Annotated in this window: 51 protein-coding genes (2 of these 51 cut by a window edge); 38 read left to right on the forward strand and 13 right to left on the reverse strand. The window is 50.6% G+C overall.

The window, feature by feature from the left end; genetic code table 11:
- Nucleotides 1-520: the final stretch of a 3-phosphoshikimate 1-carboxyvinyltransferase gene (gene aroA, locus QWI17_RS01955; RefSeq protein WP_302720805.1), read on the forward strand. 764 nt of this gene lie to the left of the window's left edge; the window shows 520 of its 1284 coding nt (coding positions 765-1284); the start codon falls outside the window, past its left edge; the stop codon is at nt 518-520.
- A 127-nt stretch (nt 521-647) separates the two neighbouring features.
- On the opposite strand, the gene QWI17_RS01960 is transcribed toward aroA, so the two are convergent.
- From QWI17_RS01960 to QWI17_RS01975, 4 genes are read right to left on the reverse strand one after another with little or no spacing between them, the layout of a single operon-like run.
- Nucleotides 648-4754 (reverse strand): PVC-type heme-binding CxxCH protein, encoded by a 4107-nt coding sequence (locus QWI17_RS01960; RefSeq protein ID WP_302720806.1) that lies wholly within the window; start codon nt 4752-4754, stop codon nt 648-650.
- A 29-nt stretch (nt 4755-4783) separates the two neighbouring features.
- Nucleotides 4784-5686 (reverse strand): nucleoside hydrolase, encoded by a 903-nt coding sequence (locus QWI17_RS01965; RefSeq protein ID WP_302720807.1) that lies wholly within the window; start codon nt 5684-5686, stop codon nt 4784-4786.
- A 21-nt stretch (nt 5687-5707) separates the two neighbouring features.
- Nucleotides 5708-6973 carry a cellulase family glycosylhydrolase gene (locus QWI17_RS01970; protein ID WP_302720808.1) on the reverse strand — a complete coding sequence of 422 codons (1266 nt, stop codon included), beginning with the start codon at nt 6971-6973 and terminating at the stop codon, nt 5708-5710.
- Complete coding sequence (locus QWI17_RS01975; RefSeq protein WP_302720809.1) at nt 6970-9363, reverse strand: glycoside hydrolase family 3 N-terminal domain-containing protein; 2394 nt, start codon at nt 9361-9363, stop codon at nt 6970-6972. Before QWI17_RS01975 ends, QWI17_RS01970 begins: the two co-directional genes overlap by 4 nt.
- Before the next feature lie 191 nt (nt 9364-9554).
- Here QWI17_RS01975 and QWI17_RS01980 point away from each other — a divergent pair, with 191 nt between their 5' ends.
- A complete protein-coding gene (locus tag QWI17_RS01980; RefSeq protein ID WP_302720810.1) occupies nt 9555-10235 on the forward strand; it encodes an NUDIX hydrolase in 681 nt (226 codons plus the stop codon).
- Between the two features lie 177 nt (nt 10236-10412).
- Here QWI17_RS01980 and QWI17_RS01985 read toward each other — a convergent pair whose 3' ends face one another.
- Together QWI17_RS01985 and dcd are read right to left on the reverse strand one after the other, a co-directional pair.
- Entirely contained in the window at nt 10413-11246 is an 834-nt protein-coding gene (locus tag QWI17_RS01985) for a putative porin (RefSeq protein WP_302720811.1), read from the reverse strand.
- A gap of 152 nt (nt 11247-11398) precedes the next feature.
- On the reverse strand, nt 11399-11968 hold the full coding sequence (gene dcd / locus QWI17_RS01990) for a dCTP deaminase (protein WP_302720812.1): 570 nt from the start codon (nt 11966-11968) through the stop codon (nt 11399-11401).
- Nucleotides 11969-12353: 385 nt separating this feature from the next.
- On the opposite strand from dcd, the gene QWI17_RS01995 reads away from it, so the two are divergent.
- Entirely contained in the window at nt 12354-13238 is an 885-nt protein-coding gene (locus tag QWI17_RS01995) for a ChbG/HpnK family deacetylase (RefSeq protein ID WP_302720813.1), read from the forward strand.
- Here QWI17_RS01995 and apbC read toward each other — a convergent pair.
- Nucleotides 13235-14326, reverse strand: coding sequence for an iron-sulfur cluster carrier protein ApbC (apbC, locus tag QWI17_RS02000; protein WP_302720814.1), 1092 nt, complete (start codon nt 14324-14326; stop codon nt 13235-13237). The two genes, QWI17_RS01995 and apbC, sit on opposite strands and share 4 nt — an antisense overlap.
- 237 nt (nt 14327-14563) lie before the next feature.
- Between apbC and metG the strand changes: the two genes are divergently transcribed.
- The 9 genes from metG (at nt 14564) to QWI17_RS02045 (ending at nt 26582) form a co-directional block, all read left to right on the forward strand.
- Nucleotides 14564-16570, forward strand: coding sequence for a methionine--tRNA ligase (gene metG, locus QWI17_RS02005; RefSeq protein WP_302720815.1), 2007 nt, complete (start codon nt 14564-14566; stop codon nt 16568-16570).
- A gap of 237 nt (nt 16571-16807) precedes the next feature.
- Entirely contained in the window at nt 16808-17383 is a 576-nt protein-coding gene (gene rsxA / locus QWI17_RS02010) for an electron transport complex subunit RsxA (RefSeq protein WP_215977209.1), read from the forward strand.
- A gap of 10 nt (nt 17384-17393) precedes the next feature.
- On the forward strand, nt 17394-18029 hold the full coding sequence (rsxB, locus tag QWI17_RS02015) for an electron transport complex subunit RsxB (protein ID WP_302720816.1): 636 nt from the start codon (nt 17394-17396) through the stop codon (nt 18027-18029).
- Nucleotides 18029-20326, forward strand: coding sequence for an electron transport complex subunit RsxC (rsxC, locus tag QWI17_RS02020; protein ID WP_302720817.1), 2298 nt, complete (start codon nt 18029-18031; stop codon nt 20324-20326). Before rsxB ends, rsxC begins: the two co-directional genes overlap by 1 nt.
- Nucleotides 20327-20346: 20 nt before the next feature.
- Nucleotides 20347-21399: an electron transport complex subunit RsxD gene (gene rsxD, locus QWI17_RS02025; protein ID WP_302720818.1), complete on the forward strand. Its 1053-nt coding sequence runs from the start codon at nt 20347-20349 to the stop codon at nt 21397-21399.
- Complete coding sequence (gene rsxG / locus QWI17_RS02030) at nt 21399-22055, forward strand: electron transport complex subunit RsxG (protein ID WP_302720819.1); 657 nt, start codon at nt 21399-21401, stop codon at nt 22053-22055. The genes rsxD and rsxG overlap by 1 nt, the downstream gene beginning before the upstream one ends.
- Nucleotides 22048-22764: an electron transport complex subunit E gene (locus QWI17_RS02035; RefSeq protein ID WP_302720820.1), complete on the forward strand. Its 717-nt coding sequence runs from the start codon at nt 22048-22050 to the stop codon at nt 22762-22764. Before rsxG ends, QWI17_RS02035 begins: the two co-directional genes overlap by 8 nt.
- 176 nt (nt 22765-22940) lie before the next feature.
- Nucleotides 22941-23768 carry a mechanosensitive ion channel family protein gene (locus QWI17_RS02040; RefSeq protein ID WP_302720821.1) on the forward strand — a complete coding sequence of 276 codons (828 nt, stop codon included), beginning with the start codon at nt 22941-22943 and terminating at the stop codon, nt 23766-23768.
- Nucleotides 23769-24212: 444 nt separating this feature from the next.
- Nucleotides 24213-26582 carry a putative bifunctional diguanylate cyclase/phosphodiesterase gene (locus tag QWI17_RS02045; protein WP_302720822.1) on the forward strand — a complete coding sequence of 790 codons (2370 nt, stop codon included), beginning with the start codon at nt 24213-24215 and terminating at the stop codon, nt 26580-26582.
- Nucleotides 26583-26585: 3 nt separating this feature from the next.
- Here the strand turns inward: QWI17_RS02045 and QWI17_RS02050 are convergent, their stop codons facing one another.
- On the reverse strand, nt 26586-28085 hold the full coding sequence (locus QWI17_RS02050) for an EAL domain-containing protein (protein ID WP_302720823.1): 1500 nt from the start codon (nt 28083-28085) through the stop codon (nt 26586-26588).
- A gap of 153 nt (nt 28086-28238) precedes the next feature.
- Entirely contained in the window at nt 28239-30353 is a 2115-nt protein-coding gene (locus QWI17_RS02055) for a winged helix-turn-helix domain-containing protein (RefSeq protein WP_302720824.1), read from the reverse strand.
- 285 nt (nt 30354-30638) lie between these two features.
- Between QWI17_RS02055 and QWI17_RS02060 the strand changes: the two genes are divergently transcribed.
- Nucleotides 30639-31205, forward strand: coding sequence for a hypothetical protein (locus tag QWI17_RS02060; protein WP_302720825.1), 567 nt, complete (start codon nt 30639-30641; stop codon nt 31203-31205).
- A 16-nt stretch (nt 31206-31221) separates the two neighbouring features.
- Here QWI17_RS02060 and QWI17_RS02065 read toward each other — a convergent pair whose 3' ends face one another.
- Nucleotides 31222-31701: a hypothetical protein gene (locus QWI17_RS02065; RefSeq protein ID WP_302720826.1), complete on the reverse strand. Its 480-nt coding sequence runs from the start codon at nt 31699-31701 to the stop codon at nt 31222-31224.
- 101 nt (nt 31702-31802) lie between these two features.
- On the opposite strand from QWI17_RS02065, the gene QWI17_RS02070 reads away from it, so the two are divergent.
- The 20 genes from QWI17_RS02070 (at nt 31803) to QWI17_RS02165 (ending at nt 51762) form a co-directional block, all read left to right on the forward strand.
- Complete coding sequence (locus QWI17_RS02070) at nt 31803-32483, forward strand: hypothetical protein (RefSeq protein WP_302720827.1); 681 nt, start codon at nt 31803-31805, stop codon at nt 32481-32483.
- Between the two features lie 43 nt (nt 32484-32526).
- Nucleotides 32527-33510: an FAD:protein FMN transferase gene (locus QWI17_RS02075; protein ID WP_302720828.1), complete on the forward strand. Its 984-nt coding sequence runs from the start codon at nt 32527-32529 to the stop codon at nt 33508-33510.
- Nucleotides 33511-33685: 175 nt separating this feature from the next.
- Nucleotides 33686-34258, forward strand: a complete 573-nt coding sequence (locus QWI17_RS02080) for an AraC family transcriptional regulator (protein ID WP_302720829.1) — start codon at nt 33686-33688, stop codon at nt 34256-34258.
- The gene (locus tag QWI17_RS02085) at nt 34246-36186 is read left to right on the forward strand and encodes a hypothetical protein (RefSeq protein WP_302720830.1); all 1941 of its coding nucleotides are present in this window, start codon (nt 34246-34248) and stop codon (nt 36184-36186) included. The genes QWI17_RS02080 and QWI17_RS02085 overlap by 13 nt, the downstream gene beginning before the upstream one ends.
- Nucleotides 36183-39152 carry a tetratricopeptide repeat protein gene (locus QWI17_RS02090; protein WP_302720831.1) on the forward strand — a complete coding sequence of 990 codons (2970 nt, stop codon included), beginning with the start codon at nt 36183-36185 and terminating at the stop codon, nt 39150-39152. Before QWI17_RS02085 ends, QWI17_RS02090 begins: the two co-directional genes overlap by 4 nt.
- Nucleotides 39139-39834 (forward strand): tetratricopeptide repeat protein, encoded by a 696-nt coding sequence (locus tag QWI17_RS02095; RefSeq protein ID WP_302720832.1) that lies wholly within the window; start codon nt 39139-39141, stop codon nt 39832-39834. The genes QWI17_RS02090 and QWI17_RS02095 overlap by 14 nt, the downstream gene beginning before the upstream one ends.
- Entirely contained in the window at nt 39831-40154 is a 324-nt protein-coding gene (locus QWI17_RS02100) for a hypothetical protein (protein ID WP_302720833.1), read from the forward strand. The genes QWI17_RS02095 and QWI17_RS02100 overlap by 4 nt, the downstream gene beginning before the upstream one ends.
- A 97-nt stretch (nt 40155-40251) precedes the next feature.
- Nucleotides 40252-40911, forward strand: coding sequence for a MotA/TolQ/ExbB proton channel family protein (locus QWI17_RS02105; protein WP_302720834.1), 660 nt, complete (start codon nt 40252-40254; stop codon nt 40909-40911).
- Between the two features lie 14 nt (nt 40912-40925).
- Nucleotides 40926-41531 carry an ExbD/TolR family protein gene (locus tag QWI17_RS02110; RefSeq protein WP_302720835.1) on the forward strand — a complete coding sequence of 202 codons (606 nt, stop codon included), beginning with the start codon at nt 40926-40928 and terminating at the stop codon, nt 41529-41531.
- A complete protein-coding gene (locus QWI17_RS02115) occupies nt 41528-42055 on the forward strand; it encodes an ExbD/TolR family protein (protein WP_302720836.1) in 528 nt (175 codons plus the stop codon). The genes QWI17_RS02110 and QWI17_RS02115 overlap by 4 nt, the downstream gene beginning before the upstream one ends.
- A gap of 1 nt (nt 42056) precedes the next feature.
- Nucleotides 42057-43025 carry an AgmX/PglI C-terminal domain-containing protein gene (locus QWI17_RS02120; RefSeq protein ID WP_302720837.1) on the forward strand — a complete coding sequence of 323 codons (969 nt, stop codon included), beginning with the start codon at nt 42057-42059 and terminating at the stop codon, nt 43023-43025.
- 609 nt (nt 43026-43634) lie between these two features.
- On the forward strand, nt 43635-44234 hold the full coding sequence (locus QWI17_RS02125; protein ID WP_302720838.1) for a hypothetical protein: 600 nt from the start codon (nt 43635-43637) through the stop codon (nt 44232-44234).
- Between the two features lie 226 nt (nt 44235-44460).
- Nucleotides 44461-45162 (forward strand): DUF4336 domain-containing protein, encoded by a 702-nt coding sequence (locus tag QWI17_RS02130; protein ID WP_302720839.1) that lies wholly within the window; start codon nt 44461-44463, stop codon nt 45160-45162.
- A gap of 192 nt (nt 45163-45354) precedes the next feature.
- Entirely contained in the window at nt 45355-45807 is a 453-nt protein-coding gene (locus QWI17_RS02135; protein WP_302720840.1) for a hypothetical protein, read from the forward strand.
- An 89-nt stretch (nt 45808-45896) separates the two neighbouring features.
- Nucleotides 45897-46448, forward strand: a complete 552-nt coding sequence (locus QWI17_RS02140; protein WP_302720841.1) for an SEL1-like repeat protein — start codon at nt 45897-45899, stop codon at nt 46446-46448.
- Nucleotides 46449-47065: 617 nt separating this feature from the next.
- Nucleotides 47066-48292 (forward strand): M48 family metallopeptidase, encoded by a 1227-nt coding sequence (locus tag QWI17_RS02145; protein ID WP_302720842.1) that lies wholly within the window; start codon nt 47066-47068, stop codon nt 48290-48292.
- 118 nt (nt 48293-48410) lie between these two features.
- The gene (locus tag QWI17_RS02150; protein ID WP_302720843.1) at nt 48411-49028 is read left to right on the forward strand and encodes a hypothetical protein; all 618 of its coding nucleotides are present in this window, start codon (nt 48411-48413) and stop codon (nt 49026-49028) included.
- 419 nt (nt 49029-49447) lie between these two features.
- Nucleotides 49448-50290, forward strand: a complete 843-nt coding sequence (locus QWI17_RS02155) for a nuclease-related domain-containing protein (protein ID WP_302720844.1) — start codon at nt 49448-49450, stop codon at nt 50288-50290.
- 30 nt (nt 50291-50320) lie between these two features.
- A complete protein-coding gene (locus QWI17_RS02160) occupies nt 50321-51037 on the forward strand; it encodes a spermidine synthase family protein (protein ID WP_302720845.1) in 717 nt (238 codons plus the stop codon).
- Between the two features lie 140 nt (nt 51038-51177).
- Nucleotides 51178-51762 carry a class I SAM-dependent methyltransferase gene (locus tag QWI17_RS02165; protein ID WP_302720846.1) on the forward strand — a complete coding sequence of 195 codons (585 nt, stop codon included), beginning with the start codon at nt 51178-51180 and terminating at the stop codon, nt 51760-51762.
- A 65-nt stretch (nt 51763-51827) separates the two neighbouring features.
- Here the strand turns inward: QWI17_RS02165 and QWI17_RS02170 are convergent, their stop codons facing one another.
- Nucleotides 51828-52607, reverse strand: coding sequence for a hypothetical protein (locus QWI17_RS02170; protein ID WP_302720848.1), 780 nt, complete (start codon nt 52605-52607; stop codon nt 51828-51830).
- Nucleotides 52608-52772: 165 nt separating this feature from the next.
- On the opposite strand from QWI17_RS02170, the gene QWI17_RS02175 reads away from it, so the two are divergent.
- The 3 genes from QWI17_RS02175 to QWI17_RS02185 all read left to right on the forward strand — a co-directional run bounded on the left by QWI17_RS02175 (nt 52773) and on the right by QWI17_RS02185 (nt 54409).
- Nucleotides 52773-53177, forward strand: a complete 405-nt coding sequence (locus QWI17_RS02175) for a DUF1801 domain-containing protein (RefSeq protein ID WP_302720849.1) — start codon at nt 52773-52775, stop codon at nt 53175-53177.
- Between the two features lie 132 nt (nt 53178-53309).
- A complete protein-coding gene (locus QWI17_RS02180; protein WP_302720850.1) occupies nt 53310-53795 on the forward strand; it encodes a type II secretion system protein in 486 nt (161 codons plus the stop codon).
- Between the two features lie 200 nt (nt 53796-53995).
- Entirely contained in the window at nt 53996-54409 is a 414-nt protein-coding gene (locus tag QWI17_RS02185) for a DUF4174 domain-containing protein (RefSeq protein WP_302720851.1), read from the forward strand.
- A gap of 68 nt (nt 54410-54477) precedes the next feature.
- On the opposite strand, the gene QWI17_RS02190 is transcribed toward QWI17_RS02185, so the two are convergent.
- Nucleotides 54478-55458, reverse strand: coding sequence for a GlxA family transcriptional regulator (locus tag QWI17_RS02190; RefSeq protein ID WP_302720852.1), 981 nt, complete (start codon nt 55456-55458; stop codon nt 54478-54480).
- 89 nt (nt 55459-55547) lie between these two features.
- On the opposite strand from QWI17_RS02190, the gene QWI17_RS02195 reads away from it, so the two are divergent.
- A complete protein-coding gene (locus tag QWI17_RS02195; protein ID WP_302720853.1) occupies nt 55548-56186 on the forward strand; it encodes a DJ-1/PfpI family protein in 639 nt (212 codons plus the stop codon).
- On the opposite strand, the gene QWI17_RS02200 is transcribed toward QWI17_RS02195, so the two are convergent.
- Nucleotides 56176-56769, reverse strand: coding sequence for a TetR/AcrR family transcriptional regulator (locus QWI17_RS02200; RefSeq protein ID WP_302720854.1), 594 nt, complete (start codon nt 56767-56769; stop codon nt 56176-56178). The two genes, QWI17_RS02195 and QWI17_RS02200, sit on opposite strands and share 11 nt — an antisense overlap.
- A 124-nt stretch (nt 56770-56893) precedes the next feature.
- Between QWI17_RS02200 and QWI17_RS02205 the strand changes: the two genes are divergently transcribed.
- Nucleotides 56894-57671, forward strand: the 5' portion of a protein-coding gene (locus tag QWI17_RS02205; protein ID WP_302720855.1) for an MBL fold metallo-hydrolase. Its footprint extends 329 nt past the window's final position; the window shows 778 of its 1107 coding nt (coding positions 1-778); the start codon lies at nt 56894-56896; the stop codon falls past the right edge of the window.

Below are 57671 nucleotides of genomic sequence, written 5' to 3' on the forward strand. Positions count from 1 at the left end.
CATTGGCGGCGGCCCGGTAAAAGTTCACGGCACAGGCTCCGCCAGCATTCAGGGCGACGCGAAATTTGCCGATGTACTGGCGCAAATGGGCGCGAAAGTGACTTACTCCGACATGTGGATTGAAGTGGAAGCAGGCTCAGAGCTTAACGGTGTTGATGTGGACTTAAACCACATTCCCGATGCGGCTATGACCATTGCCACTGCGGCGCTTTTTGCCAAAGGCCCAACCCGTATACGCAACATCTACAATTGGCGCGTTAAAGAAACCGACCGCCTTGCCGCAATGGCCACCGAATTGCGTAAAGTGGGTGCCACTGTCGATGAGGGCGAAGACTACATTTATATCGAGCCACCTAAAGAAATTCAAACCGCTGCCATCGACACCTACAACGACCACCGTATGGCCATGTGTTTTTCACTGGCGAGTTTTGGCGATGCGGATATTGTGATAAATGACCCCAAGTGCACATCGAAAACCTTCCCCACTTACTTCAACGAGTTTGCGCGAATTACTTCTTAGGCGGTGAACGGTGAACGGTGAACGGTGAACGGTGAACGGTGAACGGTGAACGGTGAACGGTGAACGGATTGTGATCTAAAGGGGAGCGCTGTTTAGCATTCCCCTTTTTCATTTGATACACAGCAACTTATTGCGCATACTTTTGTTCAAGCTCCGGCGCAAGCCAAAAACCTGTTTTGTCGGCGGTCTCTCGTCGAACTTGTTCAACTTGCTCGGGCAAAATTGCTGAGGCGCTGTTACCAAAAGCATTGCGCACGTAGGTCAGCACCGCTGCCATTTCTTCATTATTTAACATGCCTTTGAACTGCGTCATAGGAACATGACCTGGATAGTGACGTCCATTCACATCAATCGGGCCGGTTAGACCGTTTAAGGCAATATCAATCAAACGTGCAGCATTGCCCGTTACCCACTCAGTTTGCGCCAGCGGCGGAAACTGTGCAGCCGGCAACCCTTTCCCGTCTTCCTGGTGACAAGTGGAGCAAAAGCCTTCGCGTCGATAGATTTCACGCCCTTTCTCCCATACCGCGGCCACCTCTGGTGGTAGGTCATGGTCTTGCTCGCTAGAGTCTTCCGAGGGCAAATTTACGTTACCGCCCCAATAGGCTGCGGCCTGAGTATAAGCCTGACGCGCCCAATCATCGACAGAAAGATCGGCAGCCTGCTCAACAATGCTTAGGGCTCTCGCGTCACTCATCCAGGTGGCGGCCACCACCGCCTCTAAGCGCACTCGGGGATGATCGTCTTGTGCAGCCTTATTTAGCAATGCCAACGCATCGTCAAATTGACTTTGATGATAGCGCAAAGCCTCCACAGCTGCTGCGCGCACTTTGAAATCATCAGCTTGCAGCAATTGCCGAATTAGCTGAGGATCTAGGTTGCGATTATCAGCCCAAAGCGCTTCTATTTGACGGTGCTCGCTCAGCTGTTTGTCCTCGCGCAACGCTTTAAGCCATTTATCACGCGCGATGGCCACGTCGTGGGCTGAAAACTTACGCAGCTCGCGGTAGATACGCTGACGCTGGTGCCAGTCTACCCTAGCAAGCATCTGCCACAACTGGTCCGGCGACATAGCCGTTAAGTCTGAAACCTCTGAGAGCGCGCCGCCTTCGTAGGTGATTCGGTAAATACGCCCGTGGGCATGGTCTCGCAAGGGGTCGCGAGCATTGTGTTGCATGTGGCCAATAAGCTGATTGTGCCAATCCACCAAATAAAGTGAACCATCGGGCGAAAAGTCTAAATCAACGGCGCGAAAGTTTGGATCGCTGGACCTATACAAATCCATTACAAACTGACTGGTATAACCCGTACCTTCATCCGTCAGTCGGTGCTGTTTCGCTCCCAGAAAACCGATCGAATTGTTGAGAATAAAATCGCCTTGTACTTCATCCGGAAAGTGATCGCTGTCGATAAAAATAAGACCCGACGTGGGGCGTACGCGGTGGTCCGACTCTATCAGTGACTCGGTGCCTACGGTTAGCTGACCATAGTGAGTTCGCAATTCCACTGGCAGCATCCAGTGCATATCAGGGTTTGAAGTCGACAGGAAAAAGCCCTGCCCCCAGCGATCAAAAGCGACGCCCCAAGGGTTGGGAATATGAGTTTGTACCAGGCGCTGCAGTTTTTGCGATCGCGGCTCAAATCGGTAAAACCCACCGTTAACGGCCCGCACCGGCCCATAGGCTGTTTCGACATTGGTATGTAAAAACACACCTTCGGCGAAGATCAAGCCGCCCCACTGATCCCGGGTAAATGCACTTATTGCGTGATGGGTGTCATGGGTGTCAAAACCACTCAAAATAATGTCGCGTACATCCGCCCGATCATCTCCGTCGGTATCACGTAGACGCAGTAGGTTTGGTGCCTGAGATACGTATACACCTTCAGCGGTTAACTCAAACCCGACAGGTAAGTGCAGTTTGTCCGCAAACACGGTTTCTTTATCGGCTTTACCGTCACCATCGGTGTCCTCGTAAATCAGAATCTTATCATCGGGAACAGGGTCACCGGGACGGTAGTGCGGGTAACTCGGCATTACCGAAACCCATAATCGCCCCTTGCCATCAAACGTCAATTGCACAGGATTGGCCATATTCGGAAAATCTTTTTCCGAGACAAACAATTCAATTGCATAGCCAGGTGCGATGTTAAAACGAGCCAAGGCATCATCACCGTACAGGTATTTTTGCTCGGCGCGCTCCGGTGCATTAGTTTCGACGTCAGGCAGTTTAACCGTAGCGGCATCGGCGGCTTGACGGTCGTAACCCTTGCCATTCAAAACAGCCCATATTTCTTCCTCGCGATTACGAGTCAGCTGCCAGGTCTTTTTCTTTTCGGCCGGATAGTTATCCGGGCCAAATGGTTCAAAACGGCGGCCGTCAACGTGCACCCCATTGGGCATTTGATAGTGATTGAACCAGTGAAAGTTCTTCTCTCGTACCAGAGACACGATTTCGGGCGTTGTCGCTTGACGGTCAGCGGGCATTAATTGCCGCGCCAATTCCGCCGCCAAACGCTGATACCCTCGCTGATTTAAGTGCGCGCCATTAACCGTTAACTGTTCAGTAGACTGGACGAACCAACGCTTGGTTGGTGTATAAATATCGACAAAATCTACGCCCTCGGCTTTTGCCACCTCGGCCATAGCGCGGGTATAAAGGGCGAGGTTACGGTTTTCCTCAACACCATCTGGCAACGCGTGATCAGCCGATAGATCCTGAAAAGCAATGGGAGATACAAGAATCAGCTCGGGCTCTCCCCTACCATTGTAATGTTGTGCGCGAGTATGCTTAATGTACGCGCGCAACTCGTTCTTATAACGCGCAATACCATCGACACCATCAAAAGATTCGTTATAGCCAAAAAAGGCGATAATCTTGTCGGCGGCAATGTGTTTAAGCCACTCGTCGGGACTGGGATGAGTACCAACGCCACTGTGTTCGCTTAACTGAGGATAAAGCTTACTAGCCTCAGGAAATAACCATTGCGTATCACGGGAAGAATGCGGGCGAAACACAGGCGTCATCCCAGCGCGCGCCAAATTGTGCACACTCACATTCTTACCGGCATTGTACGCGTAAATCTCACTTTCAAAGTAGCCGTAGTGCAACATGCGCTCCGCCAAGCCATTGCCTACGATGGCAATCGAATCCCTATTGGCAAAGTCGACATTAGCGCGCGACGCTAACTTACTCTCCTGTAGCCACTGCAATTGCTGATTGGTTAAAATAGAACGGCCGGAGCGCCCCAAGGAGAAATCGCTGACTTTCAAACCGCGGTTAACAAAGTAGTCTTCATCCTGAAAGCCATAAAAAGAGGGCTCAAATCGATCAATAGGCGTCACATCAGCCTGCGGCGGAACGTCAAGTCCCAGAAGGTGATAAGCAGCGTTCACCACCAGCCGACGCAAATTTTCATCTTTAAAGTCGACAGCGGCCCCTGCAGTTGTGGCAAAACATGTTCCCTGTGCTTCGCCATTGGGCGCGGCGTAGGGCTTAATCCAAGCCAAAGGCATCATGGGACTATTCTGCTCACCTTCAACCGCCGGCGAGTGCGGATCGAGCGATTCGGTAACCGCACCGTGCAGCAACACAGTAGCCTCAACATTGTGCAGGTGCTCAATACCGTAAATATCGGAGTAGGTAAAAAATGGCTCTACACCGTTCAGCAGTGGATTTTTTGCCTGAGCGGGATTAACCACCGAACGTCCGCCCTGCACCTTGTGCTCGCCATGATGATTCAGCCAGTTCTCGCCCACCACTTCGCGGCCAAAATTCGTCCAGTCGTAGCCCCCGATGGCCTCTTCATTGTTAAACGCATGGGTTGCTGTGCGCAAAGCAATCAAAGGTTTACCCGCATTGAGGTAATTTAGCACGGGTAACATTTGTGCTTCGGGCAGTTGCCGCCAGCGTGTTCCTAACACAAGAAGATCTGCCTGATCGAGTACCTCCATTCCGGGAATATTGTGGTTGTTATTGGGGTCAATTGTTCCGTCATTATTTTGGGCAAATAGAACGGTGACTCTAAAACCATGTTTTTTGCTCAAAATTTTTGCCAGCATCGGCCCCCACTCTTCCGAGCGGTACTCTTCATCCCCGGTGACAAAAACAACATGTTGGGGTTCGTCGGAAATACCATCGGGCTCAAAAACCAAATAGGAGTGCTGCGATGACTTCGCCAGAGAAAAACTCGACAATAGAGCCGTTATTAGCGTAATGGCCGTTATTATTTTCATTGCCTGATCCTTGTCCGGTTGAGAAAAGATTATTGTGTTAAGCGCATTTCAATAGAACTGTACAAATCCCGAAGCAAGAATTCATTTTTAACTGAATCGTATACCCACAAATTTCTATTGGAATAGCTTGTTATCTTTCTTTTGCTAAAGTGCTCGGGATATTGCACCGCTTGAATCAGTGCCACATCCCACAAAATGCGCTGATACTTGCCGCCATCGCGGTGCTCTCGCCAGCGTCGAATAAGGTAGTCTCCCAACTCCCCCTTACCTGAAAAATGCTGCTTCGCTTTTGTAAACTCGGCTACATACTTGCCCAGACTGCTTACCGGCAAAATGTGCAGGCGAGCCTGCGAGTTAAGTAAAATGTCGACGGCCTGCGGATCCATCAACGGATTAAAATCAAGAAATTTAAGCCGCTCGGTGTCTGCGTTAAAGCTTGAACCAAGCCAATAGATGTCAAGCTTGCTTTCAATCGCCGGGTTAATGAGTAGCGCAGATGCCACATTCGTCAGGGCACCTAGCACAATAACCGTGATCGTCTCCCCTTCGGCTGCCTGCTCGGCCATCTGCACCAGATTATGGGTCGCAGAGGAATAAATGGCGCGATCGCCTCCCCAATCATAGATTCTACGGTGACCACCCCGTAAAACCTTAATGCTGGAGGGTAGCTCTAAATATGCGGCTATTTCCTGATTAATACGATGGCTTTGCTCCATAGTATTGGTCGTAGACCACTGACTTACCTGCCACTGTGCGGCATTAATGGCAACTATGTCCCAATCTGGAACCGAAAAGGCTTTTACCAAGGCATAGGGGTCATCAACTTCATTGGCTGTATCTGCATCCAATATGACCGTACGAGCCGATACACTTAAACTGACGCTCAGTATCAATACACATACCCAGGAGACGCTCCACCTGACTAAACTCATCACAACTCTCCACAGTTTCCATTATTTTGTGACAGTAACAGGCACTCGCCAAATCAAACTACTATCCTCAGTGGTTACCACCAGCTCGCCCTCACCTACTTTTTTCCCGGTTAGCGTCATCGTATCCCTATCCAGCTCAACGGCATTTGCGTCTCCTTCCCACACCACTGTGTAGCTCTGATTGTGAGCGTTAATAGGCGCAAGTAGTACCTGATACTTTGATGTTGCATCGACAGCCAACGCTGTTTGCTCGACATAAACGTACACTCCGGCTACATCAACCTTGCCGTCTGCGTAAAAAGACGCGGGTCGCTTTGAGGTCTGCATAACACTGTTCGGGCTAAGCGCTACAATCTGCGCACCCGGCTCATGCGTCCAGCGGCCAAATTCGCCCTGACGGGTGATATCAAAGTAGAGGTAGTCATCACAATCACCGTTTTTCATGCCGCCCCAAGACCAGTTAAGCCAACCAATGTCCGCTTTTTGCAAGATCTCCATCCCTTCTAAATAAGGCAAAGGTTTGGGGTTTTCGCACTGACCGACACGGGTAACCGATGGCCCCTCTCCAATAATCAGTGCCACACCTTGCTCTCGCGCACTGTTCGCAGCCAATTCATAATTGGCAATACTGTCCTGCTCTGACCAATAGGAGTGGGCTGCAAAAATCACGTTTTGCAGAGGATCGTGCTCCAATAAATGCAGCGCTGTGCGCAGTAGTTGAGCGATATCTTGCCCCCAAATCGCAGCGTCAATCATTATGGGGACTGTGTACCCCCAATCGCGCAACTCAGTAATGGCCTTTTTATAGGTGGCGAGGAAATCCTCATCACTTATATCGTGCCCACCTGCTTCGTTCGCAATATTCAATATGGCCCACTGTCGGTTGGACTCAATGGCCTTTGTAATGACCGGGTCTTTCCAAAAGTCCACGCATTTTTGCAGTTCTTCCCCCCACTTACCGGTGGCATCGTGGCACTCAATAACCGGCACCATTTTATGCGCAATGGTGCGGTCAATCAGGCTGACTAAGTCTTGCGTATTAGGGTATTTATAGCTCCACACCAAACGCAGGGTGTTCGCCCCAGACTGCGCAACTTCGGGGATCAATCGCTCGCCCGTCGGATCATTTGACCAAACAAACATTTCATTGAAACCACGCATGACCAGCGGTTCGCCCGCAGCAGTTTTTATTGCTCCATTCTCTACACGCAAAGTCGATGCATTGGCACAGATACTGGCTAGCACACTGGCCAGCGCGGCAATCACGCCAAGGTTTATAATTTTCATGTACTCTCCTCCAATGTAGAAACTACGTACTCGGTCATTTTAATGGGTGGATTCACAACATCTTGTGCCAACTCAAACTCCGCGCTGAGCCGTATATCCGAAGATGACGCGCCTACGGATAGCGTAAACTTTCCCGCCTCGGCCACACGTTTCATCTCCAGGTCGTAAAACGCCAAATGAAATACAGGCACCTTAAATGTCAATCGGACTTCTGCCCCGCTTGCGAGGAACACCTTTTTAAAACCTTTAAGTTCCTGAACTGGGCGGGTCACACTCGCATGCTGATCGCGAATATACAATTGAGGCGTTTCATACGCATCACGCTGACCGATATTTTGCAGATGAAAATGCAATCTCAAGTAACCATTACTCAAAACTCGCGATTCATCGACTTCCAATCCGGAGTACTCAAATGTCGAGTAGCTTAAACCATGCCCAAAACAAAACAGTGCATTCGTGTCGCCAAAGGCATAACCGCGTTTAGCGGTAGGCTTGTAATTGTAGTAGGCCGGAATATGACCGGCGGAACGCGGAAAGCTAACCGGCAATTTGCCACTGGGAGACACCACACCAAACAGTACATTCGCTAAAGCTGCACCGGTGTTTTGCCCCAGGTACCAGGCCTCCAGTACGGCCGGCATAGCCTCAGCCACGGACTCTAAGGCATACGGTCTGCCATTGTTGAGCACCAGCACGATCGGTTTACCCGCAGCTACAATTTCCTGTACGAGTGTTTCTTGATCCCCGGGCAGTTTTAAAGAGGACACATCACCCAAATGCGACTCAGACCAAGCCTCACGGCAAGTTGATTCATTATCACCAACCACTAGTACGACCACGTCAGACTCTAGGGCAACCGCCTTAGCTTGCTCTATAAGCTGACTGTTTTCTTCGCTCTCGGCGCATACAACCTGGTCCGTATGCCAACGCTCTTTTGATAGCGTATTTGCTGCAATCGAATCGTAGCCGGCCTGCCAGTGATTTTCAGTTAACTTAACGCCCGGCGCGGACACTACTTTTACATCTTTAGCCCGTAAGTAGTTTTGAATACCATCGAGCACCGATATTGTGTGGCTAGGCACATCCGAGTAACCGCCCAATAAAGTTTCGTGAACGTGCGGCCCAATAACGGCCAGCGTTGTTAGCGAATCCGCATCGAGCGGCAGTAACTGCTTATCATTTTTAAGCAAAACGATAGCCTGCTCTGCCACGCGCTGGCTTAGTTGAACATGCTTGCCGCAACCAATCAGCTCCGGCTCAAGACTTTTTGGGATGTGAGGCTGCTCGAACAATCCTAACTGCAGTTTATTGCGCAAGATTCGCGACACCGCAGCATCAAGCGCTGCTAAATTCACCTGATTAGGATGGGCAAAATACGCGGCAAAGGCATCGCCATCGGGGAGTTCTATATCCACACCCGCATGCAATGCACGATCTGCAGCGGCCTCTTTTGTTGCGCAAAGTTGATGCTTTGTTACCAGCTCATCAATCGCAAAGTAGTCACTCACTATGCTGCCCTGATACCCCCACTCTTCGCGCACAATATTATTCAAAATGGTTTTATTTACGTGAGACGGAATACCGTCAATCTCATTGTAAGAGGCCATAATCGAGCTCGCCCCACCCAGCTTCACGGCCACTTCAAACGGGAGCAAGAAAATTTCACGCAGCGCGCGCTCGCCCATTTCTGCAGGCGCCGTATTCAAACCACCACTGGGCTGACCATGGCCCGTTAAGTGTTTTAACGTGGCCAATACTTTATCTTCGGCAATACAATCAGGGTCTTGCCCTTGCAAACCAGCCAGTGCAGCCAGCCCCATTGCAGACACCAAATATGGATCTTCCCCGAAGGTTTCTTCTATCCGCCCCCAGCGAGGATCACGCGCCACGTCTAATATTGGCGATAGTACCTGGTTGCCTCCGCGAGCTCTGACCTCGCGCGCAATGGCCTCGTGTACCCGCTCGACGAGCTCTGGTGAGAATGTACTGGCCATGGCAATAGCCTGAGGAAAGCTGGTTGCACCTTGAGCGGCATGACCGTGCAACGCCTCTTCGTGAAAAATGGCAGGTATCGCCAGGCGAGTGCTGTCTAACAACCACTGTTGCGTCGCATTTACAAAATTGATGGTGGCGGCAATTGATTTATTGGGGGTCACGGTGGCTTTATTTTCTGCAGGTCGAGCGACATGACCAATTCCCTGCTTTAGGTGTTCGCCCACCAAATCGCTCTGAAACTCGCCCTCCTCGCTCTCGAAAGCCTGCCGCCCTGCGAGTACAGACTGCACTTGGGCCACTTTTTCCTTGTAGGACATTTGGCTGAGCAATTTCTCGATGCGGATGTCCGCTGCGGCGTTACGGTCGAGATGGGTGCGGTCACTGCGGTGGCGCATATCACTTCTCCATTGCTGGGCATCGCTTAAACTCACCAACTCCATGCGACCGTCAACCCCTGGGCTAACTAAGGGTTGCCGCCTGTACCAATAGTAGTTATGCGAGGTTTATTATGGTAATTTCACTAATTGTCCTCCGGACACTTAGCTAAATCCAGCTTTATTCGTCAAATTTACCAAACTTTATAACAATGAAAACACCGTACCTACACTCTGTCGACAACGTGGTCTTTGGTTACAACAAGAGACAGCTGTACGTTCTGGTTACACAGTACCTGCGCGGACCACTGCAGGGGCAGCACGCACTGCCCGGCGACTGGTTACACCCAACCGAAACACTGGAGCAAGCGGCCGAACGAATCTTAAAAGAAAGAACGGGATTAGAGTCGGCAACACTCAAACAATATTATACTTTTTCAGCCTTGAACCGGCACCCAAGTGAGCGAGCCATCGGTACGGCTTTCTGGATGATTACGCATTGCGATAAGTGCTCTGAGCTAAAAAACAATCACGATGTTTGCACTCAATGGTATTCATTGGATAAAGTTCCTACTTTGATTTTCGATCACACAAAGATTCTTAACCTGGCCCGCCGAGCCCTCAAAAGTACGGTGAGCAGTCACCCTATGGGCCGCGACATCTTGCCTGTCAAATTTACGATTGGCGAATTAATAGACCTGTACGAAACGCTACTCGATATTGAACTTGACGCTCCCAATTTTCGTCGCAAGCTACAGCGCAATAATTTGCTCACGGCCACACAAGAAAAAGCCCGCTCACCTCAAGGCCGGCTATCCACCGTGTACACATTCAATTCCCAAGCCTATGAAACGCTTGCCGCTACTGGGCTACCGATGGCATTTAGCGCTTAGCAAGTCACAGACAAACACGGGGCGATGATGCGAGTATTCTAACCCTACAATTAGCTCGAAAAATTTCCGGCTGGCTTGAGCGGATTTGCAAATAGTACCAGCCATGAAAAAGGGCCAGCTATTGGCCGGCCCTTTCTATAACACAGAAGTACATAAGCAACGATTCACAATCCAAAGCTAAAAACGTGTGCTCACTCCGATAGTATAGCTATCCCCGAGATACTGCTCCTGATATTCTACGTCCACAGCAAAAGACTTACTCCAATACCATGTAGAACGCGCCGTATACAGCTCGCTTTGAGTACTGTAGCTACCCCCTAAACTCAAAGTCGGAGTAAAGTAATAATCTGCCTCAAGCAACCAGGTATCATCACCGATGTCGGGGTCCGAGTAGGTCGCCTCCATATTAATGGCAGCCGTTTCGGTCACGGGCACCACATACTTCGCCCCCAGGTTCCATCCATTTTCGAAAAGCGAATTGCGTTTATTAAAATCCGTAGTAATCAACAATCCCTCTAGCGGCATCACACCAATAGAGGCGAACCAAAAGTCCGAATCGTTGCTACTGGTTGAATTGAAAGACTGATACTCGTAATCAGAATAGCTGTAGGTGCCTTCCAAATAGAGATAATCTGCGACATAGCTGCGGGATGTTAAGGTGAGGTAATCGTAAGTTGAAGACGCTGCATTGCAACTAGCACAGTCTGTGAAGCGGCTTTCTGTTTCTCTGCGCTGCATGGATAACTCAAGGGAGCTTACCCCCTGTAAAAAAGCCGCCTCGGCATAGGGTTGCTGTCCCAGTTTGACGGGTGCGTAAAAATAGCTCGCCTCTACACCATAGGCCTGGGAATCAAAATCAAGCGAAGCAATGGGTTGGTCGTCATAGGTATAACTGCCTCGTAACTCGAATTGATATTCGCTTTCGAGATTGAGAGAGGCCATATCCGCCTGCGCGGCAACACTCAATAACAAAGCGGGTGTCACTAAAAATTTAGTCGCTATTATTTCCATAATTTGTCTCTATAAAAACTAACAACTCTCCCTATTCCTTTTTTAACTTGTTATATCGGCAGGTGCGCGGACAACACACGCTGAGGTAGACTTAAAGGTGGGGAATTAGTTCCTCCGGCGGCACCGGAGGAACTTGGTCAAGCAAAGCCTGATTATGTTCTCGGCAGGGTCACACCGCGCTGGCCCTGATACTTACCGCCGCGGTCTTTGTAACTGGTTTCACAGACTTCGTCTGACTCAAAAAACAGCATCTGCGCTACGCCTTCGTTGGCGTAAATTTTGGCAGGCAGCGGTGTGGTATTGGAAAATTCCAATGTCACATGGCCTTCCCACTCGGGCTCCAACGGCGTTACGTTGACGATAATGCCGCAGCGAGCGTAAGTCGATTTTCCCAAACACACGGTCAGTACCGAGCGAGGTATGCGAAAGTACTCTACGGTGCGAGCCAGAGCAAAAGAGTTGGGGGGAATGATACAAACATCGCTTTTTACATCGACAAAGCTATTCTCATCGAAGTTCTTGGGGTCCACCACCGAGGAGTAGACGTTGGTAAAAATCTTGAACTCGTCGGCGCAGCGTACATCGTAACCGTAACTCGAGGTACCGTAGGAGACAATTCTCTGATCATTTTCATCAAAGCGAACCTGGCCAGGCTCGAAAGGCTCAATCATACCCTGCTCTTCGACCATGCGTCGCATCCACTTATCCGACTTAATGCTCATTGTCTCTCCTGATAAGGTGTTAAAAAGTGGGCGCATGATAGCCTTTTTATGGGGTTGATTAAAGTGTGCAGCAACGAATAACAAAAGGCCCGCAAGCACATATAATAACGACCGCAGGCCACCGAAGTCAGGATCGCCCAGTGTCATCTTGAATAGGTGCGTGGGCGGCCGCGCCGAGTCACCCTCACCTTACTCGACACCCCAACTGGCCAAACCATACCCCCCTACCTTTGGCAATCCCAACGAGCGCGACTCCAGCCGAGCTACAACTGATGCTGGCAGCGCTTGCAACCCAACCTGGGACACAGATGTAAACATTTCCCGACATTTATTCAATTGACAACGTTGTATCTGAGGGTGGAAGATCGGGAAAAAGGAGACATTAATGGCTATACGACACAGATTGACCACTTTTTTCTGGGGCTTGATCTTCTCAGGCTTAAGCACCGGCGTATTCGCCAGCGACCAAGCAAGACTGATCCTAAGGGTCGACGATATCGGTATGACCCACGCCACCAATCAAGGATTGGCGGATCTTGCGGCGCTGAACATCCCGTTTGCAGCGTCGGTTATGTTTACCACCCCCTGGTATCAGGAGGGTGTGGAAATACTCAAAGCCAACCCACACATCTCGGTAGGCGTTCACCTCACTCTCAACGCTGAGTGGCGACACTATCGTTGGGGGCCGATCGCTGGTCGCAATGAGGTGCCCTCACTGATCAACGATACCGGCTATTTCTACCCGTCAACGGCACAGTTTCTGGAGCAACAGATAAGCCTGGACGAAGTTCGCCTGGAACTAGAAGCGCAGATTCAGCGCGCGCTGGCTACGGGATTAAACATCGCGTACGTTGACTACCATATGCGTACGGCGCTAGCCACACCGGAACTGCTTGCGGTGGTCACCGGGCTGGCCCAAAAGTATGAATTGAGAATGTCGATGCGCATGGGCGAGGCAGTCACCACCATGTTTGATGTCCCCATCGAAGAGAAGCAATCCCGGTTTTTAAGTCACCTGAAGAACTCGCTTGAGAAAGACAAGGTCAATGTGCTGGTTATTCACGCGGCCCGCAATCAACCGGAAATGCAGGCGCTGATTGACCTTAACAACGCCACAATGAATACCGCAGAAATGGAGCCTCTGGTGGCGCTGCACCGCGGCTCTGAGCTCGATATGTTGCTATCCCCCGAGTTTGCAGAATTCACCCGAGGCGATGACATTGAGTTTATAAACTATCACATGACCGACAACCCGTTTAGCCAGCCTTAATCGGTCTCGATGATGGTCGCGGGCCCCGCCTGCTGACCATCGATCCACAGCCGAGCCGCTAAACGACGAGCCGCATCAATGTAGGCTAAACTCTCGGGGCTTTGGGCATCGGCGACCACAGACGGTTTTCCGCTATCGGCGTCACGGCGTATGGCCAGCGACAAAGGCAAGGCTCCCAGTAGCTCGGTATCATAATCACGGGCAATACGCTCGCCTCCGCCTGTGCCGAATATATGTTCTTTGTGGCCGCACTCGGAGCAGGTGTGAACGGCCATATTTTCAACCACCCCCAGTACCGGCACACTGACCTTACGAAACATTTCAATGCCCTTTTTCGCATCGAGCAAGGCAATATCCTGCGGTGTTGTTACCACCACAGCGCCGCTCACCGGCACACTCTGCGACAGCGTCAGGGCGATATCACCGGTACCGGGCGGCATATCAATCAGCAGATAATCGAGATCGTCCCAGCGCGTTTGCATTAACAGCTGCTTGAGCGCACCGCTGGCCATAGGCCCTCGCCACACCATGGGGGTTTGCTCGGTCACCAAATAGCCCATGGAAATTGACTGAACGCCATGTGCATCAATCGGCACCATCTGCTGCTCTTTGCCCTCGCCCACAATCTCGGGCCGGCGGGCACCGATGCCCAGCATTTGCGGCTGACTCGGACCGTAAATATCGGCATCCAAAATACCTACCCGAGCACCCTCGGCCGCCAGTGCCAGTGCCAGATTCACAGTGGTCGTGGACTTACCCACGCCGCCTTTACCCGAGGCCACAGCGATGATGTTTTTGACACCGGGAATGGCGGCAATGGAGTTTGCCCCCGGGTGCGCTGCCACCTGCCAGTCTAATGTGAGCTCGATGGCGTCCACTCCAGGTACATCTAGCAACGCCGCACGAATGCGCTCGGCGAGGCGTGTATCATGGCCCACCGGGTACCCCATGGTGACCGACACAAATACCTTTGCGCCGTCAACGCGCACCTCGTGGGGAATATTCAGTGCGGCTAGCGATAAGTTGAGGTTTGGGTCCTGCACCTCGCCCAACGCTGTGGTAAGTGCCCGGGGTTCCAGAGCTGGCATAGTGGTATCTCTTTACAGTGTATTCATGACGTAGATGGTGGGGGCAAAACCGCGCTTTACAAGCCTTATGAGACCACACAGGGGGTTCCTTTTCCACGGTAAGATTTAGTCCTAAGCGATTGAAAAATCATCCAAAATACCGTCAAAAAATGCTATAGTGCCGCACCAATTTTTCCGACCGTCCATCCTTGGGTCGTAACCAGGCGCCCACAAAGCGCCCCAGAAAACAGGACAGCTATGACTACTCGCCGCAAAATTATGGTCACCAGTGCATTGCCCTACGCCAATGGCGAATTGCATCTGGGCCACATTATGGAGCAGATTCAGACCGATATTTGGGTCCGATTCCAGAATTTGCGCGGGCACGAGTGTTATTACTTCTGCGCTGACGACGCCCACGGCACCGCCATTACGCTCAAGGCTGAAGAGCAAGGCATAAGCCCCGAGCAGCATATTGAAAATATGCACGCCGCGCACAAGTCGGTAGCCGAAGGCTTCTTGGTAAAGCACGATAACTTCTACACCACTCACTCGACCGAAAACCGCGAGTTGTCGGAGTTGATCTATAAACGCCTTGAAGCCAAAGGGCATATCGCGCGCCGCTCTATCACCCAGGCGTTTGACCCGGAAAAACAACTGTTTTTAGCCGACCGCTACATCAAAGGCGCCTGCCCCAAGTGCAAGACCGAGGATCAGTACGGCGACAACTGTGAAGCCTGCGGTGCTACTTATAGCCCCATGGACCTCATCAACCCAATTTCCGCTCTCACCGGCGCCACCCCAGTGCCAAAAGAATCTGAGCACTTTTTCTTTAAGTTGCCAGAGTTTGCGGACTTTCTGAAAGACTGGACCCGCGCCGGCCACTTGCAAGATGAGGTCGCCAACAAGGTGGCCGAGTGGCTGGATGCGGACCTACAAGAGTGGGATATCTCCCGCGACGCGCCCTATTTTGGCTTTGAAATCCCTGGTCACCCTGGCAAGTATTTTTATGTCTGGCTGGACGCCCCCATCGGCTATATCGCCAGCTTAAAAAACTTCGCCGACCAACAGGGCATGGACTGGCAGGAGTTTTGGAGCAAAGACAGTGAGTGCGAAGTGCACCACTTTATTGGCAAAGATATCGTCAATTTCCACGCCCTGTTCTGGCCCGCGATGCTGCATTCGGCCGAGCTACGCACGCCAACCAAAGTCAATGTGCACGGCTTTGTCACCGTTAACGGTAAAAAGATGTCGAAGTCGCGCGGCACCTTCATCAATGGCCAGACTTATCTGCAGCACTTAGACCCCGAGTACCTGCGCTACTACTTCGCCGCAAAACTGACCAGTGCCGTGGATGATTTAGACTTGAACCTCGACGACTTTATCGCCCGGGTCAATTCTGACCTGGTGGGTAAAGTGGTGAATATTGCCAGTCGCACCGCCAAGTTTGTCGCCAAAGCAGGTGGCAGCATGAGCGACGCGCCTGCCGATACCGAGCTGTGGCAGCGCTTTGTCGATGCGGAAAGCGTGATTGCCGAGCACTACGAGCAGCGCAACTTTAGCAAAGCCATGCGCGACATTATGGCTCTGGCCGATGCCGCCAACGAGTATATTGCCGCCGCCGAACCCTGGAAAATGGCCAAAGAAGAAGGCCGCGAGCGCGAAGTGGTCGACGTGTGTTCCCTGGGCGTAAATATGTTCCGCGCCCTGATGACGTTTCTCAAACCGGTTTTACCGCTGCTGGCCGAGCGCGCCGAAGAGTTCCTCGGTGAAACCTTATCCTGGGCCGATAGCCTCGCCTACCGCGGCGGCGCCATCAATAAATTCAAGCCTCTGTTGCAACGCATCGAAAAAGACAAGGTCGACGCTATGATTGAAGCCAGCAAAGAAGAAGCCGCCCCCAAGGCGACGGGGCCTTTAGCTGACGAGCCCCTGTGCGACGAGATCGAGTTTGGTGATTTTGCCAAGGTAGATCTGCGCGTGGCCAAAATTGTTGCCGCCAGTCATGTCGAAGGAGCGGACAAGCTGCTGCAGCTCACGCTCGACATCGGGGGCGAGACCCGCAACGTATTCTCGGGCATTAAATCGGCTTATAAGCCAGAAGATCTCGAAGGCCGCTTAACCGTGATGGTGGCCAACCTCAAGCCGCGCAAAATGAAGTTCGGCATGTCAGAGGGCATGGTGCTGGCCGCAGGCCCCGGTGGTAAAGAGATTTACCTGCTGGAGCCCGACCAAGGCGCGCTGCCAGGTCAGAGGGTTATGTAATATACGGATTACGGGTGACGGCATACGGTGAACGAAGTGGTTTTTTCGTCGACCGTTCCCCGCTCACCGTTTTCCATTTATAAGCATATACCCAATCAACCTAAATGAGATTCGTTTTTATATTGAACCGCGCCGGGTGCATCCGGGATAATGCGCCCTAAGCGCTATGGTCCTGGGGCCTGCTCACAATGATGAGTGTGAACAGGCCCTAGCGGGACTAACTTCGAGGTGAACAGCATGACCGATTTAGCGGTTATTTTGCTCAGCACAATTTTGGTGAATAACTTTGTACTGGTTCAGTTTCTGGGCCTGTGCCCCTTTATGGGGGTTTCCAACAAGTTGGAGACCGCCATTGGCATGGCCAGTGCTACCACGTTTGTTTTGACGCTGGCATCGATTTGTAGCTATTTGGTGGCCACTTGGGTACTGCAACCACTGGGGCTCGAGTATATGCGCACCATTAGCTTTATTCTGGTGATTGCGGTTGTCGTGCAGCTGGCGAAAATGTTTATCGAAAAAACCAGCCCGCTGTTGTATCGGGTGCTGGGTGTGTTTCTGCCCCTGATCACCACCAACTGCGCCGTGCTGGGTGTCGCGCTACAAAATACGCAAAAGGCTCACAGCTTTGTCGAATCCACGATTTTTGGTTTTGGTGCAGCCCTGGGTTTTTCATTGGTACTTATTTTATTTTCAGCCATGCGGGAACGCCTGGCTGTGGCCGATGTGCCCACCCCGTTTAAGGGAGCAGCCATCGGCATGATTACCGCCGGACTTATGTCACTGGCCTTTATGGGCTTTGGCGGATTGGTATAACGAAACGCTTATGTTAGAAACCATTACACAGTACCCCATTGCCGCCGCGCTAATCGCTTTGATTGGTTTGGCCTTGTTATTCGGCGCACTGCTGGGGTTTGCCGCTGTCCGCTTCAAAGTGGAAGGCGACCCAATTGTCGAGCAGATCGACGGTATTCTGCCGCAAACTCAATGCGGACAATGTGGCTACCCTGGCTGCCGGCCATACGCCCAAGCCATTGCCAATGGCGACGCTATTAATAAATGCCCCCCCGGTGGCCAGACCACAATCAATGAATTGGCGGATTTGCTGGACGTGGACGCACCAACACTGGACGAAGAGCACGGTGAGGAATCCGAATTACCGACCGTAGCGGTCATTCGCGAAGACGAGTGCATCGGCTGTACCAAGTGCATTCAAGCCTGCCCTATGGACGCAATACTTGGCGCCGCCAAACAAATGCACACGGTTATTGCCGATGAATGCACTGGCTGTGATCTGTGCGTAGAACCTTGCCCGGTGGACTGTATCGATATGATACCCGTCGAAACATCGCTCAAGGAATGGCGCTGGGACTTACCTCCGGCCAGTCACGAGCAAGCCGAAAATCTTATTGCAACCGATCTCGGCCGCGGCCAAGCGCAAAAAACCGGTGAAGCAGCTTGATGGAATTGATAAAGGTTTGGGATATTCCGGGGGGCGTACACCCACCGGAGAATAAAGCGCAATCGCTGGTTGAGCCTCTGGGCAGCATTCCCATTGCTCCGCAGCTGATACTGCCTGTCAGTCAGCACATTGGTGCCGCGGCCAAGCCCATCGTCAAGGTTGGCGATTTGGTGCTCGGCGGACAGGTTGTGGCAGAAGCCGACGGCGTATTCAGTGCAAATGTACACGCCCCGACGTCAGGGCGGATTGCCGCCATTGTAGAGCATACCGTCCCGCATCCTTCCGGTATGACGGATCAGTGCATTATTCTCGATACCGACGGTAAAGATGAATGGGTATCGCTTGTACCGTGGGAAGATTTTGATACTCGCGGTAAAGAGGATATTTTGTCGCGCATTCGCCAATCGGGCATTGCCGGGCTTGGCGGCGCAGGCTTTCCAACCGCGGTAAAACTCAACCCACGCGCCAATCATCCGATTGATACCCTCATTATTAACGGTACCGAGTGCGAGCCCTATATTACCGCCGACGATATTCTAATGCGCGAGCGTGCCGACGATGTCGTCGCTGGCGCTAAAATCTTAGCCAAACTACTGAACCAGCCCGAGCGCGTAGTCATAGGCGTCGAGGATAACAAGCCCGAGGCAATTGCAGCGCTGACCGAAGCGGCCGATGGTACCGCCATTCAGGTAGTGAGCTTTCCCACCAAATACCCCTCAGGTGGCGAGAAACAGTTGATTCAAATTTTGACCGGGCGTGAAGTGCCATCAGGACAGATTCCAGCTTCAATTGGTGTCGTGTGTCAAAACGTTGGTACCACCGCAGCGATCTATCGAGCCGTGCGCTTCGGCGAGCCACTGGTCAAGCGTATTACCACGGTAGTGGGTGAGGCATTGCAGAGCCAGCGGAATATTGAAGTTTTGTTGGGCACTCCGGTTAGCTTTGTATTGGAGCAGCACGGCTACAATCATAAACGCGCATCTCGTCTGGTCATGGGTGGCCCCATGATGGGCTTCAGCCTTCCAGACATTTCCGTGCCCGTGGTTAAAACCACCAATTGCCTGTTGGCTCCGGACAAGAAAGAATTGCCGCCGCCAGAACCTGCGCAAGCGTGTATTCGCTGTGGCATGTGCGCGGAAGCTTGTCCTGCCAGCTTGTTGCCACAACAGCTTTTCTGGTATGCACAGAGCGAAGATTTAGAAAAGCTCGAAGCGCACAACTTGTTTGATTGTATTGAATGCGGTGCCTGCTCTTACGTCTGCCCCAGTCATATTCCACTGGTGCAATACTACCGTGCAGCCAAGGGTGAAATTCGCCAACACCGTATTGATAAAGAAAAGTCCGACCGCTCGCGGCGACGCTTTGAGTTCCGCCAGGATCGCATAGCCAAAGAAGAGGCGGAAAAAGAAGCTAAGCGCCAGGCGCGCAAGAAGGCCGCGGAAGAGGCAAAAAAGAAATTGGCCGAACAAAAAACGGCCGAGCCCGACGCAGTGGAGAAGGCAAAAACACAAGCGGCCGCCACCAGCCCCGATACCGGCAAGCAACAAGCCAAGCTGCAGCGCTTGCTGGCCGCCGCTGAGGACAGCCTAAGACAAGCGCACAAACCGCAAGAGGACGCGACGCCCGAACAGCTTGAAAAGCAAGCTTCGCGTATTAAGCAGGCGGAACTCAAAGTGGCCGATGCCAAGAAAAAACTGCAAGCGTTTACGGACACCGCGACGGCGAGCGGAACTGTAGCGTCTCAAACAGAATCAGCCAGTGGCAGTGCGGAAAAATCCAATGACCCAGTGGCCGCTGCCATTGAGCGCGCCAAAGCAAAAGTAAGCATGAGCCCGGAAGAAAAGCTGCGCTCAAGCCTTGAGTCGCTACATAAGCGTTTGCAAAAGGCCGAGCAAAAGGTACGCGAAGCGCAAGCTGAAGGCTCTGACAAACTGGATGCGCTACGTACAGGTGCAGAAAAGTTAAAAGAGAAAATCGCAACCACCCAAAGCGAGTTGAACGATATTGCACCCAGCACCGTAGCCGAACCCACACCGATGGATTCGGCTACGAGCGACGCGGCCAGCAGCGCCATTGAAAAGGCCAAAGCAAAAGCGGCCGCCATGGCGACCATGAGCGCCGAAGACAAATTGCGCAATCAGGTCGTTGCATTGGAAGCTCGGCTGGAGAAAGCGCAAGCGCGCCTGGCCAAAGCCAAACAGGAAGATGATGAAAATATTGACGCCTTTCAAACCGGCGTTAATAAATTGGAAGAAAAATTAGCCATGGCCCGCGAACAGTTGGCCGAGTTAACCTAACCAGAGAAACGGACGCAGCAATGGCACTTTTGCGCATATCTTCACCCCATACACACCGCGCCCTAGGCACAGGGTCGGTGATGCGCACTGTCGTGCTGGCCACCCTACCCGGGCTTGCCGTACTCACGTACTTCTTTGGGTTAGGCACCTTGCACAATGTGCTACTGGCCAGTATTGCCGCGCTTGGATTCGAAGCCCTGGTAATGAAATTACGCCATCGCCCGGTTATGTTTTACCTGCGCGACTGCAGCGCTTTGGTCACAGGTGTTCTGCTGGGCCTTGCTCTGCCTCCCTATTGTCCGTGGTGGTTGGTGGTGCTGGGCAGTGGTATAGCGATTATTCTTGCCAAGCAACTCTATGGCGGCATGGGTTTTAATCCTTTTAACCCCGCCATGGTTGCCTATGTCGTTTTGCTAATTTCATTTCCTTTGCAAATGAGCCAGTGGGCAGCGCCGCTGGATATTGGCGGCCAGACACCGGGAGTTGTTGTAGCCCTGGAGCAAATCTGGCTGGGACAAGGTATCGACGGCTATACCGCCGCTACACCTCTCGACACCATAAAACAGAACAGCACTCTGTTAGTCAGTGATGCGTATCTACAAGACCCGGTATTGAGCGCAGGTCAGTTTGCCGGGGCCGGTTGGGAGTGGGTCAATATTGCCTTTTTAGCGGGCGGCGCCTTTTTGCTTTATCGCCGCATTTTTACCTGGCACGCCCCGGTGGCCATGCTGTTGAGCCTATCATTAATGGCATTTTTATTTTACGACGGCGGCAGCTCTACCAGCGGTGGCTCCATAGTGTTTCACCTATTGTCTGGCGGCACGATGCTCGGCGCATTCTTCATTGTCACCGACCCGGTAAGCTCTGCGGTAAGCAACAAAGGGCGGTTAATTTATGGCGCGCTGATCGGCGTATTGATTTACATTATCCGCATTTGGGGTAACTACCCTGACGCAATTGCCTTTGCTGTATTGTTGATGAATTTTGCCGCTCCTTTTATTGACTATTACACTTTGCCGCGCACCTATGGCCACAGCAAAAGTCAACGCGCAACGAAAAAGGATGACACCTAATGTTAGGCGCCTCCATCAGCAAAAATAGTGTACTGCTCGGTTTATTTGCTCTGGTAACTGCGGGCATTTTAGCGGTTACCCACTCGGGCACCAAGGAGCGTATCCAGGCCGCTGAGCGCGCTGCAGCGGCCCGGGCACTCAATGAACTTGTACCGTCATCGCGGATAGATAACGACTTACTCGCCGATACCTTGCCAATACCTGAAGCAATGTGGCCAGCACTGGGACTAGAAGAAGGCGAAAAAATTCACCGAGCCCGCAAGGAAGATGAAGTCATTGCCGTAATCCTGCCAGCGGTTGCTCCTGACGGTTATAGTGGAGATATTCGCCTGTTAATCGGCGTCAACCGAGATGGCAGTTTAGCCGGTGTGCGCGCTTTGTCGCACAAGGAAACTGCAGGGCTGGGCGATAAAATTGATTTGGCTAAAAGCGACTGGATTTTGGGCTTTAATGGCAAAAGTTTGCAAAACCCAGCCCGCGAGCAATGGAAAGTTAAAAAAGACGGTGGCGCGTTTGATCAATTTACCGGCGCAACCATCACGCCGCGTGCCGTAACCGCCCAGGTAAAACGTGCGCTGGAGCAAGTAGAACAACAACGCGCGCTGTTGTTTGAAATTCCGACCGACTCTGCCAACAACGGAGACAGCCATGAGTGATACAAACCAATGGGGTGATATCGCCCAAAAAGGTTTATGGAACAATAACCCGGCGCTGGTTCAGCTACTTGGACTTTGCCCTTTGTTGGCAGTATCCGGCTCTGTGGTGAACGCTCTGGGGTTGGGTCTGGCAACTATGCTGGTACTGACCAGCTCAAACATGGCCGTGTCATTGATTCGTAAAACTGTCAGTGATGCCGTTCGCCTCCCGGCCTTTGTGATGATCATTGCATCGCTTACCACCTGTATTGAGTTACTTATGCAGGCCTATACCTATGAGCTTTACACCATACTTGGGATTTTTATTCCACTGATTGTTACCAACTGTGCCATTCTTGGCAGGGCCGATGCATTTGCCAGTAAAAACCCAATACTACCTGCGGCATGGGACGGCTTTATGATGGGCTTAGGCTTTACCCTAGTACTGGTAACATTGGGAGCGATTCGTGAAATAATTGGCTCCGGGACGCTGTTCGCCAATATGCATTTGCTGTTTGGTGAAGTGGGACGCAACTGGACTCTGACTCTGTTTGCCGACTACCCCGGCTTCTTGGTGGCCATACTACCGCCCGGCGCATTTATCATTACCGGAATTTTAATTGCCGGTAAGAATGTCATCGATAAGCATTTGGCTGACAAAGCAGCGGCGCAGAAAGACAAACCCGTCAAGGGCAGTAAACGCGTCCGCACGACTGGAAAAATCGCCTAATTACCCCTGCAGGGCTTGGACATTTTTATCGGTCCAAGCCTTGCCAAACTCCCCTTCTAGCCTTAATAATATGAGAACCTTTGGCGGGCACTTTCTGCCGCTGCCTCATGCCACATCCAATTGTCGCCCAGAACTACATTTAGGTCGGCTCCATTTCGTCTAGTGAAGGAAGCATTATGTTCGAATTTAAGCAAGACAACGCCGAACAAATTCTCCATGATTACATCATCCCATGGGGTATCAATATTGGCACCGCCCTGCTGATTTTCATAATCGGTAAGATTGTGGTTAAGATTCTTGTTGGCCTTATTGGCAAGCTGCTCAGACGCACCCAGCTCGATAATATTTTGGTTGAATTTATCCAGGCCATTGCCAACGCGCTACTGTTGATTTTCGTCATTATTGCCGCCTTGGACCAACTTGGGGTCGACACCACCTCGTTAATCGCCCTTATCGGTGCAGCCGGCTTGGCCATTGGACTGGCTTTGCAGGGCTCACTGCAGAATTTTGCGGCGGGTTTTTTATTGTTGGTATTTCGCCCATTCACCGCAGGTCACTACATTGAAGCCGGCGGTACCGCCGGAGTGGTAAAAACCATCGGTATTTTCACCACCACATTAAACAGCCCCGATAACAAAGAAATTATCGTACCGAATGGTGCTATTTACTCGGGCAACATCATCAACTATTCGGCATTGCCAACTCGCCGCGTTGATTTGGTTTTTGGTATTGGCTACGGTGACGACATCAAAAAAGCCAAAGAGATTATGGAAAGTGTTGTTGCGGCAGACGAGCGCATTCTCGCCGAGCCCGCTCCGCAAATTGCGGTTAGCGAACTGGCGGACTCCAGCGTCAATTTTGTGGTTCGCCCATGGGTCGATAGCGCTGACTTTTGGCCGGTTAAATTTGATCTCACTGAAAAGATCAAATTGGCTTTCGATGAAAACGGTATAAGCATTCCCTTCCCGCAGATGGATGTTCATTTGTCGAAAGAAGACGCTTAGGGAGCCTCTGATTAAGTCCTCAGTGGCCTCTGGCTTACAGAGCTTTTCGACGATCCGATGGCGTGCCGATGGCCCGGTGAGGGGAGCCAACACAGAGATCGGAAAGCTCTGCAAGCCCCGAAGGGCGCGGCCAAAACGTCCATCCGCTGTGTTGCACCTCTTGCCAAGGACTATGGCCATTGCCTGCGAAGCGCGCCTTGCCGAGTGAACGTTTTGACTCGCGCAGAGACCACTGGAGACTTAATCAGAGGCTCCCTAACAGTATACTCCTGCAGGCCCTTCAGGCTTATCAATTTTCTAAAATCGATCATGCCCGGTAGGCCAAACGCCCCTTTGCAACCCGGCCCTCTCGAACGCTATTGCCGCTATTCAATAAATATAGTGAATTTCGGCGGTTTAGCTGCTTAACTTACTCATATACTTATAAGCAATGGTCATCAGGACGTGCCCGAACACCATCAGTCATACTCAAAGTCTATTAGGATTGCCTTTCTAATAGCAGGCCTGGTTTCTCTACTGCTCGTCGCCACCGGCGTCATTGTGGCAATGATTCAAGTTCAGGCCGCTGTGTCAGGCTACTTAAGCGGGCTGTCGGTCTGGACGCAATCCCAAGTTAGCAGCGCCTACCATTTGGCTCGCTACGCTGACACAGGTCACGCGCGCGAGCTAGTAAGCGCGCGCAAATACCTCAAAATTCCGTTGGCAGACCGTCAGGCGCGTCTGGCCATGGAATCTGGTGAAAGCCTGGATATTGCCGCCAGTTACTTAATTGCAGGTGATAATCATCCCGACGATGCTAGTCGTATGATTTTGCTGTTCGATTATTTTGGCAACTTGGGAAAGCTGCAGAAAGCATTCGAGGTGTGGAAGCGCGCTGATGTCGGGCTGTTAAAGACCGAAAGTATTGCCAATGAGCTCGAGCAATTGTGGTCTGCACCACAAACGGACATCAAAGCGATTCAACAACTGCAGATAGAACTGAGCGCTATCAATGTGGATCTAGAACAGCAGTCAACTCAGTTTCGTCAAGTTATGACGGGTACCGCTCGCTGGTTAACGCACGTCTTAACGTTAGGCAGCATCGCATTTATCCTGTTAATGGCGGGCATTGCATTCTGGCTGGTTAGACGACTAAACCATCTTCTCGAGGGCTCTCAGTTTAAGTATCAGGCAATTTTTGAGCAGGCCGCGGTTGGCATTGCTCACTTAAGCGATAATGAAATCATTAAAGATATAAACCCTGCCATCTGCGATATTCTAAGTACCCAGCCCGAGCGTTTAAAGGGGAGAAAAATACGAGACTTAATTCATTCCGATGACTGGTCACTGGACGAAGTGAGTAGGCAAGAACTCAACCGCGGTCGAATTGACCGCTATACCATTGAGCAGCGCCTGGCAAAACGCAACAACTTTATATGGGCCCGTCTTACCTACTCGCGTTCGCAACAACCTTCGCAAGCCAATCATTTAACACTGATCATTGAAGATATTTCTGAGTCTCGCAGGCTTTCCAACGAACTAAGTTTTCAGGCCACACATGATATTTTAACCGGACTTTTCAACAGGCGAGCGTTCGAACGCCGTTTAGCCGAGTCCCTAACGCGTGCTCGCAATGAGCGCGTCACTCATGCACTTTGTTTTATCGATTTAGATCAGTTTAAAGTCGTCAATGATACTTCTGGCCATTCAGCGGGTGACCGGTTACTTCAGCAAGTTACCGATTTGTTTACGCATAATTTACGTGAAGGGGATATGCTAGCAAGACTCGGTGGTGATGAGTTCGCAATGATTTTAGAAAATTGCTCAATCGACGATGCCGGAAAAATTGCCGAGAAACTACGTATCGCGCTTGAGGATTTTCATTTCAGCTGTCAAAAACACAGCTATGACATTAGCTGTAGCATTGGCGTTGTTCCCATTTCAGAAGAAGACCTGGATACCGAGTCGATTATGCGATCGGCAGATATTGCATGCTATTTGGCGAAGGAAAAAGGTAGAAACTTCGTCTACTTGGCGCGCGAAGATGACTCACACCGCCAAGAGCGAGCCGGAGAATTACAGTGGATATCAAGAATTCGCGATGCGATAGATGAAAACCGATTATTTCTCGATGCACAAAAAATAGAACCTCTACAAAGGGCTGAATCCAATATCTCGTATGAAGTTCTTGTTCGTCTGAGGGATGAAAACGGGGAAATTGTCCCGCCTTCCGCTTTTTTACCTGCCGCTGAACGATTCGGTGCCGCCCAGCAAATCGATCGCTGGGTGGTAAATCATACACTCCTCACCCTCAGCCAGTATCCTGACCATCTCAGTAAACTCGATAAATGTCATATTAATATATCAGGCCTATCGCTCGACAAAAAAAATTTTTATCAGTTTGTCATCGACGCATTCGACAAATACCAGGTAGACCCTCACAAAATATGTTTTGAGGTAACCGAAACTGCCGCGGTGAACAATTTGCTGGATGCGGTACAGTTTATGGAGAGCTTGGGCGAAACCGGCTGTAGCTTCGCCCTTGACGATTTCGGCACCGGTCTGTCGTCTTTTAGCTATTTAAAGCGCTTACCTGTCGACACATTAAAAATAGATGGTACTTTTGTCAGAGATATAACCAGTGATAAAACAGACTTAGCCATGGTAAAAGCGATAAACGAGATAGGCCAAACTCTTTCAAAAACAACAATTGCGGAATTTGTTGAAGACGAGCCATCCAAACAATTGCTGATTGAAATTGGAGTTAACTACGGCCAAGGCTATGGAATCCACAAGCCTCAGCACCTGGTAAGTTTCATAAGGGACAACAGTTAAGGCCTACTCATCTATTTTCTCTTGCAGCTTAGCTGCAGACATGGGCCTGCCATAGAAATAGCCCTGTACATACTTTACCCCCATATTATGCAATTGCGTCGCTTGTGCCAAGTTTTCCACACCTTCTGCAATCACACGCAAACCGGCCTTATTCGCAATACTGACAATATTCGGGATTATGGACGAGCGAATTGCTCCTTCTTCAACATCCATCACAAACGTACGGTCAATTTTTAAATAGCTACAATGAAGCTGATCAATATATTTTAGATTTGAATAACCGGTACCAAAATCATCAATTGCAATATCGAACCCAGCTTGGCTAAGCTTATACAAAACCTGATGAGCTTCTGACCCTTCAAATTCTTCACTCTCGGTCAACTCAATAGTCAGCTGGCCTTTCCAGCCAACTACCAGAGGATTTTGAAGTAGATCCAAAATTTTCCCATTGGTAATGTCCCTCGGCATAAAATTGAAAGCCACGCTAATTTTATCCTCCAGATCATTTTCTCGGATTTCATGCAGCGCTTTTTCAATCATATTGATCGTAAATGGCCAAGAAAGTCCTTGGCTGGCTACGACGGGTATAAACTGGTCGGGGTAGAGATCACCTCTGGCATCTCTAAATCGCGCCAATACTTCGCACCCGATAACCCGTTGACTTTCGAGTTCTACTACAGGTTGCACAAGTGGGTAAAATGCGTCCGCCGCAACACCTCTCCGAACCCGATACTCTATGGATTGCCTGTGATTTAGGTAGCGGCGAATGCGCACATAGGAAAACCAACCAAACAAATAGGCCAGTAGAACGATGAGGCCCGTAGTGGGCAAATTGCGTGCAAGGTAAGTATGAATATCGCTCAATACATTAACGCAGTAACCAAAATTATTACACTGTTCAACCCGGAACTGGCCGAAGTACTTATGATTCACAGTGGCTTCACTATTAAGGATAAGTCCTGCGGCATGGTGTCTAACACCGCCCAGAAAATGGACCAGCTCCCAAGGGTAAGGCAACTCAACAAAATTTTCCAAACTGCGAGGATCGACTACCAGGACAAAATGACCCCGCCTAGCCATTGCCACATCGTGCATATTGCCGAGCACGGGCCAGTCCTGGTTTATTGATATTTGTGCACCTCGTATCGCCACGTAGGTAATCTCTGGCAGTGCTTTTGGCACTGACAGTACACCTGCAGTAGCTGTACACAGTATGTTACTACCATCGGTAAATGCGATATCGCGAATGTGCCAGGTTAAAAACAGCTCCGAGCGCATTTCTTGTAACTGCTTGGCACTACAGGGAACCGAGTAGCTGTTTTCCAGGCGCTGCCAGCTGGATTGAGCATCGCGATTGAGATGATCCATTAATTTGTATATCGACTGACTTTGGCGCGTCATATCCCAGCGCATTAGGTGCGTGCTAGCAGCATAGAGGCCGATAACAATGATTATTGCCAGCGCCGTGCTGAGTACTAACGAGTAGACATGAATACGCGACATAGTTAAGTGCTTTGCAGCAAATCATTTATTGGTTAGGCATTTGAGTCTTAGGCTTACAACTATAAAGGGTCCTAGCAGGCTCTTCGTACAAAAGCCGTATTAATTGCGTCCATGCCTATGCAGTTTAGCAGATTATTCCTTGCCCACTGCGCCTCAATGACTATTTGCAATTAAGGTACTAACTTCAGCCTCCGCTTCCAGACATGGGGTGTAAATTCGCCCCATATCTGGATGATAGGCGAGGGTTTCGCTATCAGGAACCTCCGGTTGTAGTCGCACTAACTCGCCGGTATTTATGTTTACCCGCATAATGTCAGACTCCGAGCACTGCACCCCCACCGTAAAGTAAAGATATTCAGCTTTAATCGCCAACAACTTACTGTTTGCAGGCAGTTGCTCGGCCAGTAATCGTTGCGATGGCCCGTCCGCGTTCAGGCGCCAAACGCCTGGCTGGTCCACATTCTGATAGTAGACGACGCCACTCATACCAACGGTGCTTGCAACATCGCCAAAGGTAACCTGGGTCCACCCTTTATCGTCAGCAATGTAACGCCACAAATTTTTCACATTCATATGGCGTCGTTCAAAAATCATATCTTTGCTATCGGAGCTTACCGACCAGGCTCGGCCAACCCCCCGGGCACTGGTTAGCTTTTCCACCAAGCCGGAAGCGAGCTGCATCGTGAATACGTCCGCGCCGACATTGAACGTGAGCGTTTGACCCGGAACCTGCCAGTTGAGGTTTTCCAAAGAAGCTCCATCACGCTCGTATAATATAGTCGCCCGACTGTCCAGCGTCTCAGAGTTTTTGTTGTCAGTTAATACCTTAAGGATTTGCGCAGTGTCCTGATGATGACGCACCAAGATCAGTGCCGACTCCCCTATGTCTGGCAGAACCTGATCTATATGCCCCTTTTTCTCAAGTAGCGATACTCTCGATGAATCTTGCAGCCACAACTGATCCGTCATAGATGTACCAAGGTAGACCAAGCTATCGCCGTCTTCCTCGAAATGAGCGCTTGAAAGCGCTCGATCGGTATCTGGTTTTTTAACGGTTTTGACAGTACCGTCGCGGTAGTAAATCTTCCAGTCTCTGTGGTTTTTCGTGACCAGCACGCCACTGGCATCGGGCAACCAACTTATTTCAGCCGCACTGGCATCGATCTGAAAACTTTGGAATCGCTGCTGATCTTCATTCAAAAAATCCAATTGCAACCCGGGCTCAGCAGGCGTCAACAATGCAGTGAAGGATTGGTGGACTTGACTGTTTATTGGATTGACTGAAAATTCAAGGGCGCGCACTTGTTGCAAATTCTGCGTCGCTAAGGCATACCGATAACGATTGCGCACGGCTTTCGATCCGGATCGCGCGACAAACTCTAATACGCCTTCCTGCCACCAGGTCACACTATAAATATCACCGTACCAATCACTAAGCCGATGTTTATCCAGCAGAACACGATTTTCTAAATCTAACTCATAGACATGTAGCGTTAACAAAGAAGCCTGTGAACCAAATAATGGAACACCCTTAGCGCCCAGGGAGTCGCGCTCTACCACGGCAAGATACCGTCCATCGGGCGACCATTGCAGTAGTGACCAGCGCCTTGCACTGCGCGCTATCGACCAGATATCTCCATTCGAATTTCGCACCAGCACTTGATGTTGCGAACCTGTAACGCCTATCAAGGCGATATAGTCTTTACGGGGGTGAGGAACAACTTCTGCCACCTTATCGACATTCAATGATAACGTAGATCCTGCCGTGAACTGGGTGCTGTGCGAAACTCCCCATAGCCAGCGATCTTTATGGGCAAATCCATAGGTAATAAGTAGGGCGCCAACCAGTGCAAGGATTAAACCTGAGAAAACAACCTTCGAGGCAAGTAAGTTAGCCAAGTTACGCCATAAAGAAGACGTATTGGGCTGATACGCGTCGCGTAGCCATTCTGGCTTTCGAATTAACTGGTAGCCCTTTTTTGAATGATGCTCAATATAAATTTGATCGCCAACCAAAGCGGCAATGGCTTTCCGCAAAAAGGTCATACTTTTCTGCACCGAACTTTGCGTAACCACCCGCCCCGACCACACCTTGTCCATCAGCTCATCGGTACTGACAACGCGCGGATGCTGCTCCGACAAATAGGATAAAACTGCCATGACCTTGGGCTGAACACTTGCTGTGCTAGCCTTTGTACAAAGCTCGTTTCGGGCGGGGTAAACGGTGATATCGCCAATTCGAAAAGCCGTGCTATCGTCACCTTTCATTGTCTTGAAATTATCCAGAGTTTAGTCATTTTTATATTACTGAGAGCCGCGTCCTACCTTCGGCTTACAGTCTCAACACCAGAACAATTTTGCCCCACAAGCCTTTAACTAGCAATCCGATGCAACACTTATAAAGCTCTATAAATTATTGAAAATTATAGACTATTTTATGGTAAGGAAATGGTAATCACAGTTTCAGCGATTGGTACGGATATTTCTCTCAACGTTCTCTAAAGTAAAGAAGCCTTGAACAAGTAGCAATAACATTAAAACACAGGTGAGAATATGAAAAATTATGAAAGTATGCGAGCAGTTGTATTTGTAGCCTTACTAACCGGGTTTAACTCTTTCAGTTATGGCGAAGCATCCACCGAGGTGTACCTGAATGAGAACATCGGCTTTGACGTGGAGGGCTTTAAGTACGAGCAAGAGCAATACCCCTGCGAGGTCGATAAACATCTGGTTAAACAGATCGTAGAGCAAAGTAAGGCTCAACATCTGGCGATAGAGGCAACCGATACCAAAGGGGATATCTACGATCAAGGGATTCCTGTACTGGCTATCGACATAAATGCTCTGGTACTTGGCGCTGATGAATACAACTATGGCGCCCAAACCCATAGTAATTTGCCCAGTGTCAAAGTCACTAGCGCCTTGATTGACAAAAACCGTTTTAAGAATGGTTATGTCCAGGCTAACCACAGCTGCGCTATAGCGTCGTTAAAAGAGTTTACGCCAAGCTCAGACATATTGGATATGGGCGTAAACGTTACGGTGTGTGGCGCTGTCGAGAAGTGTTTAAAAGACCTCAGCAAAGATGTGGTGCACTGGACTCAGTCACAGCTTAAGTAAATCGTGCGGCCGCTGGCTAACGAAACAGCAGCGGCCAGGAGCGCTCTTCGCAATTGTCATTACACAGCTCGAGGATGAGATAGGCCTCCTGTGGGTACTGATCAATAAAGACACTTAAATTATTGCGCTGCAGAACTTCGCCGTTTTCGCGACAAGTGAATTGATTTTCTGAGTCATAGTGGCAAAAGAAATCAATATACTCCCCGCTAGTGCAGTGGTCGTTGTTCTCTACGCCGCATTCCTCATCGACCAGGTTCAGATCGTCGTCAGACAGTATATCGTCTTTGCTGACAAACAATTTGGCATCAAAAATCAACGCGCCCTCGGCCCGCCACTCAATCCACACCGATTCACCCGGATAAATATCGGTGCGATCCACATAAAAACTCTCGAACTCGACGTCCAGTGGATTATTTATAGCGTTTAGTACGGGATCATTATTACCGCCACAACTGGCGAGACAAAGTAGCACCATTATTACCAGTAAATACTTCATGCTCTCACCTCACTTCTTTTACACGAGCGCCGTCACGCCGCATCCAATATCCTACTTTTTGCGTCTACTGTCTTTAATACTGCCGGCCAGAAGAGGTCAAAATGTCTGTTTACATGATAGTTCATATTATTACAGGGACTGTTGCGGTTTGCAGTGGGTTTATCGCGCTCTTTTCCCTCAAGGGCTCAACCATACACCGTATCGCCGGCCGCACTTTCTTCTTTTCCATGCTGATTATGGCATCCTTGGGCGCCATAATTGCCCTGCAGGTAGGCATTCTAATCGCAACCATAGCCGGTGTTTTCACCTGCTATTTGGTTCTCACGAGTTGGGCAGCGATTGCCAAGCCTGCAACCGCACCGAAGCGCATCAATCAATTGGCCCCGTGGGTTGCCGGGGGCATAGCCGTGGCCGGTATTTATTTGGGACAACTCGCCAGTGCCAGCTCTGACAACATGCACGCCGGTTACCACGCAGCCTCCTATTATTTTTTTGGCGGGCTTGCACTATGGACAGGGCTTTTTGATACCTGGATTTTGCTGCGCAGGCAAACGCTGGGGTTTTATCAGCGTCTGATTCGTCATTTATGGCGCATGTGTTTGGGTCTATTTTTAGCAGCCGGCTCGCTGTTTACCGGCCCTGGTGCACAAGCCTTTCCCGAGGCATGGCAAGGCAGTGCATGGCTCAGTGTTCCCGAAAATACGGTTTTGCTGGTTATGTTGATTTATATATTGCTGTTAACTTGGCAAAAATGGCGAAGGTATCGCGCGACTGACGCCTAAAATATGTTAAAAAACGGTATCTAATTTTATACCGGCCTGCATTATGTCTGTTCAGCGTTTATTTATCCTCGCGATGGCGATCGTCAGCAGCAGCGCCTCGGCCGAGTGGATCAGCGAGCAGGCCGAGATTATGGGCACCCGGGTAAGCGTGACCCTCTGGCATACCGATCAGACGAGAGGCCAGGCTGCCGTCGACAAGGTGATGACGGAAATGCGCCGCATCGACAACGCCTACAGCCCCTATCGACCCGACAGTGACCTGTCGCAGATGAATTCGATGGCAGGACAAAGCGGCGCACCGGCACTATCCATTAGCCCCGAGATGACCCAGCTACTCGACAAATCGCTGTTTTACGGTGAACTAACCAATGGTGCCTTTGACATCACATTCGCCTCTCTCGCCCGCCACTATGACTATCGCGACAAGAAAACACCGACCGAGGCCCAGCGCCAGGCGTTGCTTCCCGCCATTGATTTCCGCCATATCACACTGGATCGGGAGCAGCAGACAGTGCGCTACCAACACCCCGCTGTTTACGTTGACCTCGGCGGTATTGCCAAAGGCTACGCTGTCGACCGTGCGGTATCACTGTTGCAGCAGCAGGGTATAAGCCAGGCCAGTGTGAGCGCCGGTGGCGATAGCCGTGTGCTGGGCAACCGGCGCGGCCGCCCCTGGATGGTGGGTATCAAACAACCGCGAGGCGATGCAGGCATTGCCATCACCCTACCGCTAAGCGATACCGCCATTTCGACATCGGGCGACTACGAGCGATTTTTTATCAACGACTCGGGTGAGCGTGTGCACCACATCGTCAACCCACAAACCGGGAAAAGTACCGATACGTTGGCCAGCGTCACCATATTGGGACCTAGTGCATTTGACACGGATGCTCTTTCAACCAGTGTGTTTGTACTGGGGCAAGAGCGCGGCTTGGCTTTGATAGAAAGCCTGCCCAACTTCGATGCCATTATTATCGACCGGGCCGGGCAAGTGCATTACAGCTCGGGGTTAATGCCCCCACAATAGTGGCGATACGCTCCATACACCGACTATTAAACCGAGCAAGGTGATAGCTTTCACATCTCGCAACGGCGGATCACACTACAATAGCGTCAGTCACTGCGCGCTGCGCCACAATTGATTAAACTAGCGAGTATATCGCTGGGCGCACAACGTGCCCCCAATTCCACAGGAAGCAACTATGATCGGCCTGAAGATCAGCTCGAACCCGGCAACCCGCCCGCGCAAGGCGCCCCTACGGTTACTGGCACTGGCCTTAGCGCTGTGCGCAATGCCTGTTTCGGTAGCGGCTCAGCCGGCAAATGCCAATGACCTGGCCGATAACGCTGAGGCACTCAAGCAACAATCGTTACAATTGAATCGCGACCTGCTCATCTTAGAGGAAGAGCTACTGTTTCCCGCCAGCAGTCAAATGGCCGTGTACCTATCGCTGGATGTGGGCGACTACTTCGGGCTCGATTCGGTAAAAGTTAAACTCGACGATGACTTTATCAGCAGCGAGCTCTATACCAAGCGTCAGGTAGACGCGCTGCATCGCGGCGGCATTCAAAAACTGTACGTGGGTAACCTGCGTCAGGGTGAACACGAAATCAGCGCCTTTTTCACCGGTATTGGCCCCAATGGGCAAGCCTACAAACGCGCCACTAGCATCACCATCGAGAAAACTACGGCCCCACTGGTACTGGAGCTAAAGATTGTCGATTCCAGCCAGAAATTGCAGCCGGTATTTGATATTAAACAATGGGAGTTGTAACCCTCTATCGCTCCATGTTTGTCGCCGTGGTGGCCCTAGCAGGCGGCACCCAGGCCGAACCATTGCCGGCAGCTCAGGACTTGGGCTACGGAGAAAGCCTATACCATTACTACCTGGGTGATTTGCCCCAGGCACTCACCACACTCGACCTCGCCGAAAGCCGTGGCGGTGTCACCGGACATGAACACTACCCGCAACTGATGCGCGCCGGTATGCTGCTGGCTTTTGGTATGAAAGATCAGGCGCAACAGGCATTCAGCGAGCATTTAGGGCAGGGCGAACCGGCCAGAGTGCAGGACACCGCAAGACTTTATCTGGCCCGGTTGCAATATCAAGCCGGTGGCTACAAGCAAGCGGCCGCAAACCTGAGCGCGATAAATGATGCACTACCCGCCGAGCTCTCCGAAGAGGCGGCCCTACTGGCCGTAAACCTGCGCATTGCCCGTCAAAGCGCTCCCAGCCTGAACAGCGTCGGGGACTTACTCGAACCACTGGCCGACAACCCTCACCTGGCCTTGCTTAATCTAGGCAACAGCGCCGCTCGCGCCGGCGACCCAATTCGCGCCCAATCCTACTACCAAGCGCTTCTCGAGGCCGATCCCCCCGAGCGGCGCGAACGCAGCCAAGAATATCTGGCGCTACGCGACAAAGCCCTAACGGCACTGGGCTACACTTACCTGGGGCAGAAGGACTACGCCTCTGCCAAAGCCGCATTTCGACAAATTCGGCTCGATACCGCGCTAGCCAACCGGGCACTGCTTGGCTACGGCTGGTCAGCGGCAAGTTATCACGACTTTGTACTCGCGCTAAAACCCTGGCAGGCGCTGCGCCAGCGTTCACTGACCGACCCGGCGGTACAGGAGTCACTGTTGGCGGTGCCCTGGGCCTATGAACAAATGGGATCTGGCGGAGCCGCGCTGCTCGCCTATCGCGAATCTGAAACACTGCTCACCGACAATCTGGCAGAGATAGACGCCCACCTGGATGAGCTCACCAGTGACGCGCTGCTGGCCTATCTGGCGGCTGTGGGCACAACCGAACAGAGCGCCATCCGCTCATTTACAGGTCAGCGCGAAGCCGCCAATGGCAACTGGCTGAGCTTGCACAGCACCAGTATTATCGGCAGTGATTTGACCTATTTTGACTCGCTGCTGCGCGACGACGCACTGCAGCAACAGGCGCAAAGTCTGCGCGATCTTCTGACTTTACAGAGCCGCCACCAAAACTGGCAGCGCAAGCTTGCTATTTACACCGAACTGATTGAGCACAAACGCGCCAGGCGGGCAGAGCGCGCCGAGGCTCTGGCCGATTCGCAGTTGCTACAACAACACCAGGTTCTGCAGGCCAAGCGCGACCGTTTAGCCGGTCAACTCCAGGCTATTGACGCTAATGACGAGTCTCTGGCCCTCAGTGACGCATCCACGCAAGCGCTGCGAAAGCGCTGGCAAAACGCTAACAGCGCGCTGCACGCGCTCGACGGTCAGCAGCGTTTGCCTTTCGCGGCTAAAGAGAAAATGGCTTTTTTTAAGGGTGTCCTTCAGTGGCGCGCCGACCAACAGTTTGCCGCCCAGCGCTGGCAGGTACAAAAAAACCTCAATACGATTGATCGCACCCTGCGCAGCAGTGCCGCAGCCAGCGGGCGTATTGAGCGTTTGCTGGCACAAGAACAAGACTTGCAGGGCCAATTAAATCGCCTCAACCAGGCCCGCCAACGCAACAATCAGTTACTCGAGCAACAGCGCGGCGCCATCGCCGAGCGCAGCGCAGCACTCACATCAACACTGAGGGCACACCTGCAAAGCCATCGCGCCCGACTCAATGACTATCTGGCGCAAACGCGCCTCAGTGTCGCGCGCCTGCTGGACGACGCCTACCGCACTCGACCTCAGCAAGACGGCCCACAATTGCCCGACGTGGAGCCGCAATGATGTTGCCTAAACGCTTAACTGTCGCCGTCACACTCGGACTATTAGCCGCCTGCGGCCATCAACCGCTAGACGATGTGGGCACAACCTTGGCCGATCTGCCTGAGGCGAATCTACCCGCTGCTGATTTAACCGTAAGCGCCGAAGATTTGGCCCAGATCGAAGCGCAATATCGCTCGGCGCTATTGGTCGCCAAGGACCCACAAGTGCGCCATCACATTCAGGTGCGCCTGGCCGATTTAGAAATGGCCCGCAGCGAACAGGCCCAACAAGACGCGCGCACTCTAACTCAATTCTTCGCAAAACCCATTGAGCACTACCAAAACTTGGTGGATGACTATGCCGCCAATCCGCAAACGTCGGTCGCCAGCGCACCCGATGCACTCTATTACAAGCTGGCCAAGGCCCAGGCACTGGAGGGACGCACAGAAGACGCGGGCGCTGTGTTAGACCAACTGGCCGTGCGATTTCCCGACTCGCCCTACCTGCACGAAGCGCAGTTCCGCCGCGCCGAGCGCGCCTTCGCCGCCGGCGACTACGCAGAGGCTGAAGCTCTCTACCGCGAGGTAGCGGTCAGTCCCACCACCGCCTTTGCCGACAATGCGTTGTACATGCAAGGCTGGTCGGCCTATAAGCTCGGTAATTATGAGACGGCTATGGGCAACTTTACCCAGCTGCTCGACCAAAGCTTTGCCGCGGTGCAATTGCCGGGGCAGGTGGCCACCGCACTGGCGCGCATGGATGCGAATGAACAAAATTTGGTGGATGATACCTTGCGCGTACTCAGTTTTACCTACGCCAATCTCGACGGCGCCCAGAGCATTGTAGAACACCAACAAGCCATCGGTACCCGCCCCTATCAGTACCTCCTGTATCGCCAACTCGGTAAGCTCTATGAAACTCAGGAGCGCTACCTCGACAGCGCCGATACCTACGCCCGCTTCGTCAATAACAACCCGGACGCCGACTTGGCGCCGGACTTCACGATAATGGAAATTGACGTCTACCAGCGCGGCGGCTTCCCGTCATTAATCTTGCCGGCGAAACGCTCGTTCGTCGATCGCTATGGCGTCTACAGCCCATATTGGCAGGCGCGAGCCGGCATACCGCAAACCACCAGCGCGCTGGAAGCCAAACAGGTAGTGCGCAGTAAAAAGCCGCGCAACATGAGCTCAGAAGCACTGGCCAAACTTAAGCTCTACTTGAATGAGCTGGCCCGCCACCACCACGCCGAAGCGCAACGTTTGCAGGCAAGCCTCGGCGCAGGTGGCGAACTGGCGCCGAGCCGGGCCGATGTCAATCGCGCCTACGCAGAGGCCGCTGACTTATACCAGCAGTACATTGTTACCTTCCCGGCAGATCCGGCCGCGGGCGAAATGAACTTCCTTATGGCTGAGGCCTATAGCGAAAGTGGGCGCACACTTTCGGCACTCACCGCCTACGAAACGGTCGCCTTTAACCGACGCGACCCAGCCTACGGCAGTGAGGCCGGTTACAGCAGTATTTTGCTGGCGCAGCAGTTGGTGGAAAAATCAGCGGCGGGGGAATCGCTTGAGCTTAGTGGCGCCAACCAAGAGCCTGTACAAAGTCAGCTCTGGCAGTGGCAAATGCGCAAAATCGAAAATGCGCTTAAATTTGCCGAGTACTACCCAAACGATGAACGCGCCGTGCAAGTGCTGGCCGCCGCCGCGCCAGAATTAATGTACCAGGGGGATTTAGCGCGCGCCTCAGTCGTCGCCCGTCAAGTCATCACCTGGCAACCGGTACCCGAGGGGCCATTACTCTACAGCGCCTGGTTAACGCTGGGCCACGCGGAATTCGATCAACAGCTCTACGCCGAGGCCGAAGGCGCTTATTGGCGCGCGCTGGAACTGCACCGCGATTGGGGCGATCAGCCCGGCTCACCCAGCGCCAACGAACTGCGTGAGCGTATCGCTGCCAGCATTTATCAGCAAGCTCAGCAGTCATTGGCGAGCGGTGACACCGCAACGGCTATCGCCCAGTTGCTGCGTATTGACAGCGACCTGCCCAATACCGAAATCGCCAGTACGGCTTTGTTTGACGCAGGCCATGCAGCGCAAACCGCTGGCAACTGGGCACAGGCCGAAGCGCTGCTGACCCGCTTTGCCGCCAATTACCCAAATCACGAGCTGGCCGCGCGTATTCCAGCCAAATTGATTGTTATTTACGAAGCCATGGGTGCCTGGGAGCTCGCGGCAGGGCTCCTGAGCCAACAATCTGGCAGCGAGGACACCGAACTGGCCCGCCAGTCTTTGCTCACCGCCGCCGAATACTACGATAAGGCCGATAATTGGGAGGAAGCGCGCAATCATTACCGCGACTACGCTCACACCTATCAAGAGCCTTTTAGTGACCGCTTGGAGGTAGAGCTGCGCTTATCTGAGCTGTACGCTGAAGCGGGCGATGAATCCAGCAGGGACTTCTGGCTGCGCCGTCTGGTTCAAAGTGGCCGGCAAACACCCACCGAGCGCAGTCGCTACCTGGGCGCTAAAGCTGCTGCCACTTTGGCCGAGGCGCCGTATTCGAATTTTCGCAACATCGCCCTTACGCTGCCCATCAAGACAAGCCTCAACCGCAAGCGTGCCGCGCTCGACAGCGCTCTGGCCGCCCAGCGCCAGGTACTTGATTTCAAAGTGGCCGAATTTACCACACAGGCAAATTTCTTTATCGGCGAAATCTACACCTTACTCGCTCGCGACCTGATGGCGTCGGAGCGCCCGGATGGACTTAACGCGCTGGAGCTTGAGCAGTACGATATTCTGCTGGAAGAGCAGGCCTACCCGTTTGAGGAAAAAGCCATAGAACTGCACGAGGCCAATGCAAGACGCAGCTTTGATGGGCTGTTCGATGATTGGGTCGCGGCGAGCATCGACTCACTAGCCAAAATGCTGCCCGCGCGCTACGGCAAACAAGAAGTCACCGTGGAGGCTCAGCGTGAACTGCATTAACTCACTGCACAGCCTCGCCCTGGCGACCATTGTCACATGCCTGTTTGCCGGTTGTGCGACAACACCCGAACCCGAGCCGGCGTCAGAAACACAACAGGCTGACGCTACCTCAACCTTTATCGCGGCACTTCCCCCCGGCCCCGTCACACTGAACCCTTACCTGGACACCCCGGGCCCTAAGGTCAGTCGCGCCCTGCGCAATGACTTTGCGACCGCCCTGGGCTATATGGACGACCAAAACTGGAGTCAGGCACGCCAAGCGCTGCAGGCCATTGTCGCCAATGCGCCTGAGCTATCCGCCGCATGGCTCAACTTAGGAGTTGTCTGGGTCAAGTTGAACGAACCGGGGCAGGCCAAAGCAGCTTTTGGCCGCTCGCTCGCCGCCAACCCGCTCAATGTCGATGCCTACAACCATCTGGCAGCACTCGAGCGCCGCGAAGGTCGCTTTGACGAAGCCGAAAAACTCTATCAGGACGCACTCGCGGTATGGCCCCATTCGGTAGACAGCCACAAAAACCTCGGCATACTCTACGACTTATATCTGGGCAACTGGCCGCAGGCTTTGCTGCACTACCAGGCGGCGCAACATATTATTGAGCAAACCCAAGGCGAGCCGGACCGAGAACTGGCCGGCTGGATTATTGATTTGCAGCGCCGCATTGCCGCAGGAGGGCAGCCATGATTCGCTTACTCGCAATTGCCGGGCTTACCCTTGTGCCACTTTTCAGTAGTGCGCAAGAAGACCGACTGGAAAGCACCATAACGGGCAATCAAGAGCAACCGCAGGTGCTGTACATTGTTCCCTGGCAAACTCCGGAAAGCCCGACCCTTAAATACAATGTCGTGCAAAGCCAATCAGCCAAGGTCTACGAACACCTGGAACGCTCAGAGCTCAAGCGCGAACTCAGTTGGTTGGAACTGATCAATGAGGAAGACTCGGCAGAAAGTGAACAAGATCACACAGAAAGCTCGGGCGAGTCACCACCTACGCCCGCTGAATAATGCATAATGCGTCGCTAACGATGCAAATCTAGGATTTTCGGGGCGCTTGTGGCCCTTACCAATTACAACCCAAGGCCAGAGTTAAGGTAAACAGATTATGGACTTTTTGACGACGATCGTGCGCTTTTTCCAAAATGGTGGGCCATTTATGTACCCCATTGCACTGGTGTTGGTTATTGGTTTGGTCATCGCCATTGAGCGCTACCTGGTGTTAAGCGCCGCCAAGCGTGCCAATGCGCAGGCCTTTAACCGGGTGATGCCACTATTGAAAAAACGCGACTACCAAGGGGTCGTGAATATGGGCCGCTCGGCCGAAGCACCCATTGCCCGTATCGTCGCCGCCGGTGTAGCGCGTATGGGGCAATCCGGTGGCCGCGACGATATTGAGCTGGCCATGGAAGAGGGTGTACTGGAAGCTATGCCGCGGCTGGAAAAACGCACGCCGTATTTGGCGACCCTCGCCAACATCGCCACACTGCTGGGTCTTTTGGGCACCATTATCGGCCTGATCGCCGCCTTTACCGCGGTGGCTGAGGCCGACCCGGCCGAGAAAGCCACCTTGCTATCGAACAGTATTTCCGTAGCCATGAACACCACCGCATTCGGTTTGATATCCGCCATTCCGTTGCTGCTGTTTCACGCCATGCTGCAAACCAAAACCACCGAGCTTGTGGATTCGCTGGAAATGACCGGGGTCAAATGCCTTAACTTGCTGACCGCTACCACCGCTAAGCCTGCTGCCAAAGCCGGCGCCTAAGCTGAGGCTTAACCATGCGGTTTAGACGACGTCGGCACGACGAAGAGGCCGAACTCAATATCACATCGTTTATGAACCTGATGATTGTTCTGGTTCCGGTGTTGCTATTGAGTATGGTGTTCTCGCGCATCACGGTACTGGAACTCAATCTGCCGGACAGCGCCTCTGGCAGTGCCAGCGAGGAATCCGAAGATTTAGATTTTCTCGAAGTGGTGATTTACCCCGAGTACCTGGGCGTTAATCACCCGGCGGGCAATCGAGCCTTTTCGGTTTGCCCCCTTACCGAAGGCGAACAGGCCGGTACCCATAACTTCGGCGAGCTCACCACCGCTCTGCAACAAATTAAAATTCGTTTGGAAGACACTTACGATATAGAGAAAAACGATATTGTTTTGCTGGCCCAACCGGACACCGATTACCAAACCATCGTCAGCACCATGGATGCGGTGCGCTCATTTAAAGCCGTGGTTGCCGCCAGCGTTGTCGATGCATCGCTTTTTCCGGAAATTTCACTGGGCGACGCGCCGGAAAATGACCCGGAGGCCACCGAAGTTCCCTGCGGCGATGCACAATTGGCACCAACCGACGCACAAACTGATTTAGGCGGAGGTGCGCCATGAAGCAATCGCTGCGCGCCAAGCGCATGGCCAAGCACCATCGCCGCAACAAAACCGTGCCCAAGTTAAACCTGGTGTCGCTGATGGATATCTTCACCATTTTGGTGTTTTTCCTGTTGGTGAATTCGTCCGATGTAGAAGTACTCACCAACGATAAAAGCATTGAACTGCCCGCATCAGTGGCCAGTACCATTCCGGAAACCACTTTGGTGGTTATGGTGAACGACAGCCGTATTATGGTCAGCGGCCGCCCCATTGTAGAGGTTGCGGACATTGGCGAGGGCAATGAAATTGAACCGCTCCTAAACGAACTCAATTACCGCGCAGAGCGCCGCACGCTCACCGCCGAGCAAGAAGCCAATGGCTTGCCCATTACCATTATGGGCGATCAAGCGATTCCCTATACACTGCTCAAACAGGTTATGAATACCTGCGCACAAGCGGGCTACCGGGATATTTCACTGGCGGTTAACCAACAAGCCGACGAGCGTGACGACGCCTTAGAACAAACGGGAGCCACTGACTGATATGGCCCGAGGCGATAACCCTTTACTGCAATCACCTTTTGCCCGCAGCGCCGAGGACGATGCGCGCTTTGGCAGATATCTGGTGGTGGCCGTCGTCATTTTTGCCCTTATCGGCATTGCCATTCCATTGATAACTGTGCCGGAAATTGAGCGCGAAGAAAAAGAGAAACTACCGCCGCAGCTAGCGCGGGTATTGTTAGAGAAAGAAGAAATTCAACCGCCGCCACCGCCTCCTCCTGAGCCAGAACCCGAAGAGGAACCGGAGCCCGAACCTGAGGAAGAGCCAGAACCTGAAGAAGAGCCGGAGCCGGAGCCGGAGCCTGAACCCGAGGTAGAACCCGAACCGGTGAGCGAAGTCGACCAGGCGCGGGAAGTGGCTAAAGTGTCCGGCGTACTGCAATTCCAAGACGCGCTCGCCGATATGCGTCAGGCAATTGATACCGAAGCTCTGGCCAGTGAAGAAATCACCCGCGGCGCGGCCGATGCGCAAAAAACTGAACGCAATCTAATTACCAGTGGCGCCGAGTCGGACAGCGGCGGCATCAACACCGCTGCGCTTTCGAGCAACACCGCAGGTGTTGCCTTGTCCGGCCGCGAGACCACTCAGGTAGAAAGTCCGCTGGATGGCGCTGATGCGGTGGCAACGGGTGAGGCGAATGAAAACACCCGCAAGGCCGGTGAGCGCAGCGATGAAGAAATTCGCAAAGTTATGAGCCAGCACGCTCCGGCATTGGACAGACTCTATCGCCGCGCCTTGCGCAGCATCCCAACGCTGGAAGGCAAGGTGATACTGCAGTTAGTGATAAGCCCGGATGGTTCGTTGGCGGTTACTATTACCAGCTCTGGGTTGAACGACCCGGATTTGGAAGCCAAAATTCTCGCGCGCTTACAGTTGATTACCTTTCCGGCGGACTCTGGGGTACAGGTGACGACAAGGCCGTATACGTTGAATTTTTTGCCGCAATTGTAGGATTAAGGTTTTGCGTCCGTCCTCAGACATCAGTCGTCTGACTTATTCTTTTTTGCCCTCTTTCGCCGGGCGGGCGAATTCCTTCTTGTGACGCGACAAGAAGGAATCAAGAAACGCGCCCGCGCATCTCAGCCCTGCGGGTTCCCGAAGGAACGGCTATTTTCCGGGCCGGAAAAAATCGCTTCCCAGCGCTTTTCCTGAATTGCACGTCCATGTGCAACTCTCCCGAAAAATAGCCGCTCCTTCGGCTGGATACGATGGGGTAGGGCGCTTCGTAGTGAATTTGGGCTTTAGCGTCAGACCACAGACGTCCGACATCAGACCTTGTTTTGACCACTTGCCAAGTTGCAGAGTCCGTGGCACTCTTTTCTTCAAGTGTTGTACAGATTTGACCAACTGGAAGGTATCCAAGCGCATCGGGAGTGGTGTGATGCACTTTACTTTCTTTGGTTAATTCAAATATTGATATCTAAGGGGCACAATAGGCGGTGTACAGATATAGACACTGTATAGGCATATATGGCCACAGGTTCCTATATTTAGACATAGTGTCTAAATGTGCCCGCGCGCATTAATAGCAGTTATGTTTCAGGGTAGTTCGGAGTAAAAATGGATATCGACATCAACCCACCGGAAGGTATGAAAACGGTGATGTGTGACAACAAGCCTGTTGGCTATGTCAAAGATGTCCAAGATCCAAAAGAAGCTGCTAGGCTTGCTCAGGAACTACTCAAGTCTAATGGCCTTTGGCATGACATACCAAAGGCAGAGATGATCTATGGTCAAGCTCAGTCATTTGCGAATGCATCAGCACATATTTATAAGAAAGATTTAAAGTCGTCACCAATTAACCCGCAAGGCATTACTCCTTTTGTCGTTAATGCGGCTTTTAGTGCAGAGATGTATCTCAAGTGCCTTCAAGAAATTCATGGCGAGGTAACAGAGTCACATGTTCTAACTACCTTATTTAAGTCGTTACCTAATAAGGTCAAAGACAGAATAAACAAGACATGTAAGAGCTTTGAGAGTCAGTACGAGGTAGAAAAAGGCGTTCTGTTCAAAGACCACCTTAAAAGCATAAATCATGCTTTTATTAATTGGCGGTATATCTATGATAAGAGCACTGAATACGTCAATATTCAACGAATAATTTTTGTTTTACAAGTGCTGCATGAAGCTGCAGCTATAGAGCTCGGTATAAAAACGTAACATAAACAAAGGGGACAGATTTATTTTTGAAGGCTCGCCGACGGAATCTTCCCCTTTACTAACTGCCGCTATCGTTGAATATTTTACTAGGATTCCGTGGGAAAGCCGACAAGCTCCGCGGCATAAATCAGTAAGGCGAACTCGCCACTAACACGGCCGCTGATAGAGGCTTGGGATAAATTGGAAATACAGTGCTGTCTGTATAGAGAGTACAATTCGGAACAGTATGGATATTGTAAAAGAAATTTCAGAAGACATTTGGATTGTAGACGGAGATGCAGTTCCTTGGTTTGGAATGCCCTATACCACAAGGACCACAATCGTTAGATTGGAAAACGGCGATCTATGGGTTCATTCACCGGGCAAGCTATCCAGTGAATTGTGTTCGGAGATAGGTATACTGGGCCCAGTCAAGCACCTGGTATCACCCAACAAAATCCATCACTTGTTTATGGAGGAATGGAAAGCACACTATCCAGAGGCAATTCTATACGCTTCGCCGGGGCTTAAAGATAAGAGACCAGATATTAAATTTGCAGAGAACCTGGAAGACTACCCAAACAAGTACTGGGAAGGCGAAATAGATCAAATTATTTTTAAAGGCAGCTCTGTAATGGAAGAGGTCGTTTTCTATCACAGAGCAAGCCAAACCCTTATACTTACCGATCTAGTGGAAAATTTTCATCCAGATTATTTTTCAGGATATCAAAAGGTACTAGCAAAAATAACCGGCATAGTCAGCCCGAATGGGAAAACCCCGCTAGATTGGAGAATGTCGTTTTTACTGGGAAAGAGCCAGGCCAGGTCGTGCCTAGAAACAATGATATCGTGGAGCCCGAGACGAATTATCATTTCTCATGGAGAGTGCATTTTTAATGATGCAATCGATTTTATTAAAAAATCATTTTCATGGTTAGGCAGCACATAGCAACACTGTTAACATAAAATTTCATACGCCAAACTGCGAATAATGAATGGCCCACAGGGCGTGGCTCCCAAGGCCCGCTCCTGGTATAGTAATCTATTTAAATTTAATGAAATGAATTTTTGAATATTACCGACCTCTCCCCTGAGCTCGCACCAGCAGCGCAATGATAGTCACCATAGGTACATTCATAGTATGAAGAAATGGAGCTTTGTGATCGGATCTGTTCTTACTGCGTTAGGAGCGGTTCTTCATTTTGCGATTATCATAGGCGGCCCCGATTGGTATCGAGCGTCCGGGGCAGGCGAAAAGCTGGCCCAAATTGCGGCAAGCGGCTCGCTTTATCCCGCCTTTCTAGGCACTTGCTTAGCGTTTATTTTTCTAGGTTGGTCTGCTTACGCGCTTTCCGGCGCTGGCCTGATTGGGCGTCTCCCGTTATTAAAGTTCGCGTTACCGGCCATAGCCCTATTATGTACCGTTAGAGGGGTATATGGCTTCTTTGTACCGTTTTTTGTGAAAACGGGCTATGTTATAAATTTGGGTGTTGGATTCTGGGTCTATAGCTCGTTGATATGGCTCACGATTGGCCTAAGTTATTTTGCCGGTATATCGTTAAACTGGACCTATATTGCAAACAAACATGAGTAGAAATTATGCACTGCTCACATCGTAGCTTTGTGCGAGATATAATCATTAGGGTCAGAGCCCAAGAAAATCGAGACATTTATGGATGAAAAGTGAAATTAGCAAAAGAAGAAATTAAAACTGCGACGATTATTACGCTGCTATTTATAGTTGCTTTTTTAGCTGTCCAGGTTTTTTATGTACACCCTTTGATAATGGGCTCTATCAAGCCTACGTATGAATCTATGAACAAGTATAATCAATACAGGTTTTCGACAGAGACTGGATATATAGATGACTTAGAGAATAATAATATTAACGATGTCCTTTATCAGCTTTATGAATCAGTAAAAAGCAATATAGAATGTAATGATAGTGACGAGGTCTCATGCATACCATCATCCCGTCACAAGGAGTTTATAAAAAGGTACGAAGCCTATATGCAGCAGGAATGTAATAATAATTGCACCTACGCCTGCATTTCCTACGGTAAGACTATGACCGCCCAAAAGAGATTTGACCTCGCAGAAAAGTCGTATTTAAAAGCCGCTGAATCTGGCAACCGAACCGCCATGTCACGCCTGTATTACCTCTATAGCAATGAACAGTGGTCTGGATATTCCGAAGAAAAGGCTACGTACTGGCTTTATCAAATAAGAGATTAGAATAATAGACAGATCATTTTGAAGGATTATTTTTCATGGACACTCTTTACTTAGCAGTTACAATCATTGTTATCTCCCTATGGGCGTGGCTAACTCTACTGTCAACAGCCTGCCTTTTTCTTGATCGAGACCTAAAACCTGTTCAAAGATGGGGGCAGCTATTCATCGTTTTTTTACTCCCATTCATTGGCGCTTCTTTTATTCTAAGAATGGTTTCCGGGCATTCCCCTGGTATTACCAATCGATTTTTTATTCCTTGGCCTTTTAGTAGGTTAGTACTTGGTCAACCATTGCGAAGTGATGGAATAGGGAATAATGGCGAGGAGTTGCCCGGTTCACATTGCGGATCGAGCCAAAGTGGTGGCGATGGCGGTGATTAATTTTTGACGTAATTTAGTACACTTATAAGCGCGTATAAGTGTGCTAAAATTCTGGCGCCGAGGCTGCATATGACAGTAGGCATGGCTCGATTCATTTTTATTGTAATTAATAAAGGGGACGGGGGGTTCCATTATAAATATCTGTCCAGTTAAAATAAATCTGTCACCTTTTCTCAGAAAGATGGCACGGGGCCACCTTTAACAATCACAAAAAATCACACCTGGCGGAGTTCCAGTATGGAAGGAAATAATAAAGAGCGACAAATAAACGCTCATGTTTACGGAAATGAAAAATCTCTATTTGTAGTTCACTTAGTGCTTAGCATGATTTTCTGGTTTTTGATCATTCTAGGCACTTTTGGCACAGCTCTAATTTACGTTCTTCTATTTTTCGTTGGTTATCTTTTCGCTCAATCAGGACTCATTTCCTGGATAAAGGGCAATGGTATAAAGATTTCTGAGCAGCAGTTCCCTGACCTCTATGAACGTTACTTACAAAGCTGCCAGCGGCTAAATATGAAAGACATCCCGGAAGCTTACATTCTGGAAGGCGGCGGAATACTTAACGCCTTTGCAACACGATTTCTGGGCCGAAACTTTGTAGTAGTTTACTCAGACGTTATTGACGCCATGAATGAATCACCGGGGTCCATTAACTTTTACTTTGGTCACGAATTAGCCCATATTAAGCGCAATCATTTAACTTGGGGAGTGGTAATTTGGCCCTCCAATATTCTTCCTTGGATAGGCGCTGCATATTCTCGCGCACGTGAGTATACGTGCGATCAATTTGGCAAGCTCTGCTGCGACGACTCACTGCAAGCTCTTAATGGTATGCTTCTGCTAGCAGCTGGTGGAAAGCACTATAAACATGTCAACATTGACGTTTACTTAACGCAGGCAAAGAGTACCGGAAAGTTCTGGATGGCATTTCACGAGCTGATTGGGGACTATCCATGGCTCGTTAAACGTGCGTGCCGCTTGCAAGATAAAGATTACAAATTCCCTGGGCGAAACCCTCTTGCGTGGCTTCTAGCGCTGCTTGTCCCGCGGTTGGGTATAGGGACAGGCATAATTCCACTGATGATCATCGTTGCGATTATTGGAATCCTCGCAGCAATCGCCTTACCCGCTTATCAGGACTACACTGTACGCGCCGCCACCAGTCAGGTATATCATGTGGGCGCCCAAGCCGCTGAATTAACTCAACGGCATTACAACTCCTACGGCAACCTACCCGAAAGCCTAGAATCACTCGGCATTGACCAATTATACCCTTCCGAAGTGTTGAATATGAATCTCAATCAGGACACGGGCATCATTGAAGTTACTCTAGCGCAAAGAGCTGCTAGAGGTAAATCTTTGCTGTTTGTACCCACGACCAATGAATACAATGAAACAATATGGGTTTGCATGAGTGAAGACATTAAAAATAGTCAGCTTCCTAGCGCCTGTAGGGAATAGTAGAACGTAAACGTTTCTGGCTAGATGCATTTCGTTCGTCTAGCCCGTTAAGCAGCGCCCCAATAGGCGATTCAGCGCAACATAAAACCCGGTTATAAATAATACAGAGTGAAACTAAATGGATTTTGATGAAAATAGGTACAAGGTACTAAAGCTACCGAATTTGATGTTAGTTCACTGGGTGATGAATCCGGGTTTGGTGTTTAATGAGTTGGTTTTGGGGCAGCGTATTCCCAAGGTGACTTTGACGGATAAAACCAGTGATGCACCCTTGATGGAGCGACAGTATGTGCCTTGCCCGCACTGCCATACCATTCATAGCAGCGATGCATGGCCGAAAAAGGGGATGTTTGGCAATTGGTTTGGATTGCTGTGCCCCAGTTGTGATGGAATTATTCCCTGCCTTTGGAACTACACCAGCCTTGTTTTACTTGCCATGACTTTTCCCATTTGGGGCTGGTTGCGGCGGCCGCTTGAAACTCGCTGGCGGGCATTCAAGAAAAAGCAGCTTTTGCAGAATATAGATGCTGAGCCCACAAAGGCCAAGGATGTATCCTGGCTTAAAATGGGGCTCGCCTACGGTACGTTTATGTTCTGTGCGATGACGCTGATCAAATTTATTACGAGCGAACTGAATCAACAAGACATTCTCATTCAGGCAGCTATTTGGTTGCTTGGCGGTTTAGCGTTTGGCGGTGTTATGAAGTTTCTAATGGGTAGGGGCAAAAGTACGTAACAGTGTTCTCGCAAAAATGTTGGCTCTAACCATCGCAAATGTGCGGAATTAAAGAAAATTTACCAACAGCTCTTGTTACAAGCCCCTGCAGGCTATTTGTATCACTATTGAGGTATCGGGTATAGTGACTATGGACGTAGTTGATTAGACATAAAGGGACGGGGTCGACGCAATGAATATGAACTTAACACTCATCGGGCAGGTTATTTTTGTCTGGATAATAATTAATACGGCACTTTGCTATTATCTGGGCCGGAGAAAAACGGAAACACCGTTTTTAAATACATTTATCGGCTTTGTTCTCGCTTTCTGCCCACCACTGTCATTAATTTATATAGCCGTATTATCACTGAAGAGCGATGTTTCACACCCTAGCGCAGACGCTAGTTGAGGTACAAAGCGAAAATTGGATCGGCTAAATGGCTAGCTTTTCTTTGTACAGCGCTGCCTTAATGGATTCCGCGCCTGCTGTAATCGAAGCACTCGGATCAATGTGGTGGCTGCTAGCCGCCGCAGTCGTTATTGTTGTTTTTTCATCACCTTGGCTCAAAGGTATTGTGGGTGAGTTACAAGTCAAACTCATCGCAAAGCTTAGACTGCCGCGAGATATATATCACGCATTCCACAATGTTACCCTACCCACTGTTGATGGCAGCACCCAAATAGATCATATTTTTGTCTCTCGTTTTGGTATTTTCGTCGTTGAGACCAAGAATATGAAGGGTTGGATATTTGGCGCCGAAAAGCAAGCGCAATGGACACAGAAGATCTACAGAAAAAGCTACCGCTTTCAAAACCCTCTGCGCCAGAATTACAAGCACGTCAAAGCACTAAAATCTGCTTTGGAGCTTAGCAGCGACACGATTCACTCAGTCATTGTTTTTATTGGCAACAGCAAATTTCAAACACCTTTGCCCGCCAATGTGACTCACTCTGGTGGTTATGTATCTTATATCAAATCGTTTAACGCACCCGTTCTTACAGACACACAAGTTGACGACGCGCTGGCAAAACTACAGACCGGGCGCCTGCAACCGAACCGAAAAACCACCCGTGAGCATGTGCAGCGATTAAAAAACAGGACGAGCGCATCTTCGCATATACTTTGCCCCCGATGCGGAAATACAATGATTTTACGCAAAGCTAAACGGGGGCAAGCCAGCGGCAATAGCTTCTGGGGCTGCTCAACCTACCCCAAGTGCCATCAGACCATACATATTGATACCAAGCGGGGTCGAGGATCTACCCAAGAACCGGTATGATGCGCGCTCAATATCGTTTTAGGATCAACCATGCCCCTGTTCGAAGAGCTGGATTGCCAAAACTCCCCCATTGGGGAAATTTCCTTGCGCCGCCGACGTATTCCCGCCTTTGGCGAGCGCTACATTTACGAGGTCAAGCTGGGCGACGAGTTTTTAATGTCGAGTATGTTTGTCGCCGCCGAGGAGGCGCTATCCTCGCTCGGGCTTGCCGCCTTAGAGGGCGGCAACCTTGATGTGGTGGTGGGAGGTTTGGGACTTGGCTATACCGCAGTAGAGGCTCTGAAAGATAAGCGCGTCAACGAGCTGCTGGTGGTCGACTTTCTAGAGACTGTCATTGGCTGGCACAAACACGAACTGGTTCCCTTGGGCAAAATTCTTAACTCCGACTCGCGCAATCGCTATATTCACGGCAGCTTTTTCGACTTGGCGGTAGCGCCCCATACCGGGTTTGACCCGAATCAGGAAGGCCGCCGCTTTGACGCAATTTTGCTCGACATTGATCATTCGCCCACCGAGTTTTTAGACCAGAGCAATGCTGGCTTTTACACCACCGAAAATCTCGGGCTTATGGCCCAGCAATTAAAACCTAAGGGTGTTTTTGCCATGTGGTCACAAAACCCACCGGAACCCGCCTTTGAGGCGCTGCTGAAAACCGTATTCAGCCGCATCGAATCCCATTTGGTGAGCTTCTACAACCCATTTCAGAACAACCAGGCCCGCAATACGGTGTATGTGTGCCATGTATAGGTAGGCCTAATTTCGTCTCTATCACGAATATTGTTTTTCGAGATTGACCACCTATGCAGACGAAAATTAATGTACTAATACATCAATTAATCGATCTATACTGCTAACTTTAGATAGAGTGTTTGGTAAAGACCGTCAACATGACTTTTAAAGTATGGTTAAAATCTAAGGTCGCAGACCGTGCTTTGGCTCCCCTTCGTCAAGAAATGGCGGAGCTAATAGAAAATGATGCCTCGGTAATCGATATTGGCTGCGGAACAGGTGACTTTTTGCTTCTCGTAGCGCCCACTATTTCAAAAGGATATGGCATTGACCTAGATTCTAATATGATTCAACACGCCCAGAATATGGCAAAGCAAAATTCGTACTCTCATATCAAGTTCGATTGCCTCAATGCTATTGCAACCTATGGAGTAGAGTTTGATATCGCATTTAGCACCTTGTGCGTACATGAGCTTCGTTTCGAAGAGGCCTGTCAGTTATTGAAAACTATGGCCGAACACTCAACTAAAATTGTTATTGCAGACTACGCTCAGCCACGCTCATTGTTAGCCAAATTTTTGATAGAGATTGATGAAATAGTATCTGGTCATTACCAAAGATTTAGAGACTACAGAAGCGCGAAAGGCATACCAACCTACGCGAAAAGATGTAACCTCCGAATCACACGAACAATACCAAGCCGTATCGATGGCATTGTAATATGGGAACTACAATCAGCTTAGTACTGTCAGATTTTCCGGACAAAGCAGGCGACATTGAGTTGGGATTCGCCCTTAACTTATCATCATCACTCACTGCGGTATATAAGATTCAGCCTAAGCTCGGATAAGGTTGTAAAACACTGCCGGTCACTCTTCCAGCCGGGATTCGCCTTGCCTAGTACCAGCACAGGATATTCTGGCCCTCCCGTACCTGCACCTGAAGCGAGCCGCAAACTAAGATTATCGACCGAACTCGCCGTCCAGGGAAACACAAAATTGGGGCCGCTGCCCAGCCGGGCTTCGGTATGGCCGTCACCCAGTAAATCCGTGCGCTCTCTCAAGTTGAGCTCTTCCCCATCAATATTCAATTCCGTAATTTCAACAGCAACATCAGAATCGAGCGTGGCCTCTGTCGGTAGCGGAGACCAGTCAACAATTACCGAGTCAACCAAGGTATCACGTGTTAATTCGCAACCACTGTTTTCGGTGTGCCCTGTATCCAACCCGCTGAGGGTCACCTGATACAACGAACCTTCGGGAGGGTTTGTCTGTAATTCACTTAGGTCAAATGACAGTAATACATGAAACTCCCAGTTGCGGTCACGGCGACACCGAGGTCTTTGTCCGTCATTATCATGGCTTACGTAACCAACCTCTGCGCTGTCGCCAGGTAAGTCATCGTACGTGAAATATGACAATGGGATACCATCAAACGCATTGCATATAAGCCCGCTTTGCGAGCCGACTCGCAGAGTGAATACTTGTTGACGTATATCGGGTTGCAACGAAATATGCTCGTAGGTAGGGCGGGGGTGGCAAGACACCAACACCAATGTAGCCGCAACAATACTCGTGACCTTGTACATAAGCGCCTCCAGCTATATTGCCATTACATTAGCACTCTCCGGGCGAAATAGTGCGCTCTAAGGTGCCGATATTCCCATGCACACGGCACTTGGCAGCTAAATTTATAGTATGGCAATGTATTTAGTGTGAGAATCCTCCAAGGCTATATATACTCGGCTATACGAATGAATGCAGAATTGTTAAAAAAGTTTTCGCTCTATCCCCCATTGGCTCAACAGCAACTGCACGCTGTTCGCGAACTTATCGGCCACATCGCACAGGAGTACAGTCTGGGCGCCGTAGAAGAGTCTATAAAATGGGGAGAGGCAAGCTACACGGTAAAAGGCGGCAGTGCTGTTCGTATGGATTGGAAGCCAGCTACACCCAACGCCATAAAACTATTCTTTCACTGCCAAACCAAGCTGGTTGAGACCTTTAAAGAGATTTACCCGCACGAATTTGTCTATGAAGGCAACAGAGCGCTTGTAATTCCCCTAACGACGGACATTGCGACCTCGCCTCTAGCCCACTGCCTGCAAATGACGTTGAGTTATCATCGGGTCAAACACTTGCCTTTGCTTGGCGCGTAAAAGCCACAGGCGCTTGGCCAGTTTCGAAAGGCGTAATGCCATCGAACATCACTTATCTCGCCTGTTTAGGCGCGCCTGCCCGCACGGACAGTTGCGTGTTATAATGAAAGAAATGCCAATAACCGCTATTTTATGAGAAAACCCGGAATTTCCAGTAACTACCCGCAAACAGGCTTTACGCTCATCGAGCTTATTGCCGTTATCGTTCTGCTTGGCATTCTCACCGCCGTCGCTGTCCCTAAATTTATTGACCTTAAAGAAGCCGCTATTGAAATGTCGATGGAGGACTTGGTCGGCGCGGTTAAAGGCGCCGCCAACATGGCTTATGCCAAGGCGATTGTTGAAGATGTGCATCAGGACGCAGCGGCGACTATTACTGTCAACGGGCTTGTTATCGATATTGCCTATGGATACCCAACCGGAACCGCTACTGGCATTGACCGAATGATCAATCAAAGCGGTTGGCAAAAGCGAGCCAGTGTTTTCGCAGGTGCCTGGGTTTATTGGCACGGAGTTATTCAAGAGGACGCGGGCGCAGCCCAATGCTATATACGTTACCGACAGCCCACCGTCGTAAATACACCCCCCGTTGTGGATGTGCAGACCTCTGGATGTTAGCCCCAGAGTAGATTGCTCGTGGGCTTAATTTTGGTTCCCGTTAGTTTGCCAGGTTAGACAAACTGTTTACCTGCGCTACAAAACCTCTCAGCTTACCCAAAAACCGCGACATTCTCACCAAAGAGCCTTGGATGATCCAGATTGTTTTTTGCCAGTATATACACTGAACCCAAAACTTTAAGTTGTGCATAGGTCCGCAGATGAGAGCTTTAATTACTCTGGCAATCGCCTTGTTATCCGTCTCAACGTCAGCTGATAAAACACTTCAGAACATTGATGATCTTGTCTGGAAAAACCGGTTAATATTGGTCTGGTCAAATAATATAGCAGCGTCGAAACAACAACTAAAACTCGAAGCAGTCGAAGTAGAAGATCGCGACATTATTTGGTTTTTATTTAGTGAATCAGATGTGGCGACTAACTACCAAGGGGAACTCACAGAAGAGTTTACCGAAAGCGCAAAGCAATTTTTTCAAAGCACCGACAACCAGGTAGTGTTAATTGGCAAAGATGGCAGAGTTAAGGAGCGAGATTCGCAAATGCTTTTGGACTCTTTATTCAGAAAAATCGACAGAATGCCCATGCGCATAAATGAAATGGAGCGATACGACTGAATATGTTCTAAATGGATATCTAGCACATCGTCTTCATCACATGATAAATTTATACCTGAATTCTAAACCTACCTTTCAACGCCGAGGTCTTGCTGCAGGGTCGCGCCAGGTCCGAACCTCTTCTGATAAGCCGCCGCCGACACTCCTACGTTGCGGTAGAATGCTCGCCTAAAAACATCCAGATTTTGGTAGCCGCATTGTTCGACTAGCGCCTTCAGCGCTATGCTTTTATTGTTGAGTAGATCTTTTGCACGCTCGATGCGACGTTGCTCGACGTACTGACCGGGCGAGCATTTCATAATACGAGTGAATTTACGGGAGAAATTTCTACTACTCATGGCGCAACGCCGGGCTAATACTTCTACACGAAGATCACGCTGCAGATTGTCCTGAATATAGAGACAGACATCAGAAAGAACGTCATCGTCGCATTGCTGTGCCCGAAGTTTTTCGGAGTATTGCGATTGCCCTCCGTCACGCCTGTACGCCATCACAAGATTGCGTGCTATTTTCATCGCAGCTTGTCGGCTGCTATCGCGCTCCACAAGCGCCAACGCCAAGTCCATACCCGCTGTAACCCCGGCGGAAGTAAATACCTTGCCATCCTCTATATAAATTGCGTCCGGTTCTATGCGGATACTCGTGTCCAGCTCACTGAGCCTGGCAATGTAGCGCCAATGACTTGTGGCACTTTTTCCCGATAGACTTCCCGCTGCCGCTAGAGCAAGGCTTCCGCTACACACCGATACCATGCGCTCCACGCGGCTCGTATGACGCTGAATAAAACGCAGAAAATTTTTATTGCTGACTGCGTGTTCAATACCGACGCCACCAATAACCACCAACGTGTGGCAATCTCGCAACGAAGACCATTTTTGTGTGGCCACCTGCAATCCGTTACTGGCCGTTACCAGTCCACCGGGCTCAGAGATGACCTTTATACGATAGGTCGGTTTATCCAGCGTGTTTAACTGATGGAAAACCTCCATTGGGCCGGTCAAATCCAGTATCTGAAAGTTCTGATAACACAACAGCGCAATGGTTTTCACAGCAAGCCTCTGACCTAAAACATCTAGAATTTGTCATTTAGGCCATCATACCCACTCTTTATACTGAGCGTAAATACGGAGGAAACACTATGTCTTATAACGTCGCTATTTTGGCATTCGATGATTTAGAAGAACTCGATTTAGGCGGGCCTTGGGAAGTACTACAGTCGGCGCGCGAGTTAAACAATAGTTTTGATTGCAAGATCTACACGCCAGACGGGAACGACCTCACGGCAAGCAAAGGCATGAAAATCGGTGCACACGGCTGCATCGAGAATGTAGAGCATTGCGATATCTTAATAGTGCCCGGCGGTAAGGGCGTCTGGCCATTGCAGACTGATAGCAATTTTCTGCAACATGTTACCCGACTGGCCAATACGGCCACCTGGGTATGTAGCGTATGCACAGGGAGTTTCCTGTTAGCCTCAGCTGGCCTGCTAAACGGTAAATCGTGCACGACTTACCACGCTTATACCGAAAAACTACGCAAAACAAGCCTGATAGGGGAGGTGTTAGATCAAGTTCGCTATGTGGTAGATGGCAATGTGTTAACAGCCGCCGGAGTGTCTGCGGGTATTGATATGAGCCTGTGGCTTGTCAAAAAACTCGAGGGTGAGGCATTCGCAAAGAATGTTCAGCGGTATATGGAGTACTATCCAGAACCACCGCTAGACGAACACGTGCTAGGCTCGGATAACGGTCTTTATAGCGCTGACGTTAACGTATAGCGTAGCGAGCGAGGAATAACTTAACACTTTCTTCTACCAAGTAGTCCGTATTGCTAACGCTATCACTTAAGCCATACAGCAAAGGGTAGAAAACCAAAGACTTTAGCTGAAACACAAACTGCTTGGACGCCAGCTCCAGATCATCAATAGCAAGTACGCCATCGTCGACGGCCGCCTGTAGAAAAACGGAGAAATAGCGCAAACAACCCATCGACGACTTGTTAATCATTTTTGCCAAAGATGCATCGGTTAGCATCTGCAAAAATGCCACGCGGGCTACTTTCAAAAAGGCCGGCGAGGTCAGCAAACCTATCTCTTGTTGAGCAATAGCGGTGAGTTGAGCGTGTATTGACTCGCCCGGTGCATAAGCCAGGATTTCGCCCTGATCAACCTTGGCGAACATTGCCTCCAGCATAGCCGCAAACAAATCGGCCTTGGTTGCGAAATGGTTATATACCGTACGTTTGGACACTTCAGCGCGAGCCGCTATTTGGTCCATGCTGGTCGCCGCCACGCCATGTTCGGAGAATAACGCTTCGGCAGCGGTAACGATTTGTAGGCGTTTTTGCTCAGATAGCTTCATTGTTCAACGTTTTCACCAGTTTGTCAGCATCTTACCCGAACTCATAAAAAATTACACTCAGCAGTTTACTTTTCACTTGCCCGTAAGATAAACTACACCGTATAGTTTACTTTTGGAGCCCAACATGTCGTTAAAGGCATACGCTACAACACTACTTATGACCCTGATTACGGGAGGTTGTACCTTGAGCAGTTCACTCGCCGCAGATTCCGTACAAAACACCAACACAATCGATGCAGGCACACCCGCCCGAGTAGATGAAGGCAAGTTTCTCAACCACAAGCCCACCGAACCCAGCAGCGTTTGGCGCACTGTACAGATTTTCTGGCGCTATATAACCGAGTCTCGCGTTGACCCCGAGCCCACCTCAGAACTGCCGATGAAAACTGTAACCCGCCAACAATTAGATAACTTGAGTAATGAGGGCTTGCACATTATTAAGCTGGGCCACTCATCGCTTTTACTAAAGGTGGTAGGCGAGTATTGGTTGATTGACCCGGTATTTTCCGAGCGCGCATCACCCGTTGGCTTCATGGGCCCAAAACGCTTTCAACCCACACCCATAAGTCTGGAAGAATTACCCCCCATTGCCATCGTACTGATTTCCCACAATCACTATGATCATCTGGATAAGCAAGCTGTTGAATCATTGGCTGATAAAGCCCGAGAGTTTTTGGTACCCCTCGGAGTAGACAAGCAACTTCTGGACTGGGGCATCGCCAAGGACAATATTCAAACCTTTGATTGGTGGCAGTCGGTTGTGGATACCCATGCGACAATAACATTTACCCCAGCTCAGCACTTTTCCGGCCGAGGCCTACAGGACACCAATGAATCCTTGTGGGGTTCTTGGGTGATCGAAACCGAGCAGGGAAAATTGTTTTTTAGCGGCGACTCTGGTT

The organism is Gilvimarinus gilvus, from assembly GCF_030518155.1.
Taxonomy (GTDB): Bacteria; Pseudomonadota; Gammaproteobacteria; order Pseudomonadales; family Cellvibrionaceae; genus Gilvimarinus; species Gilvimarinus gilvus.

Bases quoted from the DNA above. Each gene is read 5' to 3' on its own strand.
- QWI17_RS01960 (WP_302720806.1), bottom strand. From the start codon at position 4,754: ATGAAAATAATAACGGCCATTACGCTAATAACGGCTCTATTGTCGAGT.
- QWI17_RS01965 (WP_302720807.1), bottom strand. From the start codon at position 5,686: ATGAGTTTAGTCAGGTGGAGCGTCTCCTGGGTATGTGTATTGATACTG.
- QWI17_RS01970 (WP_302720808.1), bottom strand. From the start codon at position 6,973: ATGAAAATTATAAACCTTGGCGTGATTGCCGCGCTGGCCAGTGTGCTA.
- QWI17_RS01975 (WP_302720809.1), bottom strand. From the start codon at position 9,363: ATGCGCCACCGCAGTGACCGCACCCATCTCGACCGTAACGCCGCAGCG.
- QWI17_RS01980 (WP_302720810.1), top strand. From the start codon at position 9,555: ATGAAAACACCGTACCTACACTCTGTCGACAACGTGGTCTTTGGTTAC.
- QWI17_RS01985 (WP_302720811.1), bottom strand. From the start codon at position 11,246: ATGGAAATAATAGCGACTAAATTTTTAGTGACACCCGCTTTGTTATTG.
- dcd (WP_302720812.1), bottom strand. From the start codon at position 11,968: ATGAGCATTAAGTCGGATAAGTGGATGCGACGCATGGTCGAAGAGCAG.
- QWI17_RS01995 (WP_302720813.1), top strand. From the start codon at position 12,354: ATGGCTATACGACACAGATTGACCACTTTTTTCTGGGGCTTGATCTTC.
- apbC (WP_302720814.1), bottom strand. From the start codon at position 14,326: ATGCCAGCTCTGGAACCCCGGGCACTTACCACAGCGTTGGGCGAGGTG.
- metG (WP_302720815.1), top strand. From the start codon at position 14,564: ATGACTACTCGCCGCAAAATTATGGTCACCAGTGCATTGCCCTACGCC.
- rsxA (WP_215977209.1), top strand. From the start codon at position 16,808: ATGACCGATTTAGCGGTTATTTTGCTCAGCACAATTTTGGTGAATAAC.
- rsxB (WP_302720816.1), top strand. From the start codon at position 17,394: ATGTTAGAAACCATTACACAGTACCCCATTGCCGCCGCGCTAATCGCT.
- rsxC (WP_302720817.1), top strand. From the start codon at position 18,029: ATGGAATTGATAAAGGTTTGGGATATTCCGGGGGGCGTACACCCACCG.
- rsxD (WP_302720818.1), top strand. From the start codon at position 20,347: ATGGCACTTTTGCGCATATCTTCACCCCATACACACCGCGCCCTAGGC.
- rsxG (WP_302720819.1), top strand. From the start codon at position 21,399: ATGTTAGGCGCCTCCATCAGCAAAAATAGTGTACTGCTCGGTTTATTT.
- QWI17_RS02035 (WP_302720820.1), top strand. From the start codon at position 22,048: ATGAGTGATACAAACCAATGGGGTGATATCGCCCAAAAAGGTTTATGG.
- QWI17_RS02040 (WP_302720821.1), top strand. From the start codon at position 22,941: ATGTTCGAATTTAAGCAAGACAACGCCGAACAAATTCTCCATGATTAC.
- QWI17_RS02050 (WP_302720823.1), bottom strand. From the start codon at position 28,085: ATGTCGCGTATTCATGTCTACTCGTTAGTACTCAGCACGGCGCTGGCA.
- QWI17_RS02055 (WP_302720824.1), bottom strand. From the start codon at position 30,353: ATGAAAGGTGACGATAGCACGGCTTTTCGAATTGGCGATATCACCGTT.
- QWI17_RS02060 (WP_302720825.1), top strand. From the start codon at position 30,639: ATGAAAAATTATGAAAGTATGCGAGCAGTTGTATTTGTAGCCTTACTA.
- QWI17_RS02065 (WP_302720826.1), bottom strand. From the start codon at position 31,701: ATGAAGTATTTACTGGTAATAATGGTGCTACTTTGTCTCGCCAGTTGT.
- QWI17_RS02070 (WP_302720827.1), top strand. From the start codon at position 31,803: ATGTCTGTTTACATGATAGTTCATATTATTACAGGGACTGTTGCGGTT.
- QWI17_RS02075 (WP_302720828.1), top strand. From the start codon at position 32,527: ATGTCTGTTCAGCGTTTATTTATCCTCGCGATGGCGATCGTCAGCAGC.
- QWI17_RS02080 (WP_302720829.1), top strand. From the start codon at position 33,686: ATGATCGGCCTGAAGATCAGCTCGAACCCGGCAACCCGCCCGCGCAAG.
- QWI17_RS02085 (WP_302720830.1), top strand. From the start codon at position 34,246: ATGGGAGTTGTAACCCTCTATCGCTCCATGTTTGTCGCCGTGGTGGCC.
- QWI17_RS02090 (WP_302720831.1), top strand. From the start codon at position 36,183: ATGATGTTGCCTAAACGCTTAACTGTCGCCGTCACACTCGGACTATTA.
- QWI17_RS02100 (WP_302720833.1), top strand. From the start codon at position 39,831: ATGATTCGCTTACTCGCAATTGCCGGGCTTACCCTTGTGCCACTTTTC.
- QWI17_RS02105 (WP_302720834.1), top strand. From the start codon at position 40,252: ATGGACTTTTTGACGACGATCGTGCGCTTTTTCCAAAATGGTGGGCCA.
- QWI17_RS02110 (WP_302720835.1), top strand. From the start codon at position 40,926: ATGCGGTTTAGACGACGTCGGCACGACGAAGAGGCCGAACTCAATATC.
- QWI17_RS02115 (WP_302720836.1), top strand. From the start codon at position 41,528: ATGAAGCAATCGCTGCGCGCCAAGCGCATGGCCAAGCACCATCGCCGC.
- QWI17_RS02120 (WP_302720837.1), top strand. From the start codon at position 42,057: ATGGCCCGAGGCGATAACCCTTTACTGCAATCACCTTTTGCCCGCAGC.
- QWI17_RS02125 (WP_302720838.1), top strand. From the start codon at position 43,635: ATGGATATCGACATCAACCCACCGGAAGGTATGAAAACGGTGATGTGT.
- QWI17_RS02130 (WP_302720839.1), top strand. From the start codon at position 44,461: ATGGATATTGTAAAAGAAATTTCAGAAGACATTTGGATTGTAGACGGA.
- QWI17_RS02135 (WP_302720840.1), top strand. From the start codon at position 45,355: ATGAAGAAATGGAGCTTTGTGATCGGATCTGTTCTTACTGCGTTAGGA.
- QWI17_RS02145 (WP_302720842.1), top strand. From the start codon at position 47,066: ATGGAAGGAAATAATAAAGAGCGACAAATAAACGCTCATGTTTACGGA.
- QWI17_RS02150 (WP_302720843.1), top strand. From the start codon at position 48,411: ATGGATTTTGATGAAAATAGGTACAAGGTACTAAAGCTACCGAATTTG.
- QWI17_RS02155 (WP_302720844.1), top strand. From the start codon at position 49,448: ATGGCTAGCTTTTCTTTGTACAGCGCTGCCTTAATGGATTCCGCGCCT.
- QWI17_RS02160 (WP_302720845.1), top strand. From the start codon at position 50,321: ATGCCCCTGTTCGAAGAGCTGGATTGCCAAAACTCCCCCATTGGGGAA.
- QWI17_RS02165 (WP_302720846.1), top strand. From the start codon at position 51,178: ATGACTTTTAAAGTATGGTTAAAATCTAAGGTCGCAGACCGTGCTTTG.
- QWI17_RS02170 (WP_302720848.1), bottom strand. From the start codon at position 52,607: ATGTACAAGGTCACGAGTATTGTTGCGGCTACATTGGTGTTGGTGTCT.
- QWI17_RS02175 (WP_302720849.1), top strand. From the start codon at position 52,773: ATGAATGCAGAATTGTTAAAAAAGTTTTCGCTCTATCCCCCATTGGCT.
- QWI17_RS02180 (WP_302720850.1), top strand. From the start codon at position 53,310: ATGAGAAAACCCGGAATTTCCAGTAACTACCCGCAAACAGGCTTTACG.
- QWI17_RS02185 (WP_302720851.1), top strand. From the start codon at position 53,996: ATGAGAGCTTTAATTACTCTGGCAATCGCCTTGTTATCCGTCTCAACG.
- QWI17_RS02195 (WP_302720853.1), top strand. From the start codon at position 55,548: ATGTCTTATAACGTCGCTATTTTGGCATTCGATGATTTAGAAGAACTC.
- QWI17_RS02200 (WP_302720854.1), bottom strand. From the start codon at position 56,769: ATGAAGCTATCTGAGCAAAAACGCCTACAAATCGTTACCGCTGCCGAA.